The following is a 56938-nucleotide window of genomic DNA, read 5'->3' as shown; positions in this document are numbered from 1 at the left end:
GATCAATAACAGTTGTTTCCCTGCTGAGAATTTTTTGAACCGTATCTCGTAGGACATCAAAGCCCACATAAAACATGATGATGGAAGTTACCAGGCTAGCTAGATCTTCAATCTTCCAATGACCAAATCGGTGGTCGCGGTCAGCTGGCTGGCGGGCCATGCGAATGCCGATGAGAAGGGCGACATTACTGATAATATCTGATAAGTTATTAAAACCATCAGCAACCAAACTAGACGAGTGAAGGAGGTGGCCTGTTGCTAATTTGGCAGCGGATAGGAGCAGGTAGGCCACGATACTGATCAGGGCTCCACGTTCGGCTAGTTTTAAATTACTTTGTGACTTTTCCACGAGTCCCTCCTTACTTTTCATTTTTTATTTCATTCGTTTCCTCGTTTTCCTTTGATAAAGAAAAACGTTTCTTCTTAAAGATTCATTATAGACTTTTTACGCTTAAAATTCAAATGAAGCCGACCATTTTCTCAAGGAGAAAGAGGCAAATTGTGGTATAATAGAACGATTGAATGAACGAGGAGTATGAGATGAATCCTTTATTGAATGGTATGAATGAGCGCCAAGCGGAGGCGGTCCAAACGACAGAAGGTCCCCTCTTAATTATGGCGGGGGCAGGTTCTGGTAAGACACGTGTCTTGACCCATCGGATTGCTTACTTGATTGATGAAAAAATGGTCAATCCTTGGAATATTTTGGCCATTACCTTTACCAATAAAGCCGCTCGCGAGATGAAAGAGCGGGCTTATCAGCTAAATCCGGCGACTCAAGATTGCTTGATCGCCACCTTCCACTCCATGTGTGTGCGTATCCTTCGCCGCGATGCGGATCACATTGGTTACAATCGCAACTTTACCATTGTTGATCCAGGTGAGCAACGAACACTGATGAAACGTATTCTCAAGCAGTTAAACTTGGATCCTAAGAAATGGAATGAACGAACCATTTTGGGAACTATTTCCAATGCCAAGAATGACTTGATCGATGAAGTGGCCTATGCTGCCCAAGCGGGAGATATGTACACCCAGATCGTCGCCAAGTGCTATGAGGCTTACCAAAAGGAACTCCGTCAGTCAGAAGCGGTGGACTTTGATGATTTGATCATGCTGACCTTGCGTCTCTTTGACCAGCATCCTGATGTGCTGACCTATTACCAGCAGAAGTTCCAATACATCCATGTAGATGAGTACCAAGATACCAACCATGCCCAATACCAATTGGTCAAACTCTTGGCTTCTCGCTTTAAAAATATCTGTGTTGTTGGGGATGCTGACCAGTCTATTTATGGCTGGCGGGGAGCAGACATGCAAAATATTCTCGACTTTGAAAAGGATTATCCCGATGCCAAGGTCGTCTTGTTAGAGGAAAATTATCGCTCCACTAAAACCATCCTCCAAGCAGCTAACGATGTGATCAAAAACAATCGGAACCGCCGTCCGAAGAATCTTTGGACCCAAAATGCAGACGGTGAAGAGATTGTTTATTACCGGGCCAATGATGAGCAGGATGAAGCGGTCTTTGTTGCCAAAACCATTGAAGAGCTCAGTCGCGAAGCTGGCTATAAGCATCGTGATTTTGCGGTTCTTTACCGGACCAATGCCCAGTCACGGACCATTGAAGAAGCCCTGCTCAAATCCAATATTCCCTACACCATGGTAGGGGGCACCAAGTTCTACAGCCGGAAGGAAATTCGGGATGTCATTGCTTATCTGAACTTGATTGCCAACCTCAGTGACAATATCAGTTTTGAGCGCATTATCAATGAACCCAAGCGGGGAATCGGGCCAGGTACAGTGGATAAGATTCGTGATTTTGCCCAAATGCAAGGGACCTCACTTCTGGATGCTTCAGCCAATATCATGCTCTCAGGCATCAAAGGAAAGGCTGCCCAAGCCATCTGGGACTTTGCCAATCTCATTCTTGATTTGAGAGAAAAATTGGACCAGATGACCATTACAGAGTTGGTCGAAGAAGTCCTTGACAAGACAGGTTATATGACGGCCCTAACCAATCAGGGAAATCTGGAAAGTCAGGCCCGCATCGAGAATATCCAAGAGTTCCTATCTGTTACCAAGAATTTTGATGAAAATGGCGATTCTGTTGAAGACGAATCAGGTGTGGACACCTTGAGTCGTTTCTTGAACGACTTAGCCTTGATTGCCGATACAGACGATGGAGCGCAAGAGACCTCAGAAGTCACCTTGATGACCCTTCACGCGGCCAAAGGTTTGGAATTCCCAGTGGTCTTCTTGATTGGGATGGAAGAAAACGTCTTTCCTCTTAGTCGAGCGGCAGAGGATCCGGATGAGTTGGAAGAAGAACGTCGTTTGGCTTACGTGGGTATCACGCGGGCAGAGAAGGTTCTCTTCTTGACCAATGCCAATTCTCGTTTGCTCTTTGGGCGGACCAGCTACAACCGTCCGACGCGCTTTATCAATGAAATTAGCTCAGATTTGTTAACTTACCAAGGATTAGCGCGTCCGGCCAACACTAGCTTTAAGGCTTCTTATAGCAATGGTGGCGGAACGACCTTTGGAAAAGGCATGAGTCTGTCACAAGCCCTTCAAGAGCGCAAGAGACAAGCAGCTCCAAGTGCGCTCACGTCCTCAAGCCTCCCCTTTGGCAATAGCAACCGTTCTAGTGCCAAAGAAAGTGTCGCCTGGGCCATTGGCGATATTGCCCTTCACAAGAAGTGGGGAGAAGGAACTGTGCTTGAAGTCTCTGGTAGTGGCAACACCCAAGAACTCAAGATCAACTTCCCAGAAGTGGGGCTCAAGAAACTCTTGGCCAGTGTCGCTCCGATTGAGAAGAAATAGGTGGAGATCAGGAAGCTAAGTCCACTGTTTCAGATTATAAACAAGCAACATCTCTTTAGAAATCTAAAGTTATTACTGAATGAGACTATTGAAAAAAGATATTTTGGAACTAGTGCAAAATAGATTGAGGCTTTTCGCCGTGAGGAAAGTCTCAATAGAGAAATGAATATTCAGTTAAAACCAGCAAGCCTCGTTTGCTGGTTTTGATTTTACTGGTGGCATGATATAATATACTAAGAATAGAGAAAGAGGCATGCTATGAACGAAATCAAGTGCCCCAACTGTGGGGAAGTATTTACAGTCAATGAAAGTCAATACAGCGAACTCTTGTCACAGGTACGGACAGCGGAGTTTGACAAGGAAATTCATGAGCGGATTCAGCAAGAGTTGGCTTTAGCTGAGCAAAAGGCCCTCAATGAGCAGCAAGAGAAGTTAGCCAAGAAGGACCAAGAAATTGCCCAGTTACAAAACCAGATTCAACAGTTTGATACTGAAAAAGAATTGGCCAAAAAAGAGGTGGAGCAAACCGCTAGCCAAAGTCTGCTAGAGAAAGAAAAAGAAGTTCAACAACTTGAGAATCAGCTGGCTACCTTGCGCTTGGAGCATGAAAATCAGCTTCAAAAAACACTGTCTGATCTAGAGAAAGAAAGAGATCAGGTCAAAAATCAGCTCCTATTACAAGAAAAAGAAAACGAGCTTTCTCTGACTTCTGTTAAGCAAAACTACGAAGCCCAGCTTAAGGCAGCCAATGAACAGGTTGAGTTCTATAAGAACTTCAAGGCCCAACAGTCGACCAAGGCAATCGGAGAAAGTCTGGAACAGTATGCGGAAAGTGAATTCAACAAGGTTCGCAGTTTTGCTTTTCCAAATGCTTATTTCGAAAAGGATAACAAGATTTCTGCGCGTGGTTCTAAAGGAGACTTCATCTTCCGTGATTTTGATGAAAATGGGCTGGAATTCATTTCCATCATGTTTGAGATGAAAAATGAAGCGGATGGAACTGAGAAGAAGCATAAGAATGCCGATTTCTACAAGGAGTTGGACAAGGATCGTCGAGAAAAGAACTGTGAGTATGCTGTTTTGGTAAGTATGCTTGAAGCTGATAACGATTACTTCAACACAGGGATTGTCGATGTCAGCCACGAGTATGAGAAGATGTACGTCGTTCGTCCTCAGTTCTTTATCCAGTTGATTGGTCTCTTACGCAATGCGGCTCTTAACTCTCTAAAATACAAGCAAGAACTAGCACTTATCCGTGAGCAAAATATTGACATCACCCACTTTGAAGAAGACCTAGACGCCTTCAAGCTTGCCTTTGCTAAAAACTACAATTCAGCATCTGTCAACTTCGGTAAGGCTATTGACGAAATTGACAAGGCCATCAAACGGATGGAAGAAGTCAAGAAATTCCTCACCACATCCGAAAATCAACTCCGACTTGCCAACAACAAATTGGATGATGTTTCCGTTAAAAAATTGACTCGGAAGAATCCAACCATGAAGGCTAAGTTTGATGCCTTGAAGGGGGAATAATCTTTGTATTCAGCTAAGAACGCTACCTTGTCCATGAATGGGAAAACCATGGATTATGTGACTTTTGGTAAAGGAAAGAAGCCTCTCGTTATCATACCAGGCTTGGGGGATGGGGTGCAGACGGTTAAAGGAAAGGCCCAACTCTTTTCCCTCTCTTATCGTCTACTTGCTAAGCACTATAAAATCTATGTTTTTTCTCGAATCAATGAGTTGAGGCAGGGTTATACGACACGGGATATGGCAGCAGATGTAGCAGAAGCAATGGAGACACTAAACCTAGATGTCGCTTATGTTATGGGGATTTCACAAGGTGGAATGATTGCTCAATGGTTAGCTGTTGATTTTCCAAAAAGGGTTCAAAGGCTTATCCTAGCTGTGACAACAGCGAAGCCTAGTCAACTTGCTAGAGAACGAATTGAGCATTGGCAAAAGCTTAGTCAATCTGGAACTTTTAGAGACCTCATGCTGGATATCGCAAAGCACTCCTATACGCAAAAGAGCTACCAAAAGTGGCGCTTGCTTTCTAACATTATGGGGCGCTTGGGACGAATCAAAGATGAGAAACGAATTGCTATTCAGTCTCAGTCTTGCCTTACTCATGATAGCCTTGGGGTCTTAAAAGAAATTCAATGTCCGACTTTGGTTCTTGGTGCGCTTGAAGATGATGTGATTGGTGTGGATGGGTCCAAGGAACTGGCAAAAGCGATTTCGGGTTGTCAGCTCCTTATTCTTAAGCATTCAGGTCATGCTCTGTATGAAGAAAATAAAGTATTTCAAGAGGCTGTCTGTGGATTTTTACATTAAAAAACGCTGGAAAAATTCCAGCGTTTTTATGTTAGTTAAATCGCAAAGAGATCGTTTAGGTTTTCTGCCATGGTTGGGTGGGTAAAGATTTGTTTTGCAATGTAAATATAAGGGATCTTGTTGTCCATGGCCATGGTGATCAGGTTGATGAGTTCGCCTGCAGCTTCTCCAAAGAGAGTTGCTCCAAGAATTTCTTTGGTTTCTGGATTGACTACAGCTTTGAAAGCACCTCGGAGGTCTGCATTGACATGTCCGCGAGGCATGGCAGCAACTGGTAATTCTTTAACAGCAACTGGAAGTCCTTTGTCACGTGCTTCTTGCTCGGTCAAGCCGACTTGGGCAAGTGGAGGAGCAATAAAGAGTGTTGTTGCATAATTGTTACGAGCTTCTAGGTTGTAGCTACCATCACCTGTAAGGTAGTTGAAAACAATGCGGAAGTCATCAAGTGACATGTAGGTGAATTGAGGGCCACCATTGACATCTCCAACTGCAAAGACGCCAGGGACGCTGGTTTCCAAATGACGGTTGACTTGAATCGCTCCACGATCAGTGACTTGGATGTCTGTGTTTTCAAGACCAAGTCCAGCTGTGTTTGGCTTACGACCTGTTGCGTAGAGAAGGATATCGAACTCGAAGTCTCCCTTATCCGTTACAACAGTTAAGCTATTGTCACCATCTTTGATTTCTTGGGTATGAACGCCTTGCAAGAATTGAATGCCATCTTCTTCCAGGTAGCCTTTTGCAAGAGCTGCAATGCTTGGCTCGACCCGTGGCAAGAATGCTTCAGAAGCGTCCAGTACTGTTACTTGGCTACCCAAGGTATTGTAGAGATGAGCAAATTCCAATCCGATAGGTCCACCACCAAGGACGCCCAGGCGTTTAGGTAGATTTTCCAAACGTTGAATACCGGTTGAATCCACTGCAAATTTACTTTCAGCCAATCCTGGGATTGGAAGGATAGTTGGCACAGCACCAGTATTGATAATAATGGTTTCAGCTGTCAATTCTTCCTTTTCATCTCCAGCTTGAATTTCGATGACCTTGTTGGAAAGGAAACGAGCTGTCGCATCGATGATGTCTACACCAGTTCCAGCAATAGTTGCGTAGTTCTTGCCATTGAGACGAGTGGTGACTGCATTTTTCTCATTCATGGCTTGCTCAAAATCCAAGCCTTTTTCTGCGGCAACAATCAAGGTCTTGGTGGGAATACAAGCGATATTGATACAAGTACCACCGTACATAGATTTGCTCTTTTCAATCAGAGCGACTTTTTTACCTTGGCTTGATAATTTCGCTGCGAGTGTTTTACCAGCTTTACCAAATCCAATAACAATAACATCATACATTAACATATGTTACACCTTCTTTCGTTTTCTATTGTATCAAACCCATATTAAAAAGTCTGAAATCTGCTACGGGATTTTTAAAAGGCTCATCAGAACGAGGAAACAGGGACAAGAAGTCTCATTTCATGGTATAATAAAGGGTCGGTGACCGTCATGGTCACACATGAGATAGAAAGAGCAAATCTAATGGATGGAATTATTAATATAAAAAAAGAAGCGGGCATGACTTCGCATGATGTGGTCTTTAAACTTCGGAAAATCTTAGGCACCAAGAAGATTGGCCATGGAGGGACTCTGGACCCGGATGTGGTCGGGGTGCTTCCGATTGCCGTAGGAAAAGCGACCCGTATGGTCGAATTTATGCAAGATGAGGGTAAAATCTACGAGGGAGAAATCACTTTGGGATTTTCTACCACGACGGAAGATGCCAGTGGGGAAATCGTTGAGCGGACTCCAGTGGAATCACCTTTAGATGCAGCAGAGGTAGACCACATGATTGCCCAAATGGTGGGAGAGATCGAGCAGGTACCGCCCATGTACTCGGCTGTCAAGGTCAATGGTCGCAAGCTCTATGAATATGCGCGTGCAGGTGAAGAAGTGGAACGGCCGGTTCGACAGGTGACCATTTATGACTTTACGCGTACCAGTGATATTGGCTACAAGGAAGGCCTGGCCCGTTTTCGCTTCCGGGTCAAATGCAGCAAGGGTACCTATATCCGGACCTTGTCGGTGGACCTTGGTCAAAAGTTGGGTTATGCAGCCCATATGTCTCATTTGACCAGAACCAGTGCCGCTGGTTTGTCACTAGAAGATGCCCTAACCCTGGAAGAAGTGGCTGAAAAGGTAAGTCAAGGAGATTTGAGCTTCCTTCATCCACTTGAGATTGGAACCGGGGATCTGGAAAAAGTGGAGCTGACAGTAGAAGAGGTCGGTGAAGTCCAAGTGGGACGCTTTATTCCAGTTGAGAGCGAAGCCAGAGAGTTAGCTGCTTTTTACCAAGAGAAATTGATAGCCATTTTGGAAAAAAGGGAAGAACTTTACAAACCTCGCAAGGTTTTTCTGACAGAAAGTGTGTTACAATAAATTTATGAACATTTGTTATGTAACTAGTGAAAAAGAAATAAAAGCTCAAGCAGATGCCGTTCTTGTCTTGGGCTATTTTGACGGTCTTCATCGTGGGCATCAGGAGCTCTTTCGGACAGCTCGCGCCATTGCCGATGAGCAAGGACTTCGAGTAGCTGTTTTGACCTTTCCAGAATCTCCAAAATTGGCTTTTGCTCGTTACCAACCAGAATTACTCCTCCACCTCCAAAATCCAGAGGAGCGTTTTAAACGAATGGAAGAACTTGGAGTCGATGATCTTTATCTCATTGATTTTACCAGTGATTTTGCGGCTCATACAGCTGAAGAATTCGTGGCTACCTACCTAACAAGACTTCGAGCGCGTGTCTTAGTGGCAGGCTTTGATTATAGCTTTGGTAGCGACAAGAAAGTAGCTAGTGATTTAGGAACCTATTTTAAAGGCCAAGTCATAGTGGTTCCACCTGTCCTAGACCAGGGCGAAAAAATCAGCTCGACCCGTATTCGCCAGGCCATTGCCTCTGGCCAAGTGAAAGAAGCAGCCAATCTTTTGGGGTATCCCTTATCCAGCCGTGGCATCGTAGTTCATGGAGATGCAAGAGGGCGCACCATTGGTTTTCCAACAGCCAACCTTGCACCGATCGATCGGACCCATCTTCCTCAAGATGGTGTTTATGTGGTTGAAGTAGAAGTGCTGGGGAAACGTCACCGTGGGATGGCTTCTGTAGGGAAAAACTCTACCTTTGATGGGACGGAGCTTCGCTTTGAAGCCAATATTTTTGATTTTTCAAAAGATATTTATGGGCACACCATTCGGATTTTTTGGTTAGACAAAATTCGAGAAATGGTCAAATTTGACAGTGTAGAAGCTCTTGTGGAGCAACTGCGCCAGGATGAGATTTTGGCTCGTAAATGGACAAATTAATTTTTGTTAGAAATTCTCCCTTAAGGGGAGAATTTTCTTTGTCTAAATTAAAAAATCACTATGCAAGCATGGAATAATTTTGTATAATAGAGTCAGCTAAGTGTGTCCAAAAAAAGAAGAGAAGAACATGATTACATTATTTTTGTCTCCGAGTTGTACATCCTGTCGGAAGGCCCGGGCTTGGTTAGAAAAACATGAGGTTCCTTTTAAGGAACACAATATTATGACGAGTCCTTTAACAACTGAGGAGTTGCGTAATATTTTAGCTCTAACTGAGAACGGTACAGACGATATTATTTCAACTCGTTCTAAAATTTTTCAGAAGTTAAATGTTGATGTAGAGGATTTATCGATTTCTGCTTTAATCAAGTTGATTGAGGAGAATCCTAGTCTTTTGCGTCGCCCAATTATTCTAGATAAGAAACGGATGCAAATTGGTTTTAATGAGGATGAAATCCGTGCATTTCTCCCTCGAGGATATCGTAAGGAAGAGTTAAGATCTGCTACATTAAGAGCGGAGATCCATTAATATGAATAAAAATTATAGTTACCCACTCGATTTATCGTGGAGCACTGAAGAGCTTGCTTCGGTGCTTTCTTTTTTTAATCAGGTTGAACAAGCCTATGAACAAAAGGCAGATGCTCGTATCTACCTAGAAGCCTATAAGGCCTTTAAGAAAGTTGTCCCAAGTATTGGCGAAGAAAAGCGTCTGGGCAAGGAGTTTGAAGAGGTCAGCGACTACTCACTTTACCGTGCAACCAAAGCCGCGAAAGAAAAAGGGGAAGGATGGTTTTCGATTGATCAATAAATTAGAATTTGCTAAGACCATTGTCAAAGAAGCAGGAAGCTATCTAAGAGAACACTTACATGACCAGCTAGCGATTACTGTCAAAACAAATCCGACAGATTTGGTGACGCAGATGGACCAAGAAGTGCAAGCAACCCTGGTCCGTAAGATTTTGGAAGCTTATCCAGAAGATCAAATTTTTGCTGAAGAAGATGAACTTCGTGCTCCTATTCACTTCGGTAAGGTTTGGGTGATTGATCCCATTGATGGGACCAATAATTTTGTGACCCAAAAAGAAGATTTTGCTGTTATGGTTGCCTATTTTGAAGAAGGTCTTGGCCAGTTTGGCTTGATCTATGATGTCATGCGCGACCATCTCTTTTTTGGTGGAAAGGATTTTGGAGTCTTTTGCAATGACAAAGAACTAAAACCGTTTCAAAATCGGCCTCTTGGGGACTTATTAGTGGCTTCTAATGTCGGCATGCTCAAGTCCAATGCTTGGGGCATGGCGGATCTGGGAGCAGAATGCTTGGGGATTCGGGTCTACGGGAGCGCTGGTATCAGCTTTACCAAGATTCTATCTGGTGGCATTTTAGGGTACTTTAGCTATATCTGGCCTTGGGATTATGCCGCTGCAGCTATTATGGGCGAGTGCCTAGGCTACTCTGTCTTGACTTTGGAAGGAAAAGAACCTAACTATGAGACCTTGGAGCCCATCATGATGGTACCAACTTGTAAACTAGATGAGATTCAACCTTTTTTGACGAAAGGAAAAGACGCATGACCTTTCCTCAAGGATTCAAAGAAAAATATACCCAATTACTTGGAAAAGAGGCCAAGGCCTTCTTTCAAACCTTTGACGATCCAGCAATATCTGCCTATCGGACTAATCCATTGAAGGCGGAGCAAATCAGAGGTGATGAACCTATTCCAGGCATGCCTTGGAGTTACTATGGCAAGGTATCAGGGAAATCCATTGCCCATGTCACTGGACTGGTCTATTCGCAAGAACCGGCTGCCCAAATGGTAGCACAAGTAGCTCATCCAAAACCAGGTATGAAGGTCTTGGATCTTGCGGCAGCACCGGGTGGCAAGACGACCCACTTGCTCTCTTATTTAGACAATCAAGGACTCCTCGTTTCCAATGAAATCCACAAGGGCCGCTCTAAGATTTTGGTCGAGAATGTCGAACGCTTTGGAGCCCGTAATGTCGTGGTGACCAATGAATCAGCCGATCGCTTGGCTAAGGTTTTCCCAGCCTATTTTGATTTGATTGTTTTGGACGCACCATGCTCTGGTGAAGGAATGTTTAGAAAGCAGCCAGATGCTATGGACTATTGGCATCCTGATTATCCAGCCCAATGTGCTGGTCTCCAAAGAGAAATTTTAACAGATGCTATCAAGATGCTGGCACCAGGTGGACAGCTAGTTTATTCGACCTGTACCTGGGCACCGGAAGAGAATGAAGAGATTGTCTCTTGGCTCTTAGAAGAATATGAGTTGGAATTGCTACCGATTGAAAAAATCAATGGCATGGTAGAGGGGATCGGCTATCCTGAAACAGCCCGGATGTATCCCCATCGTTTCAAAGGGGAAGGGCAATTTGTTGCTAAATTCCTTTATCACGGAAAGCCTGAAGTTAAGAAGATCAAGGAAGGACGTTCCAATCTAACGGCTGAGCAGAAGAAACTGTGGCAAGCTTTTGCCAAGGACTGTTTAGCCATTGATTTAGAGGGCCTCTACCAATGTTTTGGAGACCAGCTTTATCTCTTGCCAGTTGGACTTCCTGATTTGAAAAAAGTCAAGATTGCTCGCAATGGCTTGCACCTTGGAACTTTCAAGAAAAATCGCTTTGAACCTAGCTTTGCTTTGGGCTTAGCTCTGAAACCAGATCAAGCGAAGAAATCGGTCAGCTTGTCGGATCCAGACTTTATGAAGTACGTGGCTGGAGAGACTATTCAGCTAGATCAAGACTACCAAAATGGTTGGTATCAGGTCTTAGCTGGAGGCAATGGTTTAGGTTTTGCAAAAGTGACTGGACGGACCTTAAAAAATTTCTTTCCTAAAGGTTTGAGATTTAGATAAATTATTAGGAAATGCCGTCTTTCTATGTTATAGTGGAAATAAAGTGATTCTTGCTAGAATACTAGAAGATGACCAAGTGTTTAGAGATAAGATTTAAACGATATTTGATTATGATTCAAGGAGACTTACATTGAATAAATGCAAAAAGCTAGTCCTTGGGCTAGCAACAGTAGCACTTGCAGCTTCTCTATCTGCCTGTGCGTCTTGGATTGACCGTGGAGAAGCGATTACAGCTGTTGGATCAACAGCCCTACAACCGCTCGTTGAAGGGGTGGTAGATCGTTATATTGAAGAGCATCCCGGTAAGATTGTCAATGTCCAAGGGGGTGGATCTGGTACAGGTCTTTCTCAGGTCCAATCAGGAGCTGTCGACATTGGAAATAGTGACCTCTTTGCAGAGGAAAAAGATGGTATCGCTGCTTCTAGCTTGGTGGATCATCAAGTAGCAGTAGCAGGAACAGCTATCATTGCGAACAAGGGGATTTCCGTAGACGATTTAACTACTGAACAATTGCGTAAGATTTTTACTGGTGAATATACCAACTGGAAGCAATTGGGTGGTGAGGACTTGGAAATTACCATTGTGAACCGGGCAGTAGGATCTGGTAGCCGTGCTGTGTTTGATGACATCATCATGGACGGCAAAGATCCTAAACAGGCTCAAGAACAGGATTCCAACGGAATGGTGAAGAACATTGTTTCCCAGACTCCAGGTGCCATTTCTTATTTGGCTTTTACCTACGTGGATGATAGTGTCAAAACCATGAAGTTAAATGGCTATGAACCAACTAAGAAAAACGTAGTGAATAATAACTGGCCAATTTGGTCCTATGAACACATGTATACCAAGGGTGAGCCAAGTAAACTGGCAAAGAAATTCTTGGATTATATGATGACAGATGAGGTCCAGCAGGAAATCGTTGGTAAGATGGGCTATATCCCAATCAATGATATGAAAATCAGCCGTGATCTTGACGGTAACATTACGAAGAAATAAGAAGAATTAGGTAAAACATGAACGAAGTAGCAAAAAAAATGCTCGCAAAGTCCAATAATTCTCGTTTGGAAAAATTTGGTAAAACCATTACTTTCTGCTGTATGAGTTTGATTGTCTTTGTTGTAGCTTTGATTTTGATTTTTGTAGCCCAAAAGGGATTATCGACCTTCTTTGTCAACAAGGTTAATGTCTTTAGTTTCCTTTTTGGATCCACTTGGAATCCGTCAGGGAAAGAATTTGGGGCTTTGCCAATGATCTTGGGTTCCTTCATTGTAACCCTTTTGTCTGCCTTGGTGGCGACGCCTTTTGCCATCGGTGCGGCAGTCTTTATGACAGAGGTTTCTCCAAAGGGAGCTCGTCTCTTACAACCAGCCATTGAGTTGTTGGTAGGGATCCCTTCTGTTGTTTACGGATTTATTGGTTTGCAAGTGGTGGTTCCATTTGTTCGTTCCATCTTTGGTGGGACAGGATTTGGGATCTTGTCAGGGGTCTTTGTCCTCTTTGTCATGATCCTTCCAACTGTGACCTTTATGACAACAGACAGCTTACGGGCAGTACCTCGTCACTATCGGGAAGCGAGTATGGCTATGGGAGCGACTCGCTGGCAAACGATTTGGCATGTCACCTTAAAGGCCGCTCGCTCAGGTATTTTTACGGCAGTTGTCTTTGGAATGGCCCGTGCCTTCGGTGAAGCCTTGGCGATTCAGATGGTGGTCGGAAACTCAGCGGTTGTTCCAACATCTTTAACGACTCCAGCTTCCACCTTGACCTCTATCTTGACTATGGGTATCGGAAATACGGTTATGGGAACTGTTAACAACAACGTTCTCTGGTCACTTGCCTTGGTGCTCTTGCTGATGAGTTTGGCATTCAACAGCGTTATCAAATTGATCACGAAAGAAAGAGGTAAGAAGAACTATGCACGCTAAAAAAATAGATAAGATAGCGACAGGGGTTCTCTATGCAATTGCTGGAATTATTGTCACTATTCTTGCTTCTTTGATTCTCTATATCCTGGTTAGAGGGTTGCCGCATGTGTCTTGGACCTTCTTGACCAGCAAATCCTCTTCTTACCAAGCAGGGGGAGGGATTGGGATTCAGCTCTATAATTCCTTCTTCCTCTTAGTCATTACCTTGATTATTTCCTTCCCTCTTTCATTAGGGGCAGGGATCTACTTGTCAGAGTATGCCAAGAAGGGCCCATTGACCAATTTGGTTCGGACCTGTATTGAGATCTTGTCTTCTCTACCATCGGTTGTAGTCGGTCTATTTGGTTACTTGGTCTTTGTAGTGCAGTTCCAATATGGCTTCTCGATTATTTCTGGAGCCTTGGCCTTGACGGTCTTTAACCTGCCACAGATGACACGAAACATTGAAGATAGTTTGCAGAATGTCCACCATACACAGAGAGAAGCTGGGCTTGCGCTTGGAATATCTCGTTGGGAAACCGTGATTCACGTGGTGGTACCTGAAGCCTTACCAAGTATTATTACGGGTGTCGTACTAGCTTCTGGGCGGATTTTTGGGGAAGCAGCGGCCTTGATTTATACTGCTGGTCAGTCTGCCCCAGCCTTGGATTGGAGTAACTGGAACCTCTTTAGTGTCACCAGTCCAATCTCCATTTTCCGTCAAGCAGAAACTCTAGCGGTGCACATTTGGAAGGTCAATAGTGAAGGAACCATTCCAGATGCGATTGAAGTATCCGCTGGATCGGCTGCAGTCTTGTTGATCTTCATTTTGATTTTCAACTTTGGAGCGCGTAAGCTCGGTACTTACCTCCATAAGAAATTAACCTCAGCATAAAAGGAGAAGAAATGTCAAAGTACAATTGGGATGAGAAACATATCATTACTTTTCCTGAAGAAAAAGTGGTCCTTTCGACCAAAGATCTGCATGTCTACTATGGTTCAAATGAATCCATCAAAGGCGTGGATATGCAATTTGAGAAGAATAAAATCACAGCTTTGATCGGTCCTTCTGGATCTGGGAAATCTACCTATCTTAGAAGTTTGAACCGGATGAACGATACCATTGATATTGCGCGTGTGACTGGGGAGATCTGGTACGAAGGGATTGACGTTAACCGTCCAGATATCAATGTCTATGAAATGAGAAAGCATATCGGAATGGTCTTTCAACGACCAAATCCCTTTGCCAAGTCTATCTACCGCAATATCACCTTCCCCCACGAGCGGGCAGGTGTCAAAGACAAGAAGATTTTGGACGAAATCGTTGAAAAATCTTTGAAGCAAGCAGCCCTCTGGGATCAGGTCAAGGATGACTTGCACAAGTCCGCATTGACCCTCTCTGGTGGTCAACAGCAACGCCTTTGTATTGCCCGTGCCATCTCCGTTAAACCAGAGATTTTGCTCATGGACGAGCCAGCTTCAGCCTTGGATCCTATCGCGACTGCTCAGTTGGAAGAAACCATGTTGGAGTTGAAGAAGGACTATACTATTATCATCGTGACCCACAGCATGCAACAGGCAGCTCGGGCCAGCGATTATACAGGATTCTTCTATCTAGGCGATTTGATCGAGTATGATAAAACAGCCAATATCTTCCAAAATGCAAAACTGCAATCGACTAACGATTATGTGTCTGGTCACTTTGGATAGGATTTGGCAACATTGAAACAACATAAGGATGAAAACATGACAGAACCAATTTTGCAAGTCAAGGACTTGTCGGTTTATTACAATAAGAAAAAGGCACTGAATAGTGTGTCACTGGATTTCACCCCTAAAGAAATCACGGCTTTAATCGGTCCTTCTGGATCTGGGAAGTCTACCCTGCTCAAAGCTATCAACCGAATGGGCGATTTGAACCATGAGGTAACGACGACAGGAACCGTCCTCTATAATGGTCACAATATCTATAGTCCTCGGACAGATACAGTAGAACTTCGTAAGGAAATCGGGATGGTCTTCCAACAGCCCAACCCCTTCCCTATGTCTATCTATGACAATGTCACATACGGACTCATGATCAATGGGGTCAAGGACAAGCAAGTCTTGGATGAAGCAGTCGAAACCTCTTTGAAAAATGCTTCTATTTGGGATGAGGTCAAGGATCGTCTCCATGATTCAGCGATTGGGTTATCAGGGGGGCAACAACAACGGGTTTGTGTGGCGCGTGTATTGGCAACCAGCCCTAAGATTATCCTCTTGGATGAGCCGACCTCAGCCTTGGACCCGATTTCTGCTGGAAAGATTGAAGAAACACTTTATGGCTTGAAGGATCGTTACACCATGCTTTTGGTGACGCGGTCTATGCAACAAGCCAGTCGGATTTCGGATAGGACGGCCTTTTTCTTGGATGGGGACCTCATCGAGTATGATGACACCTCAAAAATCTTCTTGAACCCTGCTCGGAAGGAAACAGAAGATTATGTATCAGGGAAGTTTGGATAAGAAAGGGAAAGTAAATGTTACGTGTACAATTTGAAGAAGATTTAGAAAAGCTTCATAATCAGTTTTATGCCATGGGAAATGAAGTCTTGACCCAGATCAACCGCACGGTTCGAGCTTTTGTCACTCATGACCGTGATCTGGCACGCCAGGTGATTGAAGATGATGCAGAGATTAATGAGTATGAAGTGAAGTTGGAGCGCAAATCCTTTGAGATGATTGCCCTTCAACAACCGGTTTCTCAGGACCTTCGGATGGTGATGACAGTCTTAAAAGCTGTATCTGACGTTGAGCGGATGGGAGACCATGCGGTATCTATCGCTCGAGCAACCATCCGTATGAAGGGAGAACTTCGTAGTAAGGTTGTAGAAGAAGAAATCAGCAAAATGGGTCGAGAAGTCAAAGACTTTGTTGAAGCAACCTTGGAACTATACTTAAAAGGGGATGTAGAAACGGCCTATGAAGTTGCAACTCGCGATGAAAAAATTAATGAGTACTATGATCGTATTCAAGAGTTGGCAACGGAAGAAATCAAACATAATCCTGATTTGATTATCACTGGTCGGGATTACTTCCAAGTGATCAACTACTTGGAACGTATTGGGGATTATGCTAAAAATATCTGTGAGTGGGTTGTCTACTTCGAAACAGGAAAAATTGTGGAATTATAAGAAAAGAAAGTCTGAGGTCATCATCTCAGACTTTATTTTTTTATAGATCTGGTTTTGCCCCCTCTTACCTTACAGTTAGTAGGATTTATGTTAGAATAGAAGATGATAAAAAATGAAGAAGGAGTTACTCATGCAAGCAGTTGCACATTTTATTGATACATTTGTACCTGAGCACTATGATCTATTCTTAGATTTAAACCGCTCAGACAAAACTTTCTCGGGGAAAGTGACCATAACTGGAGAGGCAAAGGAGACTCGCATCTCTCTTCACCAAAAGGATTTGACAATCGAATCGGCTCAAGTAGGTGGGCAAGATTGTGCCTTTACAGTCAATGATGAGGAAGAAGCTGTCTTTGTCGAAGTTCCTGCTACAGGTAAAGTAAACCTTACCCTCACTTATACAGGGAAAATTACCGATAATATGACAGGGATTTATCCGTCTTACTACACAGTAGATGGCCTTAAAAAAGAAGTGATCTCTACTCAATTTGAAAGTCACTTTGCTCGTGAAGCCTTCCCAAGTGTAGATGAACCAGAAGCCAAAGCGACCTTTGATTTGGCTGTGAAATTTGACCAAGAAGAAGGAGAAATCGTTCTTTCTAATATGCCTGAAATCGATGTCGAAAGTCGGAAAGAAACAGGTATTTGGAAGTTTGATACGACTCCTCGTATGTCTTCTTATCTCTTGGCCTTTGCGGCTGGAGATTTGCAGGGTGTGACAGCTAAGACCAAGAATGGAACCCTAGTCGGTGTCTACTCTACCAAAGCTCACCCATTAGAAAACTTAGACTTCTCATTAGATATTGCCGTTCGTGCCATCGAATTCTACGAGGACTATTATGGAGTGGCTTATCCAATCCCTCAATCCCTTCATATTGCGCTTCCAGACTTCTCTTCAGGAGCTATGGAAAACTGGGGCTTGGTAACCTACCGTGAAGTTTATCTCCTTGTAGATGAAAACTCGACGGCCCAAAGCCGTCAAACAGTAGCCTTGGTGGTGGCTCATGAATTGGCTCACCAATGGTTCGGAAACCTCGTGACCATGAAGTGGTGGGATGACCTCTGGTTGAATGAAAGCTTCGCCAATATGATGGAATATGTCTGCTTGGATGCCATCGAACCAAGCTGGAATATCTTTGAAGACTTCCAAACAACCGGTGTACCTGCTGCCTTGAAACGCGATGCTACAGATGGCGTTCAATCCGTCCATGTAGAAGTGAAACACCCAGACGAGATCAACACCCTCTTTGACCCAGCGATCGTTTACGCCAAGGGTAGCCGGCTCATGCACATGCTTCGCCGTTGGTTAGGCGATGATGCCTTCCGTAAAGGTTTGAAGATCTACTTTGAAAAACACCAATACGGCAATACCATCGGTCGTGACCTTTGGGATGCTCTTGGTCAAGCTTCAGGTCGTGATGTCGCAGCCTTTATGGATTCTTGGTTGGAGCAACCTGGATACCCTGTTGTCTCAGCTTCTGTAGAGAACGACACCTTGATCATCCGTCAAGAGCAGTTCTTTATCGGAGAAAAAGAAGAAAAAGGTCGCAAGTGGGTTGTTCCTTTGAACAGCAACTGGACAGGTATTCCAGATACCTTGGAAACAGAAGTCTTAGAAATTCCAAACTATAGTGCCTTGAAAGCAGCTAACAGCGGAGCTCTTCGCTTCAATACAGAAAATACGGCTCACTATATCAGTGATTACCGTGGGGAATTGTTAGAAGACATCCTTGCTGACCTTGCTAGCTTAGATAGCACTTCGAAATTGCAAGTGGTTCAAGAACGCCGTCTCTTAGCGGAAAGCGGTCAAATTTCTTATGCAAGCCTCTTGCCAGTGATTGAACATTTGACAGAAGAAAGTTCCTTCTTGGTTGTTTCTGCTGTTTCGAGCGTCTTAAGTGGAATCAGTCTCTTTGTGGATGAAGGAACTGAAACAGAAGCTGCCTTCCATGAGCTGTTGAAACGGATGAACCGTTACAACTTTGAACGCTTGGGACTAGAAGCTAAGCCAGGTGAAGCAGAAGAGGACGAAAAAGTTCGTCAACTAATGATTGCTAATATGATCAAGGCCAATGACGAAGCTGCACAAGCACAAGCGAGTGCCATCTTTGAAGCGCATGCATCTGATCTAGAAAACCTTCCAGCTGCTATTCGCTTGCAAATCTTGGTCAACCAAATCAAGCACCAGGAAACCAAGGCGCTTAGCCAACAATATCTGGATACCTATGTGAAGACAGTTGATGGAAACTTTAAACGCCAGTTGGCGGCTGCACTTTCTTATACCAAGGATGCGGAAACCTTGGAAGCTCTATTGAAGGAGTGGAAGAACAAGGATGTGGTGAAACCTCAGGACTTGGCTATGAGCTGGTACTTCAATTTCTTGCACCATGACTTTACCCAAGGAAGAACCTGGACTTGGGCACGTGAGAACTGGGACTGGATCAAGAAGGCACTCGGTGGTGATATGAGCTTTGATAAGTTTGTCATCTACCCAGCTAACTGTTTCAAGACTCGTGAACGGTTGAATGAATACAAGGCCTTCTTTGAGCCTCAATTGGATGATATGGCGATCAGCCGCAATATCAAGATGGGAATCAAAGAAATCGCGGCTCGTATCGATCTTATTGAGCGGGAGAAAGCAGCTGTCGAAGCAGCCCTTCTAGCAACTAAATAATGAAAAAAGCTCCTAGAGAGTGCTCTGCAGATCTGCAAGCCTCTCTAAGAGTTTTTATTTTGCTTTTTTGAAATATGGGAGATGTTTGAGATTGCGATAGAGAATAACTGCGAAAACAGTTGTCAAAGTCATTTTAATCAAATCTGGTAATACAAAAGGTAGGACGACAAATTTTACTGCAAAATCTAAAGATTTATGGGCAATGAGCATAAACCCTAAGGCACCCCCAATAAAGAGAACGACTTCTCCTAAAGCGTTAGCAAGAAAAATACGAATGGGCTGTCCCTTTTGACCAGCAAAGATAGAAGTAACCAAAGCACGAAGGGGAAAGAAGAAAAGGAATCCGGCAGTGGGACCGTAAAAGGAGCTGATGCCTCCGTGACCACCTGCAAAGACGGGAAGTCCAATGGCACCTAAGAGGAGGTAAATGAGAACGGAAAGGGTAGCTTCTTTTGGACGATAGATGCTGGCAATTAATCCAATGGCTAAAGTCTGAAGCGTGATAGGAATGGGTCCAAGTGGGATTGTAAAAGGGGATAGGGCAGCAATCAAAGCTGCTCCAAGAGCAATTAATGTCATTGATTCTATTTTTTTCAAAACAGTAAACCTCGCTTTGTTTTTATGGTAACTATTCTACAAAAATGAAGGCAAACCTGTCAAGTCCTCTTTTCAGCTGTGACAAATGTCTCCTTAATCATTTTAGGAAAGTTTAAGAAAAAATTTAGTCACGGTTAAGGAAGAGTCGGTAAACTATCCCTATCTAAACAAAGGCCTTGTTTAAATAAAAATATAAGGAAATAAAAGAATGCACGCTTCGAATGAACAAAAGCAAGAAAGAACTGAAAAAATGATTGTCGTTAAGAAAAGTCCTAAATGGTGGGCAACTGCCGCAGCAACAGGAGGACTCGTCGTAGGAATGACAGGTGGATTTGGATTGGGAATGTTGGCGACAGCCAATACAACTTCCCAACGCCAACAAGCAGCGATAGCTACACAAAATAGTAACCATCCTGCCCAAAATTCTCAAGGACAAAATGGCCATGGGAATCATCAAGAACAAAATGGACCTTCTAACTCACAAGGTTTTGATGGCCAAAATGGTGGTCCAGGGAAAGGACAAATGAACGGTCAACCACCTCAAGGAGGGGGCTCACAAGGTGGTCAAGGACAAGATGGCTTTGGTGGAGGACCAGGCGGTATGCCTCCTCAAGATGGTCAAAATGGTGGGCCAGACCAGGGGAATAGGAATGGACAACCACCACAAGATGGAGGACCTCAAGGTCAACAAGATAACCAACAAAATGGAAAATCCAATAAGAAATCCTCCAAGAAGTCCTCTTCTAAAAAATCGTCTAGCAATACAAACAATTCATCAAAGGATGAGACAGGGACAGCGGGCTAAGAAAAAAGTTGAAATCGTTATCTGGATGCTACTGAATGAAGCCCGGTCATGTTATAATAGAGTAGAAAATACTCATCATCCCTGTATGGAAGAATGAGAAGGAGAAAGTAAACATGATTAAGATTTTATTAGTCGAAGACGACCTCGGTTTGTCTAATTCAGTATTTGATTTTTTAGATGATTTTGCGGATGTCATGCAAGTCTTTGATGGGGATGAAGGTCTGTATGAGGCTGAAAGTGGCATCTATGACCTCATTTTGCTAGATCTCATGCTTCCTGAAAAAGATGGTTTCCAAGTTCTGAAAGAATTGAGAGATAAGGGTGTCTCCACTCCAGTATTGATTATGACAGCCAAAGAGAGTTTGGACGATAAGGGCCATGGGTTTGAGCTAGGGGCAGATGACTATCTGACCAAGCCATTCTACCTAGAAGAACTCAAGATGCGGATCCAAGCATTGTTGAAGCGCTCTGGTAAGGTCAATGAAAATACCCTTTCGTATGGGAATGTGACCGTTAATCTCTCGACTAACTCTACGCTTGTTGAAGGAAAAGAAGTAGAACTATTAGGAAAAGAATTTGATCTCTTGGTCTATTTCCTTCAAAATCAAAATGTTATCCTGCCAAAAACACAAATCTTTGATCGACTTTGGGGATTTGATAGTGATACGACTATCTCGGTTGTCGAAGTGTATGTTTCTAAGATTCGTAAGAAGTTAAAAGGAACAGACTTTGCAAAAAATCTCCAAACATTGCGTAGCGTGGGGTACATTCTGAAAGATGCTCAATAAAATTAAAAAAACTGTTAATGCGGATGACTTTTCTTATTTCATCCGCTATTTCGGACTCTTTACCTTAATTTTCTCAACCATGACCTTGATTATTATTCAAGTGATGCGGTCAAGTCTTTATACAACGGTTGATGAAAATTTAAAGATGCTGAGTAAAGATCGTTATTCTATTATTAGCTTGGCCAATCGTACAGGAAATGGGATGGGAAGAGACGAACCAGATGATGACCGACCAGAAGATGATGAACTTGGTCCCGAGAATGGCCCTAGACCATCGGTCACTTCTAATAGTACAGCCATCCTCTTAAATGATAATTTTGAAAATATAACGACGGATAATGGTTTCCTGGATCTAAAAACAGTGACCTTTAGTCGCGGTTATTTAAATAAGATCAAGCAGATTCAAATCACCAACCATTATAAGCAGAAGGAAAGTTACCGAGCTTATTTGGTAGATATTGATCCCGATGATTATATCGACGGGGTGAAATATGCCGTGATCATGACCAACATCAGCCAGTTGGAGCAGACTAGTGAAAAACATGAGAGCCAAATCGCCTTGGTCATGATTTGCTTCTGGGGCATTTCTCTCTTTGCAAGTATCTTTCTGGCTAAGATGAGTGTGAAACCTCTCTTAGAGAGCATGAATCGGCAGAAGGCTTTTGTTGAAAATGCTTCTCATGAATTGCGGACACCTTTAGCCGTTTTGCAAAATCGTTTGGAAACCCTGTTCCGAAAACCAGAGGCAACGATCATGGAATCCAGTGAGAACATCGCCTCCTCTTTGGATGAGGTTCGCAATATGCGCTTACTGACGACCAATCTCTTAAACTTAGCCCGCCGAGATGATGGGATTAAACCTGAGTTTTGTGAAATCCCTCCCTCTTTTTTCGATCAAACCTTTGCCAATTATGAAATCATTGCCGAGGAAAATGATAAAATCTTCGAGTATGAGAATCATGTCGAAAGGAGTCTGGTGTCTGACAAGGTCCTACTGAAACAGCTGATGACCATTTTGTATGACAATGCCCTCAAATACACAGAGGAAGAAGGAAAGATACGATTTGTCGCCCAATTCAAGGATCGTTATCTCTATCTTAGGGTAGAGGATAATGGACCAGGGATTGCAGACGAAGATAAAAAACGGATTTTTGATCGATTCTACCGAGTGGATAAGGCGCGGACCCGTCAAAAGGGTGGTTTTGGGTTAGGTCTTTCTTTAGCCAAGCAAATCGTAGAAGCTTTTAATGGTACCATTACTGTTCGAGATAACAAGCCTAAAGGTGCTATTTTTGAGGTAAAGCTAGCAACTAAATCAGATAGTAAAAAGAAATCCAGTTCTAAATCAACGAAGAACAAGTAAGAGAGTGGGACAGAAATCCTAGCCTCTCAATTGTCTTTGGATTGTCGAGCAAGATGCAGTGGTTGAGTGGGCTCTACTACGCTGATTACATCAGTTTTTACAGCCCTACTCAACTGTGCGGAGGTGGGACGACAAAATCGAATTCTAACGAATTACCGATTTCTGTCCCACTCTCTTTTTTCATCCATTTCAAATAATCGCTATTTTTATCTGACTAGTGTATAATAGTAAAAAAAGAAAGAGGTGTCTTATGGCTTCAAAAATGTTACACACTTGTTTACGAGTGGAGAATTTAGAAAAATCAATTGCTTTTTATGCAGATGCGTTTGGATTTAAGGAATTGCGTCGCAAGGATTTTCCTGAATACAAATTTACGATCGTCTATCTTGGCTTAGAAGGAGATGACTATGAGTTAGAATTAACTTACAACTATGATCATGGTCCTTATGTCATTGGAGATGGTTTTGCCCATGTTGCCTTAAGTACCCCAGACCTTGAAGCCCTTCATGCAGAGCATAAGGAAAAAGGTTACCAAGTAACTGATCCAAAAGGATTGCCAGGAACGCTTCCAAACTATTACTTTATTGTGGACCCAGATGGCTACAAAGTAGAAGTGATTCGTGAAAACTCCTTATAATCAGCATCATATAACATGTGATAAAGAGCAGGCGAGAATTGACCTGTTCTTTTTTTGTGCATGAAGATGGCCTCTAGGGAGTGACAGGAGATAGGACAGGATTGATTCTATTTTCCTACTATTTTTTAGGTTTTATTTTCTAGATTCTAGAGTTTTCTCCTGTTTTTTTAGTGATAAAATTGCTATAATAAGAGTATGAAGAATTCCTACTTGAAAATGTTTATCCTCATTATTCTAAACCTCCTTTTTATCGGAGGAATTTACCTAGCTTATCAGAAGATTGAGGAAGCACGCGCCATCAAAAATTATAATCAACAGTTTTCCAAAGCAATTCGGGAAGAAGAAGCAATTGAAAAAGACAAGGATACCAGCCTTCAAAAAGGAATGGTTGGTCAAACATATGTCGCGGCTTACTACCCGAAAAATAATGAAGAACCCATCGCAGTGGTTAAAGAGAGAATTTTGGCTGACGTTGGCTCTCTTCCCCAAGAAGAGAAAAAGAACCAGCAAGCAAAAGAGCTTTTGTTCTACCATACCGAACGTTCAGAAGACCCATTTGTAGGGGTTCATCCTTATCAGGTGAAGAAGACCCAGTACAAGTGGAAAAATGGCAAGTTTATCAAAGATGGGATCGACAAACTTCCTCTCCTTTATCTAACGGATGAAGGAGCTGTCTTCCATTTTTCACAATTGTTTACGGATGCAGATCTATCCAAAGAAATTCTCCTAACAGAATTGCGTTCCCAGCTGGTCTTTCTACAGTTAGGGGAAGAAAGAATTGAGGAGATAATGCAAGCTGTCTCAGCAAGTGATATGGCAGGCTGGCAGTTCACCTACAATCAAGGGGTTCTTTCTATTACCCTTCCAGTTACTATTGAGGGCATGGAAACCTTCGATGTACCCCTTTCGAAGCTCTATGATGTGATTGATTCTGCTCGTCTGAATCCTGGAGATCTTCAAGCTTATGAGGCCTACCAAACTCAACGTCATGCTAAGATGGTTGCCTTAACATTTGATGATGGTCCAGATCCAACGACGACCCCTCAAGCCCTGGATATCCTCAACAAGTACCATGTTAAGGCGACTTTCTTTATGCTTGGGAAGAATGTCTCGGCCTATCCTGAAGTGGCTAAACGGGTACGTCAGGAAGGACATGAAATCGGAATCCATACCTGGAATCATCCTGTCTTAACCAAGTTGCCTTTGGAGGCTGCCCAAAAAGAAATCATGGATACGAAGGAAGTGATTCAAAAGGTCACAGGAGTGCAAACGAAGATTACTCGTCCTCCTTATGGTTCGATTAATAGTGCCATTCAATATGCCGTTGATCAGGCCTTTATCATGTGGGATGTGGATACTCTGGATTGGAAGACCCACAATACACAAGCCATCTTGGCAGAAGTGAAAAAACAAGTCAAACCAGGATCGATCATCCTGATGCACGATATTCACCAAACATCTATTAATGCCCTTCCAGCCGTGATTGAATACCTTCAATCGCAAGGCTACACCATCGTGACGGTTGATGAACTCTTAAACCACCAAGTGGAAAGTCATCGCCTCTATTACAATCGCAATTAAAAAAATCGTTCGTATTATTACGAACGATTTTGAATGTAGACAAACTATTGTTTTACATAAAACAGCGGGATGATTTTCAAAAATTGACTTTTATTTTTTAATCATTTAAGAATATGAAAAACTTTCCGCTGTGAGAAAAATGCCTGAAACACAATTGTTTCAGGCACTCGGGAGTTTTGAAACTTTAGGTTCAAAACTAAGTCATGGAACTTCTACGAAGTTCGCTGACGTCCGTACTCACCTAAGGAAAGTTTTAAAAATGACTTTATCTTCAATCTGAATCGTTCGTAATGCTACGAACGATTTTCTTATTCTTCCCCTATATAAAGTTGAGCTCCTTTGAGAATCAAGGGACGAACGGGGGTTAATTTTTTCAAACTTTTCAATTCTTCTGGATGGCTGACCAAGGTGATGACATAGCCCTCTTTACCCATACGTCCGGTACGTCCAGATCGGTGGATGTAGGTTTCGGTATCTCGAGGAACTTCATAGTTGACGACACATTCTAGAGAGTCAATATCAATTCCTCGTGCCACCAAATCTGTTGCAAGAAGGAGTGTCAGCTGGTGGTCCTTAAAGCGTTCCAGAATGACTTTTCGGAACTTGACATTAACGTCACTAGCAAGTGAGACGGCGCTAACTTCCCGGTATTGGAGTTTTTCTTCGGCGCTTCCTAGGTCTGACAAGCTGTTGAAGAAAACGAGGCCACGAAAGTCTTCGACATTGGAGAGTTTTCTGAGGAGTTCAACCTTTTCTCGCTTGTCCACTTCCATATAGAAGTGCTGGATATTGTCCAAGTTTTGTCCTTCCACTTGAATGGTTAGAGTATTAGGTTCGATTTGTTCTGGATCAAACTTGGTCGTTGCACTCATATAGATAAATTGATGATCTCGGGGCGCGTAGTGGCAAATCTTATCGACAAAGTGATACTGAGAGTCGCTAAACAGTTGATCAAATTCATCCAGGATGATGGTATCAACATTCATCATCTTGATTTTCTTTAACTTGATCAATTCAAAAATACGTCCTGGAGTTCCAATGAGAATTTCGGGTCCCTTTTTGAGGCGTTCGATTTGCCGTTTTTGACTAGAGCCTGAAAGGAAGAGTTGGGCACTGAGTCCAAGAGGTTCCGCCCATTGTTTGGCAACATCAAAGATTTGTCCGGCCAATTCTGTATTGGGTGATAGGATCAACAATTGTTGTGCTTTTTTAGGTTTTAGCTTGAGAAGACTAGGGAAGAGATAGGCCAGGGTCTTTCCGGTTCCTGTCGGGCTGACTCCAAGCACGTTCTCCCCTTGGGTGATCGGCTCGAAGAGGCGTTCTTGGATTTCAGTCAGTTGCTCAAAGCCGAGGGTTTTGAGTTGCTCTTGCCAGAGCGGTGGAAATGCTAGTGTCATATTAATGTTCGTCCTTAAAGTGTATTCCAGCATCTTGGCGCATAGCGTAGAGGGTTTGGTGAACCATCTGTCCTGTTTGAAGCCAAGTCTGGTAAAGTGTCTGGTTGCCTTCTGTCATTATACTTGCAAAGGCCTGAGCTTCTTCGAGCATGTTATGAGAAGCAGGAGTAATCGGAAGTTGGTAACTAGTTCCAGAATGATCTTGAAAAACAGCCTCGTTAACGGCTTCGATTCCACTTAAGAAAAGGGTGCCGTCTGTCGTGTAAATTTCAGCAGGAAGATTGCTGGTCACATCTTTGCCGGCTTGAATGCCAATGATAAAGTCAGAATAAACCAAGCTACCATGTCCGTTCAAATCGATTGAATTAGGCAATTGCCGCGCTTGATAAGTTACTGATTCAGGTTGACCAAAGAGGCCGATTGCAAAGTAGAGAGGATAGACTCCCAAATCCATGAGGGCTCCACCCGCAAATTGGTCGGAGAAAATATTGGGAGTATTTCCTTTCAAGAGCTCAGGCATTTTAGAAGAGTATTTGGCATAAGTCATGTGGCCACCCAAGATGGTCTTGTCTTTGAAAAAGTCTTGGATGGTTGCAAAGGCTTTTTCATGATAGTTGCGAGCGGCTTCAAAGAGATAGACCTGGTGCTCCTGGGCTAATTTAACCAACTCTTTCCATTCCTTGGGAGTGGTGACAGCTGGTTTTTCAAGGATGACATGTTTCTTAGCCAAGAGGGCTAATTTTGCCTGGGGATAGTGGAGTGAATTAGGACTAGCAATGTAGATGACATCCAGATCACTATCTAAAAAGGCAATCAGGTCATCATAGAGGGCCACTTGTCCATAAGGTTGGGTGAAACTACGAGCTTTCTCCAAGGTCCGTGAATAGACCGCTCTTAACTCATACTGGCCTGTTTCTTTAGCTGCAGCAAGGAAGGAATGGGAGATGGCACTGGTGCCGATGATACCAAGTTTCAGCATGGCAGCTCCTTTCAATCAGGTATTTACTGGTTTCATTATATCATGTTTCATCCTAAAAAGATGGAATGGGCCTTTCTAATTGGGATGGAGGATAGGAGGGAAGGTCTTCTTGGAAGGTTGATGAAAATCCTTAGAAAAAAGGTTTAAGTCGTGGTCAAGAGACCGCTTTTGTGATAGAATAAATAAGATTATAGAAAATGGAGAAGAAGATGCGAAACAGACCAATTATTATCGGTGTAACAGGTGGTTCTGGTGGGGGGAAAACCAGTGTTTCTCGTGCAATTTTGTCCCACTTCCCAGATGAAAAAATTGCTATGATTGAGCACGATTCTTATTACAAGGATCAAAGTCATCTAACCTTTGAAGAGCGGATTCAGACCAACTATGACCATCCTTTTGCCTTTGATACAGACCTCATGATTGAGCAAATCAATGAGTTGTTGGCTGGCCGTCCAGTTGATATTCCTACTTATGACTACGCAGAGCACACGCGTAGTTCTAAGACCTATCGTCAAGAGCCTCAGGATGTCTTTATCGTTGAGGGGATTTTGGTCTTGGAGGACAAGCGTCTTCGTGACTTGATGGATATCAAGATTTTCGTTGATACCGACGATGATGTGCGGATCATTCGCCGGATCAAGCGAGATATGGAAGAGCGCGGTCGGAGTTTGGACAGCGTCATCGAGCAGTACTTGGGAGTGGTGAAGCCGATGTACCATCAGTTTATCGAGCCAACCAAGCGTTATGCGGATGTTATCATTCCAGAAGGCGTGACCAATACTGTAGCCATTGATTTGATTACGACCAAGATTGAGAAGATTTTGAGCGAATCACGTGAAGGATAAGATAACAAGTGAGAGAGGTTAGGAAGTAGTGTCCCAGCCTCTTTTCCATGACAAATAGGGAGAAATATGAAAAAGTTAAGAAGGGAGTTTCACTCCAGAAGTAAGGCCTTTGCCTGCCTACTGACCATGTGTGCAGGTTTTTCAGATGCCTACACCTTTATCGAAAGAGGAGGGACCTTGGCCGCGGGCCAAACGGGAAACGTGGTCTTTCTATCTGTTGGTTTAATTGGCCATGAAATCGCGGATGTGGAGGTCAAACTAGCCACCATGTTGGCCTTTATGATCGGGATTTTCTTGATGACCGTCTTTCAACGCTTCTTTAGCCATTCCGTTTGGCGACTCAGTACCTTGGTTCCCTTGGTTCTGACGACCTTGGTGGCAGGATCTCTTCCCAAAGAAGTGCCCAATGTTCTAATTGTACCTTTCTTTGGGCTAAGCTTGGGGATTGTAGCCATTTCCTTTGGAGAAGTCGATAGCTATGCTTATAACCATTCCTTTATGACAGGGAATCTCAAGAAGACCATGGTCGCTTACGGGAATTTTGTACGGGAGCGGAAGATGGAGTTTTTTTGGGAGTCTCTCTTTATGACTTCTTTGATTGGGAGCTTTGTGGGAGGAGCTATTCTTTCCACCTTCCTCATCCAATATTATGGCCTTCGGACCATCTGGTTTGTCTCCCTTGTTCTGACCCTTTTTCTCTCTTATCGGGCGATTCAATATGTTCGGAGAGACGCTTAGATGAATTTTTACAAAGTCAGGGACCTTGCTCCCTGGCTTTTTTATTGAGAACATTTGCTTGATACTTCTGATGGCAAGCTGGGTTGTTATCAAAGGTTGCTCCGTTGTAAATACTTAATTTTCTAACTAAAGTTTGGTATAATAAAGGTTATGAATATACAGGAAAAAGAATCACGTTACCAACTCTTACTAGCCCAGTTAGAAGCTCTTTTAGAGGGTGAAAGCAATGCCTTGGCCAATTTATCCAATGCCAGTGCTTTGCTCAATCAAGCCCTACCACATTCGGTCTTTGCAGGTTTTTATCTTTATGATCAAAAAGAGCTGATTTTAGGCCCCTTTCAAGGTCAGGTTTCCTGTGTCCACATTGCCTTAGGAAAAGGCGTCTGTGGAGAAGCAGCAGAGAAAAGAGAGACGCTGGTAATTGAGGATGTGACCCAGCATGCCAATTATATCTCTTGTGACAGTCGCGCCATGAGTGAGATTGTGGTTCCCATGGTCTTGAAAGACCAGTTGCTGGGAGTGTTGGATCTAGATTCGGACCGAGTGGGAGATTATGATGATCTAGATCGCCTTTATTTGGAACGTTTTGTAGCTATCTTGCTTGAAAAAACAAATTGGAATTTTAGGATGTTTGGAGTAGTAGACTAATGTATCAAGCCCTCTATCGTAAATACCGTAGCCAGACCTTTGGCCAACTTGTAGGGCAGGAGGTTATTGCGACGACCCTTCGACAAGCTGTCGAACAGGGGAAAATTAGCCATGCCTATCTCTTTTCTGGACCTCGTGGGACGGGGAAGACCAGTGTGGCAAAAATCTTTGCCAAGGCCATGAACTGCCCCAACCAAAAAGGGGGAGAGCCTTGTAATGATTGCTATATCTGTGAAGCCATTACCAATGGCAGTTTAGAGGATGTTATCGAGATTGACGCAGCCTCAAATAATGGGGTAGATGAGATCCGAGATATCCGCGATAAATCTACCTATGCGCCTAGTTTGGCTCCTCATAAGGTCTATATTATCGACGAGGTGCACATGCTTTCGACGGGAGCCTTTAATGCTCTTCTCAAGACCTTGGAAGAACCAACAGAAAATGTAGTCTTTATCCTAGCAACAACGGAATTGCACAAGATTCCAGCAACCATCCTTTCACGGGTTCAACGCTTTGAGTTTAAATCCATCAAGACGCCAGCCATTCAAGACCACCTAAAAGCTGTTTTGGATAAAGAAGGGATTGATTACGAAGAAGAAGCTGTAGCCATAATTGCCCGTCGGGCAGAAGGTGGGATGCGGGATGCCTTGTCCATTTTGGACCAGGCCCTCAGCCTGACAGCTGGTGCCCAATTGACCACTGCGACGGCTGAAGAAATCACAGGTTCCATCAGTCAAGAAGCCTTAGATCTTTATGTTGCAGCCTTGTCAGCACAAGATGCAACAGCTGCCTTGGACCAGTTGAACCTGATCTTTGATAATGGGAAAAACATGGCCCGCTTTGTGACGGACCTCTTACAGTATTTACGGGATCTCTTGATCGTTCAGACAGGTGGGGAAAATCTCCATGTCAGTGAGCGATTTAATCAGAATCTAGCCATACCACAAGCCACCCTCTTTGCTTGGATTGATCTTGCGACAAGGAGTTTAGCGGATATCAAAAACAGCCTGCAGCCGAAAATCTATACGGAGATGATGACCATTCGTTTGGCAGAATACAAGGGTGAGGGCCCTTCGGCTAGCCAAGTGGCTCTTCCAGCAGATTTTTCAGCACAAATGGACCAACTCAAAAGAGAAGTGGAGTTACTGAAAAGTCAATTAGCTCAAGTAGCAAGTGGGGCTCCTGTAGCCAAGCCCGCACCTGCTCGTCCTCAGAAGTCTAGCAAGGGCTATCGAGTGGACCGTAATAAGCTTCAAGCTATCTTACAAGAAGCAGTTGAAAATCCAGATTTAGCCCGTAACAATCTCATTCGCCTACAGAATGCTTGGGGGGAAATTATTGAAAGCCTAGCAGGGGCAGATAGGGCTTTACTGGTTGGTTCACAGCCGGTTGCGGCCAATGAACGCCATGCGATTTTAGCTTTTGAGTCTGCCTTTAATGCCGAACAGACCATGAAGCGAGATAACCTCAATACCATGTTTGGCAATATTTTAAGCAATGCGGCAGGTTTCTCTCCGGAGATTCTGGCTATTTCAATGGAGGAATGGACCCAGGTTCGGGCGGAATTCTCTAAGAAAGCTCGTGGTCACAAGGAAGAGGCAGAAGTGACAGAAGAGTCAGTCATTCCGGAGGGCTTCGATTTCCTCTCTGATAAAATTATAGTTCAGGAAGACTAGGATGTGCTTTTTACAGAAAATCATGGTAGAATAACAATATGAATAAACGTCAATTTTGGACTATGGCTATCTTTACAGCCTTGGAAACCTATTTTTTTAATGATGCTGTGATGAGGGAAAGCTACCTAGCAGCTATCTTTTGGGCTCTCTTGATATTGAGAAATTTACAAGTCAGCTATATCTTAGGGAAGTTGGTCGAAAGTATCGATCAACAGCTCAATCAGAAAAAACGAGATAAGTATAAAAAATAAGCACCAAGAGGTGCTTATTTTTTATGAGCTGTTAGCTCTGTTTTATAGATCCCACTGCTTGATAGAGATTTCGCCACTGTTGAGCCAGCGTTCTTTGCCGTCCGTCAGTTGGACTAGTAGTTGTCCACTGTCCGAAATATCCTTGGCTAGGCCTTGGTAGCTAGTCTGATTTTGTTCGAAGCGGACTTCCTTACCTAGGACCAGTGAACGTTGCTTGTAGAGGTAGATCAGCTCCTCTTCTGGAGTGGTGAAAAATTCCTTCCAAATCTCAGCAATCAGTTCATTGCGGGAAATGGGAGGCTGGGCACCAAAGAGGGACCCTGCCTTGTCTTTCAGTTCCTTTGGAAAATCAGTGATGGAAAAATTGAGCCCCACACCAATAATGACATCTGTGATGAGGCCTGTTTCGATAGAACTGATGGCTTCAGTCAGAATGCCTCCAACTTTTTTCCCCTTGTAGTAGATGTCATTGACCCACTTGATATCGACATCCAGTAAGGCTAGATTTTTCAGAGCCTTATAGATAGCAGCTGCGACCATGAGGGTATAGGCAGGTGCTTGATCGAAAGGGAGGTTGGGCTTGAGGTGGAGAGACATGTAGATTCCCCCTTGAGAAGGACAGAAGTAGTCGCGCCCAAAACGCCCCTTACCAGCTGTTTGGAAAGGAGCTAGATACAGAGTAGCAGATTGGCCACCCGCTTCCATGGCATTCTTAGCGTCTAACTGGGTGGATTGGCACTGGGGATTATAGGAGACTGTCAATGGACAAAGGTCTTCGATGACTTGGGGGATTAAGAGGTCTCCAGAAAGGATCTTGTAGCCTCGATTTTTAACAGACTCAATCTCGATGCCTTCTTTTTCTAGACGCTGGATGGCCTTCCAGATAGAGGTGCGAGACAGGCCCATTTCCTGGGCTAGTTGCTCGCCGTTGACATAATCCTGGGCTTGGGCCAAAGTTTGGTATAAAATTTCGTGTGTTTTCATAGTTTCTTATTTTCGAAAAGGATGGAAGATCATCCATTCTTGGTACTTTCTCTTAAGGTGAGTTTGGTTCCTAGCATGGTAAGGGTCGGTATTTCTCTCGGAGCTAGGACTTGTTTATTGAGGACGTCCATAGCGGTTCGTCCCATTTCTTCTGTAAAAACAGTGATGGTCGAGAGGGGAGGAAAGACTTGTTTGGCTAAACTGGTATCATTAAAGGAGATGAGTTGGATGTTATCAGGGACCTTGATGCCGGCTTCTTGAAAGGCGCGAAGAGCCCCAATTGCCAAACTATCACTGGCAGCAAAATAGGCATCTGGTAAGGGTGAGCCAGACTGAAGTTGAGAGGAAATGAGGTCATAGCCTGATTGAGCTGTAAAACTACCTGTGAGGATGAGTTCAGGGTGGTAAATGTTTCTTTCAATACAATAGTTTCGATAGGCTCTTCGCCGAGGATCGGGAATACTTTCCAATAGGTCAGTCGTTTTTTCCTCACCGGTTAGGAGACCGATCGTTGTACACCCTTGTTTTCGTAAATAGTGAAGAGCAGTCTGAACAGCATTTTCAAATTCAGTCGTGACACAAGGATGCCCTTGGTTGAGAGTGTTACTATCAACAAAAACCAGAGGCTTGGCTAGCTTTTCTAGCTCGACAATCTGAATTCTACTAAACTTTCCAATACAAATGACCCCAACAACTTCCTCCCCTAATCGAAAGGGAATATCATTGAAATAGCGTAGGATGCCATAATCGAGATCCTGTGCTCTTTTTTCAATGCCTAAACGGATGTTGTAGTAGTAAAGGTCGTCCAGCTCTCCTTCTTCACTTTTCCATTGGATGATGACAATTTGTTGTTTTTCTTTCTTAAAGTTCCCACTTTTCTGATGTCTGGTGTAGCCTAGTTCGTCAGCAACGGTCAAAATTCTGTGGCGGGTTTCCTCCGTTACAGAAAGACTAGTATCTTGATTCAGCACACGTGAAACAGTGGCGATGGATACGTTAGCGAGACTGGCAATATCCTTTAATGTAGCCATAAGTTTTCTCCTTCTGTCTTCTAGTATATCATAGCTTTGGCCTGGTTAGTGTATTTTACTAAAATTTTAGTAAATTAATTGATTTGCTTGATGAAAAGGGTTACACTAAAAATAAATAACTATATAAGTGAGGTAATCTCAATGAATACTCTAGAACTTCGGAACGCTTTTCAAACAGTCTTTGGAGCAGAAGCGGATCATACTTTTTTCTCACCAGGGCGGATTAATCTGATCGGTGAACATACTGACTATAATGGAGGCCATGTCTTCCCAGCAGCTATCACACTTGGTACCTACGGAGCGGCCAGAAAGCGTGAGGATAAGGTCTTGCGTTTCTTCTCAGGAAACTTTGAAGACAAGGGGATCATTGAAGTCCCACTTGAAAACCTTCAGTTTGAAGAGGAGCACAACTGGACCAACTATCCAAAAGGTGTTCTTCATTTCTTGCAAGAAGCTGGTCACACCATTGATGTGGGGATGGATGTCTATGTCTACGGGAATATTCCAAATGGATCTGGTCTCTCTTCTTCAGCCTCACTAGAGATGCTGACGGGCGTCATTGCAGAAAGGATCTACGGTTTGACAGTGGATCGGGTGGACTTGGTTAAAATTGGAAAACAAACAGAAAACCACTTTATCGGGGTCAACTCTGGCATCATGGACCAGTTCGCGATCGGCATGGGAGCTGACCAACGGGCCATTTATCTGGATACCAACACCTTGGAATATGACTTGGTGCCCCTTGATTTGAAAGACAATGTCGTCGTGATTATGAATACCAACAAACGTCGGGAATTGATTGATTCAAAATACAATGAACGCCGTGCGGAATGTGAAACAGCTGTCTCAGAATTGCAAGCCAAACTAGACATCCAAACCTTGGGTGAATTGGATGTCTGGGATTTTGATACCTATAGCTACTTGATCAAGGATGAAAATCGCATCAAACGAGCTCGCCATGCTGTACTCGAAAACCAACGGACTCTCCAAGCTCGTAAGGCTCTGGAGGAAGGAAATTTAGAAGCTTTTGGCCGTTTCATGAATGCTTCCCACGTATCATTAGAACACGATTATGAGGTAACTGGACTTGAATTGGACACCTTGGTGCATACGGCTTGGGAACAAGAAGGTGTGCTTGGTGCCCGCATGACAGGAGCCGGCTTTGGTGGGTGTGCCATCGCCCTTGTCAACAAGGATAAGGTCCAAGACTTTGAAGAAGCTGTCGGCAAACGTTATGAGGAAGTTGTCGGCTATGCTCCAAGCTTCTACATTGCTGAAGTAGCAGGGGGCAGTCGCGTCTTAGATTAGGAGAGAGGAGACAAAATGCCACAAGGAATTCTAGATGCATTTGTCACAGCCGTCATTGCGGCGAGTGACTACGAAGAGATGGATCGGATTTATCTAAAAAATCGCATCATGAGTCGCGTTGGAGAAGAAGGACTAGATGGACCAGCCCAAAAAGAAGACTTGATCGCGCTCAAAGATCAGCTGGTAGAGATTGCGGTTGCGAATAATATGATTCAAGATAGCATGGCCGCCAAGGACAGCCTAGGTGCGGAGTTGATGGATTGGATCACACCTAGCCCTAGTCAGGTCAACCATCTTTTCTGGGAGACCTATCGTCAGTCTAAAGAAGACGCGATTGCTGATTTCTATGCCCTCTCTAAGCGCAATGATTACATCAAGGTAGAGGCCATTGCGCAAAACATTGCCTTTGAGGCAGAAACTCCCTACGGTTCTCTTGAAATCACCATCAATCTGTCAAAACCTGAAAAAGATCCTAAAGACATTGCGGCGGCCAAACTTGCCAAAACCAGTCATTATCCAGCCTGCCAATTGTGCTTTGAAAATGAAGGCTATCAAGGTCGCCTAGACCATCCAGCTCGGGCCAATCACCGGATTATTCGCTTTGATATGGACGGTCATGACTGGGGCTTCCAGTATTCCCCTTATGCCTACTTCAATGAACACTGCATTTTCCTTGATAGCCAGCATGTGCCCATGGCCATTAGTCGCAAGACCTTTGAGCGACTTTTGACCATTGTTGAGACTTTTCCAGGCTATTTTGCGGGGTCTAATGCAGATCTGCCCATTGTAGGGGGATCCATCCTGACTCATGACCACTACCAAGGCGGACGGCACACCTTCCCTATGGAGCTAGCTCCTGTTGAGGAAAGTTTTACCATTGAGGGCTTTGAGGCTGTATCGCTAGGGATTGTCAACTGGCCCATGTCGGTTCTACGTTTGCAATCAGACGACAAGGAACAATTGATTGCTCTGGCAGACCATATCCTTACAGCCTGGCGTGGCTACTCGGATCCAGCCGTTCAAGTCTTAGCGGCATCCGACGGTCAGCCCCACCATACCATTACCCCCATTGCACGAATTCGTGATGGGCATTATGAACTGGACTTGGTGCTCCGTGACAACCAAACCTCACCAGAGCATCCAGATGGTATCTATCACCCGCATGCAGATGTGCAACACATCAAAAAAGAAAATATCGGCCTGATCGAAGTCATGGGGCTAGCGATTTTGCCACCTCGTCTTAAGGAAGAACTCAAGCAGGTCCAAGACTATCTACTTGGACGTGAGAGCACGGTAGCGACCTACCACCAGCCTTGGGCAGATGATTTGAAAGCCACTCACCCATCCCTCACAGATGAAGCAGAGGCAGAAGCCCTTGTCCGTAAATCAGTCGGTCAAATCTTTGCGCGGGTGCTGGAAGATGCTGGTGTCTACAAGCGAACAGCAGAAGGCCAGACAGCCTTTAGACGCTTTGTTGCGACACTTTAAGTGTGGAGAAGAGGCAGAAATTTGGTACAATAAGAGAGAAAACAAAGAAGCGAAAGGAAAATAAATGGCAATACTCGTACTCGGAGGAGCTGGCTATATCGGTTCCCACATGGTGGACCGTTTGGTCAATGAAGGACAGGAAAAAGTCGTCGTGGTCGATAGCCTGGTCACAGGCCACCGTGCAGCGGTGCATCCAGATGCGGTCTTTTACCATGGAGACCTGGCGGATCAAGACTTTATGCGCAGGGTTTTTAAGGAACATGCAGATATCGATGCGGTCATCCACTTTGCGGCCTACTCACTGGTTGCTGAATCCATGGCAGATCCATTGAAATATTTTGACAATAATACAGCAGGCATGGTTAAACTCTTGGAAGTCATGCATGAATGTGGGGTGCACTACATCGTCTTTTCTTCAACTGCTGCCACCTACGGCATTCCAGAAGAAATTCCGATTCTTGAAACCACTCCGCAAAAACCAATCAACCCTTATGGCGAAAGCAAGCTCATGATGGAAACCATCATGCGTTGGGCTGATCAAGCCTACGGCATCAAGTATGTGCCCCTTCGTTACTTTAATGTTGCGGGTGCTAAGCCTGACGGATCTATTGGGGAAGACCATGGACCAGAGACCCATCTCTTACCGATCGTCTTACAAGTGGCCCAAGGAAAACGCGAGAAGATCTCTATTTTTGGAGATGACTACCAGACACCAGATGGCACCAATGTTCGGGACTATGTCCATCCATTTGACTTGGCGGATGCCCATCTTTTAGCAGTGGAGTATCTGCGTAATGGCAACCCATCTACTGCCTTTAACCTGGGCTCGTCGACTGGATTCTCCAATCTTCAAATCGTAGAAGCAGCCCGCAAGGTGACGGGACATCCAATCCCTCTGGAGATTGCAGATCGTAGACCAGGAGATCCAGATACCCTGATCGCGTCATCTGAGAAGGCGCGTGCCATCCTCGGCTGGCAGCCAAAATTTGACAATATCGAAACCATTATCCAAACAGCCTGGGAATGGCATTCCAGCCACCCAGATGGCTACAATGATCGATAAGTAGGGGACTGCGAACATTATTTTTGAGACTTTTCTAATAACATCTAAAACGACAGTTGATCCTGCTAAATGACTCGTTTCAGATGTCAGTCATTTCCCTAACCATCATAAAAAAGTGAGGTATTCAAAATGAATAAAACCACAAAAATGTTAGCCGTCTTCTTGACAGCGGGTCTTCTTTTAGCTGGTTGCGCACAAAAAGAGAGTACAAAATCTACTAGTCCATCGTCCACTAAGGCGACTAGTAAAGCAACAAGCAAATCATCCGCTAAAGAGAAGACAAAAGAGTCATCAACGGATGAAAGCCAAAAAGAGGATGCACTAGCAGGTGCTCAAAAAACGGTTCTTGAATCGAGTGATGAAGCAGGTAAGTCCACTGTAACCTTGTATTACAAGGGAGATACCTTGTTAGTACAAGAAAAAGTTGATGATTACGACGTCTCAAAAGTTCCTGGTGAAAACCCTCTTGAATCCATGAAAGAAGCCGTTGCTAAGAGCCAAGAAATGTTCAAAGATTTGATGGGACAAGGATTTGAACTAACATCAGAATACAAAGATGGAATCTTTTATATCCGCAATACCATTGATTACACAAAAATCGATTTTAATAAATTAAAAGAAATCGTCCCAGGCTTTAATCCCCTAGATGACAAAACAGTTAGTTATTCAGTAACGAAAGAAAGTCTCATTAACAGTGGTATGGTCGAAAAATAATGTTTTGATATTCTAATCGGTCAGATTTTTCGCTTTGCTAAGGCTAGTGATGACCAAATCGTGAACAAGGATTATGTCTTCCAAGCAATAATGAAGTGGTCGCCTTGATCAAGCAACATATCGAAAGTCAGGACAATCTGGGTCGTCGAGAGCAAAAGGACCCAAATTAGATCAAAATGAAATGGAATAAGAAGGTTTTACACAAATCATCAGGTGTAGCCTTCTTTTTTGGTATAATATAAAGAGAAAAGTACAAATGTCAAGGATGGCACAAAAGGAGAAGCTTATGAAACGAAAAGAGAAGTTAGGAGCCTTTATTCTCTTACTAGCAGGACTTATTACGGTTGGTTGTAGCAAACGAACTCCTCGACATTCTAGTCAGTTGAATAACAGCGCGGAAACAACGACTTTATCATCTTCTAGTAAAAAGGTCACTAAAAAAGAAGTAAAAAAAGATTACAAGAAGTTGTACCAGCCTGTATTTGAGGATTATCAAAAGATTTTGACCTCGCCAAAGGATACAGCAAGCATCGCAAGTCTCTCTCAAAGTTTACATGCAACTGAGCGTCCAATCAATAGTTGGGCAATCGAAAATGCGGTTAACCAGGCAGATGAAATGCGTTATGCCTTTGCAGATTTAAATAACGATGGGATAGAGGAACTTCTGATTGCGGACCTAAATTTGAGTGGCAAATATTTCTTAACCGGCCTATATTATTTGAAAGCCGAGAAACCAGTCCTTTTAGCTGAAGGATTTACTGCTGGTCATGGTGGAGCAAGAAATGCAGTCCTTGTCTATAAAGGAGGAGAGGTACTGGAGCTTAGCTGGTCCTCAGGTACGGGTCAAGGTTATGGAACTCTTTATCAGCTTAATGCTAAGCAAGAGCAAGCGACTATACTCCAAGAAAAAGAGATTCAAATACAAGCAAATGATATTGCTGCTGATTTTGGAAAAAATGCATCGGATCAAATTGACTTAAGAGGCCTCGATTGGCAGGAATTTGAAGTTCCAAGTCGTTCATCTAAGTCAACAACTGAGCAAAAAGCACCATGGAATCCCAACAAATCTGCCAAGCTAGAAGCTTTTATAAAGGACTGGGGGGAAAAACTAGGACAACCCAATTACCAAAAGGGGATCGCAGGAGGAGATGTCGGTACTGACCACCTCTATACACTTAGGGATGATGGACCAAGTGAGAAAATGAATGCTGAGTATACGGATACAGGTCTCGGAAATGCCCAGTACCGAATAGTAGAGCGTTATAGCAATTGGGATAAGTACCCGGATGTTCATAGTTACTTCTTTGCGATAACCAATACAGGAGAAGCGATTGTCTTTCATTCACCGACGACTAATGGTGGAGTCATGTACTTAAAACAAACAGAAAATACAGAAATCCAAGCGGAGTTTAAACGTTTGGTAGAAGAAGAATAGTTCATCATAATGAAGAGTTTGGCCTTGGCCAAGCTCCTTTTCTTATATATGATTTTAAATCAAAATCGTTGACAGATTTAATATCTAGCATTACAATGTTATAATAATGATTACACTCTTATAAAAAGTGAGATAAGGATCTTAGCTTTTAAGGAGATGGTGAGGAAGAATATGATTGAATACAAACATGTAGCCTTGCGCTACACGGATAAGGACATTTTAAAAGATGTCAATCTCTGTATTGAAGATGGAGAATTTATGGTCTTGGTAGGACCTTCAGGATCTGGAAAAACCACCATGCTCAAGATGATCAATCGTCTTTTGGAGCCGACAGATGGCAATATTTATATGGACAGAAAACGCATCAAGGACTATGACGAACGAGAGTTACGTCTTTCTACTGGTTATGTTTTGCAGGCCATTGCTCTCTTTCCAAATCTAACTGTCGCTGATAATATTGCTTTAATTCCAGAAATGAAAGGGTGGACTAAAAGCCAAATAGCCTCTAAAACAGAAGAACTCTTGGACAAGGTTGGTCTGCCTGCTGCAGAGTATGCAAATCGCAAGCCAAGCGAGTTATCGGGTGGGGAGCAACAACGTATTGGCATTGTGCGGGCCATCATTGCAGAGCCAAAGATTCTATTGATGGACGAGCCCTTTTCAGCCTTGGATGCCATTTCTCGCAAACAGCTACAGGCTCTCACCAAAGACTTGCACAAAGAATTTGGTATGACGACTATTTTCGTGACTCATGATACGGACGAGGCCTTGAAATTAGGCGATCGGATTGCGGTGCTACAAGAAGGAGAGATTGTGCAGGTGGCGGATTCTGATACCATTCTAGCCCAGCCAGCAAACGACTTTGTTGCGGATTTATTTGGAGGTGCTCACCATGTCTAAACTAGTTGCAACCTTTCAAGAACGTTTTGGAGACTGGCTCGCTGCACTAGGGCAACATTTGCAACTGTCATTACTGACCTTACTCCTTGCTATTTTTCTGTCGGTCCCTCTAGCTATTTATTTAAGTACACGCAAGAGAGCCAGCAACTGGGTTTTACAGCTAGCTGGGATCTTCCAGACCATTCCTTCCATGGCCCTTTTGGGGCTCTTCATTCCCATCATGGGAATTGGAACACTTCCTGCCTTGACAGCTCTCGTTATCTATGCCATTTTCCCCATCCTTCAAAATACCATCACCGGTTTACAAGGGATTGACCCAAGCCTTGAAGAAGCGGGAATCGCCTTTGGGATGACCAAGTGGGAGCGACTCAAGAAGTTTGAGATTCCCTTGGCCATGCCCGTCATCATGTCTGGGATTCGGACAGCAGCTGTGATGATTATCGGGACGGCTACCCTAGCTGCCTTGATTGGAGCAGGGGGACTCGGTTCCTTTATCCTTCTGGGGATTGACCGCAATAATGCCAGTCTGATTTTGATCGGCGCCCTATCTTCTGCCTTCTTAGCCATTGCTTTTAACCTTCTTCTCAAATGGATGGAAAAGGCCAAATTGCGGACCATCTTTGCGGCCTTTGCGGTCATGATCCTGGGATTGGGAGCTAGCTATACACCAAGTCTTCTTCCCAAACCGGAAAAAGAAAACCTGGTCATTGCTGGGAAGTTAGGGCCTGAACCGGAAATTCTAGCCAATATGTACAAGATCTTGATCGAAGAAAAGACAGACATGACAGTGACTGTTAAACCAAATTTTGGCAAGACCACCTTCCTCTATGAGGCTCTGAAAAAAGGGGATATTGCTATCTATCCAGAGTTTACAGGGACCGTGACCGAAAGTCTCCTCAAGCCGGCGCCGCAAGTCGACCATGATCCAGAAGCAGTCTATCAAGCGGCTCGAGATGGGATCAAGAAACAAGACAACCTGGCCTTGCTCAAACCCATGGCTTATCAAAATACCTATGCTGTCGCAGTGCCCAAGAAAATTGCCCAAGAGTATGGCCTCAAGACCATTTCAGATTTGAGAAAGGTGGAAGGACAACTTAAGGCTGGATTTACCTTGGAGTTTAATGACCGAGAGGATGGGAACAAGGGCTTGCAGAAAGTTTACGGACTCCATCTACAAGTCTCCACCATGGAGCCAGCCCTTCGTTACCAGGCTATCCAGTCCGGTGATATCCAGGTCACAGATGCTTATTCAACGGATGCCGAGCTTGCTCGCTATGACCTCGTGGTCCTCCAAGATGACAAGCAACTCTTCCCGCCATATCAAGGGGCTCCCCTCATGAAAGAGGCTCTTCTTAAGAAACATCCAGAATTGGAAGGGATTCTCAACCAGTTAGCTGGTAAAATCACAGCAGAGCAAATGAGCCAGATGAACTACCAAGTCGGAGTAGAAGGCAAGTCAGCTAATCAAGTGGCACGTGATTTTTTGATTCAGGAAGGGATCATCAAGTAATAATGCGAATTTTAAATTGAAAAAAACTTTATTTAAGTTACTTACCTAGGATTTCTCTATGAACCTGATCTATTTAATGCTTAAAGGTTACTAAGAAGGAGAAAAACGGATTACCAAAAACTCATTAGAGGTTGGGCATATTGCCCCACCTCTTTTTATGATATACTAGAGTAGTTTTTGAGATTTGTAAAAAATGTGATTTTCTAGTTCAAATTTAAAAAAGAAAAGGGGAGAACATGGACATCTTTTTGAGGAGCATATCGGGCATCCTGGTCATCCTGGGCATGATTTTAGTGGGCTTTGTCATTGGTGAAAAAGCTTGGTTTGATGACAAGTCACGTGGCTTGATTGCAAAGCTAGTTACTCAAGTCGCTCTTCCCTGCTATATGCTCTACACCATTACGCAACGCTTCACAGCAGCAGATCTACTTAAAATGTTGCCAGCCTTGCGATTTCCTGCCCTGTCTATGGTTATTTTACTTGGCATCGCGACAGGGGTAGCAAGGATCTTTGCAGTAAGACAGGACCGTCGTGGCCTCTTTATTTCCATGTTTTTTAATTCCAATACCATCTTCGTGGGGCTTCCTATTAACCAAGCCCTCTTTGGAGATGCCAGCATTCCCTATGTTTTGATCTATTACATGTGTAATACGACCTTTTTCTGGACTTTGGGGACCTATCTGATTCAGCGGGATGGTGAGGGAGAAGCGCAGTTTGATCTTAAAACCAGTCTGAAAAAAGTCTTTTCTCCGCCCCTGATGGGCTTTCTCTTAGGGTTAGTCTTTGTGATCCTTCATATCAAGATGCCAGCCTTTCTAGCCAGTGATTTGCAGTATCTGGGTAATTTAACGACCCCCTTATCCATGATATTCATCGGTTTGTCAGTGTCTCATGTAGGTGTGAAGCAGTTGGTTCTGGGAAAAAATCAGCTACTCATTCTACTAGGTCGCTTCGTGGTTGCCCCTCTCTTGATGGCTTCCATCGTCTACTGGTTGCCTCTTCCAAACCTGATGAAGCAAGTCTTTATCATCCAGTCCGCCATGCCTGTGATGACCAATGCGCCAGTTGTTGCCAGACTCTACGGAGCTGATAGTGATTATGCAGCGGTCATGGTGACAGAGACGACCCTTGCAACCATGGTGGTGATCCCTATTCTCATGCTGTTGATGGCTTAATAAATAAAAAGAGCTCAAGTTTTCATTGAAAAAACCTGAGCTTTTTTATATGAGAGCTAATAAAATCGTAATTACCAGAGCGATACCTACTCGAATAACATGATGAACTGGTTTGAAGTTTTCTTTGTGCTTGCCATTCCAATAGGCCCCGTAGCAAATCAAACCACAGCCAATCATCCAAAGGAATAAAGCAACAATCGGCAAAAAGAAGTAGAGGATAAGAGAAAAGGTCGTAAGGCAACTTCCAATGAACAGAAGCTGATTTCCTAGAGTATTCTTGCCCTTTCTTAATTCTGAAAGGCTAGCCAATAAATGAAGGAGGGGAAAGGCAAGGGCTAAGAAGGCTGTCAAAAAGCCGAGAAGAATGGGGATGAGCATAGTTTTCCTTTCTATGATACATGATGTAAGATCGCTCCTTAGTTAGAAGCGACGTTTAAAATCTCCAAATAAAACTGAATGACTTCTTGTTCGGTGTAAGTCTTGCCTTTTTTGAGCCACCAGCTGAGGGTTTCAATGAAGTTGGTTACGACCAGGTGTTTGAGATAGGAGTGGGGGATGTTGGGGTGCGATTGAATCAGTTTTTCAGCTACCATGGGGTAGACGTCGTGTTCCAGTTCTTTTCTCAGTTGCCGGATAAAATAATCATTTTTGGAAAGCAAGAGACTGGTTACATGGTCTTGGTTTTTCTTGAAATGCTGAAAGATATGGGCTAGGTAGTCTTGGGGAGAGAGCTGATCATCTCGCTCAAAGAGGTGATGAAAGAGTTTTTGACAGAGCTCGTCAAGTAATAATTCCTTGCTCTCGTAATGGCTGTAAAAGGTTGAGCGCCCCACATCAGCAAGGTCAATGATTTCCTGAACGGTGATGGCCTCGTAGTCTTTTTGGTTGAGTAAGTGTAAGAACGCCTGATAGATAGCTTTTCGAGTTTTGGTGATGCGACGATCCTGTGCTGTCATATGGACACTTCGAACAAACTGTTCAGTAACGGACACCCTAAACGGTTTGCCCCTATCCTTTCTGTTGTGAATGTTAGATAATGATAATGAACATGATGTTCATGAATCTATTATAACAAAGGAAATAGGATTATGAAGACAAAACATGCGGTCTGGATCGCTTTTTTCTTGAATTTGAGTTATGCCATTGTTGAGTTTATTGCAGGAGGGATTTTTGGATCCAGTGCGGTCCTTGCGGATTCGGTCCATGACTTGGGGGATGCGATCGCTATTGGGATCTCTGCCTTTTTGGAGAGTATTTCCAATCGTGAAGAAGACAGCCACTATACCTTGGGCTACAAGCGCTTTAGCCTTTTAGGGGCCATGGTAACGGCTGTGATTCTCATGACAGGGTCCGTTCTAGTTATTTTGGAAAATATAACGAAACTCTTTCACCCACAACCTGTCAATGATGAGGGCATCCTCTGGCTTGGAATCATAGCTGTCAGCATCAATGTGCTAGCGAGTCTTGTCATTCGCAAAGGGCAAACCAAGAACGAATCCATTCTCAGCCTGCATTTTCTTGAAGATACCTTAGGTTGGGTGGCTGTCATCTTAATGGCCATTGTTCTCCGATTTACCGACTGGTACATCCTAGATCCACTCTTATCTCTTGCTATTTCCATCTTTATTCTGTCCAAAGCCATTCCACGTTTTTGGAGCACGCTCAGGATTTTCCTGGATGCCGTGCCAGAAGGAGTGGATATCCAGCAAGTCAAGAGTGATTTGGAGCAGTTGGAGCATGTGGCTAGTATCAATCAGCTTAATCTCTGGACCATGGATGGTTTGGAAAAGAACGCCATTGTCCATGTTTGTCTAGAGCATGTCAACCACATGGAGGTCTGTAAAGAGTCTATTCGTACCTTGCTCAAAGATTGTGGCTTTCAAAATGTTACTATTGAGGTCGATGAAGACCTGGCAACCCACCGAGCCCATAAGCGCAATATCGAAGAGTTGGAAGTGAATCAAAGTCATGGACATATTCATCACCATCATTAATGACGAGTTGGTACGAGCAGAAGCCTAAGAAAAAGTGTATACTGTAGGTAAGTAAGCAATAGAAAGTAGGTTGTTCCTATGAAGAAAACAGTTTATACAAAAGCTGGGCAAGTGGGTCTAGTAGAAGTTGAACGTCCGCAAATCGAAGCGCCGGATGATGTTATTCTCCGCATCGTCCGCACATGTGTCTGTGGATCCGATCTCTGGAGCTACCGTAATCCAGATATTGAAGCAGGGCATCAAAATAGTGGCCACGAAGCCATTGGGATTGTCGAAGAAATCGGAGAAGCCATTACAACGGTTAAACCAGGAGACTTTGTTATCGCGCCTTTCACCCATGGTTGTGGGGAGTGTGATGCCTGTCGTGCTGGCTACGATGGGACGTGTGACCGTCATATCGGCACCAACTGGTCTGATGGGGTGCAAGCGGAGTACATGCGCTTCGAATACGCCAACTGGGCCCTTGTCAAAATTCCAGGGCAACCATCAGATTATACAGAAGCCATGCTCAAATCTTTCTTGACGCTGGCAGATGTCATGCCGACGGGCTACCATGCAGCGCGTGTAGCAGACGTGAAGCCTGGTGACAAAGTAGTGGTCATCGGGGACGGTGCCGTTGGTCAATGTGCAGTGATCGCAGCCAAAATGCGGGGAGCATCACAAATCGTCCTTATGAGCCGTCACCAAGACCGCCAACAGATGGCCTTGGAGTCAGGCGCGACAGCAGTTGTCGCTGAGCGTGGTGAAGAAGGCATTGCCAAGGTTCGTGAAATCCTCGGAGGTGGAGCAGATGCGGCCCTTGAATGTGTCGGTACCGCAGCAGCTGTCGATCAAGCCCTTGGGGTTCTTCACAATGGAGGACGTTTAGGTTTTGTCGGTGTCCCTCATTACAATAATCGTGCCCTTGGTTCGACCTTTGCCCAAAACATTTCGGTGGCAGGTGGGGCAGCCTCTGTCACCACCTATGACAAGCAGTTCTTGCTCAAGGCTGTACTTGATGGCGACATCAACCCAGGTCGCGTCTTTACTCATAGCTATAGCTTGGATGAGATTGATCAAGCCTATAAAGATATGGATGAACGTAAGACGATTAAGGCTATGATTGTACTGGACTAACGAAAAAATTCTAGTAGAAAATATCTACTAGAATTTTTTAATACAATTCCCAATCCGGACTTGAAAATTTCTTGGTTCGGGTCATATAAAAATGGATAAAGTGAACTTCCATTGCTAAAGTCATCACGGTTGCGATGGTAATGACAATGGTTGGATTGGCTGAGAAAAGAAGGGAGAGAACCAGTCCGATAAGGAACATCCCTGCTTGCAAACCATAATAGAGCTTGTCATACTTGAGGTGACTCTTGTTAAAATAGCCATTTGCAAGGATAGCAGCTTGAAAGAGGCCGATACCCGTATAGAAGAAGCCAGTCGCAAAATGGTGATGGACTTCTGGATTGACCAAGAAACTCATAGACACAGTCACCATAATCAAGCCGATGAAAATTGGATAGTGACTATAAATTAGGAAGATTCCCTTATTCTTTCCTTCTTCATCAATGGCATGGTCAAACTTACCAAAGTAATTCATAAAGAGGTTGACCATGATGATAAAGTAAAGGATAGAGTGGATAGAGAAATTTTCAAGTGTAAAAAAATCTGCAAGGCCCATAATCATCTCACCAAAAGTGATGATAACTAAAAGCGAGATGCGTTCAATCAGGTGGGGGAGATTAATCTGAAAAAGACTTGTATGTCGAGTTAAGATAATAGGCATGACGAAGGTCAAGAGAATCCCTAGCATATAGACATAGATACCAAAATCTATCGGAAGAAGTGCAGCTATGTAGATAGCCAAGGTCCTGAGCCCTGTCATCCAAAGAAAGCCCTTGATACTTTTTCGATTGGCTGGAGTAGTAGACTTACGCAAATACTCTACTAAGTATTGGAGAAATAGGGTTAAGGTCAGGGTTCCCACTGTCCAGCAGAAGGTATGAAAGTAGCTCTGCCAGTCATTGGTAATCATGTTTGAGATTAAGAGCAACATTGCCATATTGATGAACATGACGGTCATATTGAAAAGGGAATTCTTTCCATAGCGGTTGGTATAGACGGTCTGAATCATCCAAGAATTGACCAAAACCAGAAGTGTCATCAGGAAACCAAAGATGGCATCTAATGATAAGACTCCATGGTGAAGATGATGGATAAGGGCAGTGGTTTTGGAAATAGCGTAAACAAAGACCAGATCATAAAAGAGTTCACTATACTCAACCCGTTTGTGTTTGATAAGATTTGACATGGGTTATCCTTTCTGCGATGTTTGAACAATTTATTATATCAGAAAAATGACAGTATATGATGGAAGGAAGGGGAGTAGACCAATCAATTTCATTGTGACGCAAATTGTCATTACATGACAACAGTTGATGTAGCCTATTTACTAGGATACTCCGAAGTGTCTTCCTTCTCACGAGCCTTTAAAAAATGGACCGGACAGACTATTTCAGAGTATCGCGAGTAGATGCAGACAGAAGCTTAACAGCAGAAATTTCCATTATCAACACCAGATGTATTCATCTGGTGTTTTTATCTTTCTGAAAAAAATGAAATTTTCTACTTGACAAGTGAGTGTTCACTCACTATAATAGTCTCATACTTAAAAAGTGAGTAAACACTCACTTAGGAGGATGCATATGAAAACATTGCTACATTTACAAGATTTACAAAAATCTTTTGGTCAACAACTGGTGTTAAACCACGTTGGTTTTGAATTACAGTCTGGGGAAATCATTGGTCTAATCGGTCCTTCTGGTGCTGGTAAATCAACCATGATTAAAACCATGTTAGGAATGGAAAAGGCAGATAGCGGTATCGCTTTAGTCTTAGACCACACCATGCCCAATCGTCATATTCTGGGAGATATTGGCTATATGGCCCAGTCTGATGCTTTATATGAGGCCTTGTCAGGGCAAGAAAATTTGGAATTTTTCGGTCAGCTAAAAGGCCTTTCCAAAAAAGACTTAACAACAGAAATTGCCCATGTGGCTCAGGTGGTAGATCTGACAGATCACTTAAATAAGGCCGTATCTGGTTATTCCGGAGGGATGAAACGACGCTTGTCGCTGGCGATTGCGCTTTTAGGAAATCCTCAGCTCTTGATTTTGGACGAACCGACGGTTGGAATCGATCCTTCTCTTCGAAAGAAAATCTGGAAGGAATTAATCACACTTAGAGACAAGGGTGTAGGCATTTTGGTCACCACCCATGTCATGGATGAAGCAGAGTTGACAGATAAGGTTGGCCTCTTGTTAGGTGGAAACATCATTGCCTTTGATACACCAAAAAAACTCAAAGAAAATTATGGTGTGTCAAGTATTGAAGAAGTCTTTTTGAAAGCAGAAGGAGAATAAGATGAGAACCCTTGCCATTGCAAAAAAAGTTATCAAAGAATTGCTTCGTGACAAACGAACCCTTGCCATGATGTTTGTGGCTCCAGTCTTTATCATGTGGTTGATGAACCTCATGTTTTCGGCTAGTACAACCGTGAACGTCAAGCTTGCAACACGGGATCTACCAACTAGTTTGGTAAGGAAGATGGATGATATGGACCATGTCAGTGTGAAAACTTACAAAGACATGGATCAAGCCAAAGAAGACTTGGCTGATGAGAAAGTCGACGCCGTCATTTCTTATAAAGACGGGGAGTATCTGGTAGATTATGCCAATACAGATGCTTCGAAAACTGCTATGACCCGTCAAGTATTGCGAACCAGTATCGCCAGTGAAGGCACCAATCAACTATTAACTCGTGTTAAACAGGCCCTTCCTCAATTGAAACTGGATGCAAAATCACCAGAAATTAAGGAATCTTATGAGTATGGGAATGAAGATACAGGCTTCTTTGCCAGTATGATTCCAGTCTTGATTGGATTTGTCGTTTTCTTCTTTGTTTTCTTGATTTCAGGGATGGCGCTGTTGAAAGAACGCACCAGCGGCACCCTAGATCGCTTATTAGCCACTCCAGTTAAACGCTCTGAAATCGTCTATGGTTACATGATGTCTTATGGGATCATCGCTATTCTTCAAACAGCGGTTGTTGTTTTAGCAGCTATCTGGTTGTTGAATATTGAAGTTGTCGGAAGTTTATTAAATATTATAATAGTTAATGTAGTATTGGCTCTTGTAGCACTCGCCTTCGGAATTCTCTTGTCCACCTTGGCCAAATCAGAATTCCAAATGATGCAATTTATTCCTCTTGTGATTATGCCGCAGCTCTTTTTCTCAGGAATCATTCCTCTTGATTCAATGGGAGAATGGGCAAAAACAATTGGGAAGTTCTTGCCTTTGACCTACTCAGGTGATGCCATGAGTCAGATTATTCTTTACGGACGTAACCTTGGGGATATTTTGCCAAATATCGGTGTTTTACTGCTTTTCCTTGTCGCTTTGACAATGCTGAATATTGTCGGATTGCGTCGGTATCGTAAGGTATAAAAATAATAAGAGGATGTGAGGAAGGACATGAACGAGAGTATTTTTGAGTCGTTTGAAGCGTATCTAGAGGGAGCAGACTATCCCAAAGGAAAGAAGAAAATTATGCAGGCAGCCGTCGATTTGATCTCGACCAAGGGGTATAATGGGACTTCAACCCTTCAAATTGCGGAGCATGCCGGGCTTAGCCAAGCCACTCTCTTCAAGTATTTCCAGACCAAAGATGAGTTGCTGACGGCTATTTTACATCCGATCCTTCCTAGTCTTCTGGGAAATTTTCTGGATCAACTCTTAAATTTTCAAACAACAGAGGAAAAAATTCACTATTTCGTTTATGACCGAATGAACTACCTCAAAACCAATCAAGCTCTCTTAAAAATCGTGTTACAGGAGATATTTTCGAATGAAAAGATCAAGCAGGAGCAAGAACATATTTGGAGTTTCATTCAGGGTAGAATTGGTGACCTCCTTCAAGAACTGAAAGCGGACCCTCGCATCAATCCTGATCTGACTATTTCCCAATTCCTGCGTATTCTGATTGGCCCGCTGCTTGCCTATTTTGGTCAGCTCTATATTCTTGGAACTAATGGGCAAGTGACCGATGAAGATCTTTCCTTGGTCGAAAAGCAAATCTTAGGTGGCTTGTGGAAATAGGGGGATCTGATAGAAACAAACCAAAAAACCATATTCCATTTCAATGGGAATATGGTTTTTTACAACTTTTATTTCAAATTCGACATCACTTGTTTCTTGGTGAAGGTGCGCTCTTGTTTATTAGCTAAGGCCTTAATGCGCGCATCAAGGAGAATAGCGCGACCTTCGGCACTTCGGGTATAGACGAGGTCATACTTACCTAGGCTCTTTCGGATTTGCTCCACAAAGGCTTGGGCATCCTCTTTCCGTTTGTCAAAGAGGCTTGGTACAGCGAAATATTCTGTTTGATCGGACACCTTTTCCTGTGCTTTCAGGATATAGCGCTGATTTTCAATTGGAGCGAAAAACTCGATCATGGTTTGCGAGAAGAGTTCCTTCTCCCGCATGGTTCCGCCTTTCATATAGATTAGCGTGTTGATGGCATCCTTTCTGTCTCGTACGACTTGGATGCGGGTTGCTTGAGTCTGGATCTGCCCAGAACGGAGTAGGGCTTGGTGGATAGCCTGGCCGAAGACTTCTAGCCGTTTATAAGGACTCTTATAGAGGTAGTAACGGAGCCAAGCAAGGAGTGCGAGAACAGCTAAGACGAATAGAAGAATAAGAGAAGCTGTATTCCATCCACCTCTATGTGAATAGTAAATCAGGTTGGCGAAAGAATCGGTCAAAGTAGCGGCCGTCAGCCAACGAGCTAGCTTCCTGGCGTCAAAAAATAGGGCCAGGGGCAGGAAGTGTTTATCCACTTGGACCTCGTTTGCAATCTCCATATTCTCCAGAATAGGCAGGGCTTTTTTCCAGCCGTCTCGGAGTTCTTGACGATGGGTGGAGCGCTCTAAGGTTTCTTCATTGAGTTTTTGCAACTGTTTTTTGGTATAGCGGATATTGTCAAAGGCTAGACGTTCAATACCGGATTCGATAAAGGGCTCCTTGTAATGGAGGCCTAAAAATTGCTTCATCCGCCTTTCTAAGAGTTCCAGATCAGGACTGTATTCTTTCAGCTGATCAGTGAGGGCTTCGATCTCTTCCTTTTCAAGATCGGACTTTTCATACCATTTCTTTAGGGAAAGATTGATGGAGACCAGGTGCCAGATGTTGCTAGTCTTGTCTGGATTCTCAGGCCACACTCGAATGGCACGACCCCGCATTTGGTTGCTGAGCATGAAACTGCCGACAAAGCTCGCTAGGATCAGAGAGTTGACGCAAGGAGCATCCCAGCCTTCTCCCAGAAGGGACTTGGTTCCAATGACGACTTGGATAAGCCCTTCTTGAAAGAGCTGGGTCACGGCTGTCACCAAATCATGTTGAGAACCAACCAAGCGAACCTTGAGAAAGTCATCAGGAGATAATTGGCCGACACTTTGGTATGTCAGTCTGTCCGAACCTAGAAGCTCTTCTAGTCTTGACTTAGCAACCGTCGGGATGATGACGATGCTGCCGGTTAAGACAGCGATGGCGGGAGGAGTTGCTTGCTCTAAGCTTTCCCTGCGAATAGATTCGAAATAAGAGAGTACTCCCAATTGAGTAAATTGGGCGTCCTTATCCCCGAGATGAACTTCAAAGTCTTGACGAATATAGTCTGTTAAGACCAGTTGTCGTAGTTGGCTTCCAAGGGCCTGGTATTCGGCCTTGAAAATCTCTCGGACGGCATTAAGTTTTCCGAGGGATTGGTTGAGTAGAAGGTCTTGTTTTTTGTTGCGGACCAGTTTGACTTGTTTTCGATCGATCAAGCTGGCTGCTTTTAATTCATGAAGCAGTTGCTTCTCGTATTCCTCAGGTAGATTGTACCAGTGAGGCACCTGAAAGAGCAGGCCTTGCAGGAGAATTTCAAGCCAGTCCAGGGTGAAAGCAGGTAGTTTCTTGGCTCCTAAAAGGTCCTGGAAACGTTTGGGAAAGTCAATTCCCTTGCTTCGAAGAAAGATCAGGGTAGCAGAGAGATACTTGGGCTCATTGAGCAATTCATCGTCGCTGATCTGACCAGATAAGGCTTGGCAGTTTTGGAGGTGTTGGCAAAAGAGGGGATCGGAAGTCAGTTGTTGCAAGAGAGCATTCTTTTGTTGGCTAAAGGCATCCAATTGCTCTTGCTCTTCCTTGGTTGGAAAGGCGAAGTAGACATAGTCCTGATGAGGACAAAGGGTATCTTCTTTGACCAATTCGGGAACCGTAATTTCCTCATCAATCTCACCACACATGCGGATATAGCGATCCCAAAGGGCAGGATCCCCTTCATAGGGCGGGGTGGCGGTAAGGGAGATCATCTTTAAGTCAGGGAAGGCTTGACGAAAAGCTTCCAAGCTCTTCCACCATTCATTGCGTAAGTGGTGGCACTCATCTAAACAAAGGGTCCCAAGTGAGATGGCCTTGAAAGTAGTAAAGATATCAAAGCCTTTGAAATCAAATGTTTCAATCTCTGCCTGGTCATCGGTATCCTCAGCTTGTGATTGACCGACGACTTGGTTCATGGCGCTGTGTAGGGCCTGATAGGTAGCCACTGTAATCAGCTTAGGATGTTTTAAGTCTTGTGAAATCAGTTGTTCTGCTTGGCTTTCATCACTCAAGAATGCCTGGATAATCCGGTCCACCCATTGTTGACGAATGGTGACCGTAGGAGCCAAGATCAGGGTTGGCTGGCCAAAGCGTCTGATAAATTCGATTCCTAGGGTTGTTTTTCCAGAGCCAGGAGCTGCTACCAAATGCAGGTGGCCATCCGCCATAAAAGCGTCACTCTTATCGAGAACGCGTTTTTGATAGTGTCTCCATTGGCCTGTAAAGGCTAGTTCTTGTAACATTGGTTTCCTCCCTTGTACTGTCCCCATTATATCATAGTTGAAGGTATTCATTAGAAAGGGAGTTGCTATGGAAGAAAAATAGTCCTTTTTGCTATCTCTTCTTGACACCGGCTAGATAGACTTATATAATGTTACAAACAAGTTTGGAGGCAACAGATGATCCATAAACATGAAATTCCTATTTTAGAGTTTGACGACAACCCACAGGCAGTCATTATGCCGACCCATGAGGGGTTAGACCTGCATTTGCCTGATAAATGCGTTTATGCTTTCTTAGAGGATGAGATTGACCGCTTTGCCAAAGTTGCTGGAGCCAAACAAGTAGCTAGCTTTGTCTCAGCTACCAAGACCTATCCGGTTTATGTCATGGAGCACCAAGGAGAGGAAATCTGCTTGGCTCAAGCGCCAGTTGGATCTGCAGCAGCAGCCCAATTCATGGATTGGTTGATCGGCTATGGGGTGAAGAAGATCATTTCGGCAGGAAGCTGTGGCGTCTTGGTGGACATGGAAGAAAATGCCTTTTTAATCCCGACCAAGGCTTTGCGAGATGAGGGAGCCAGTTACCATTATGTAGCACCTTCTCGTTATATAGAAGTAGATCGTCGAGCACTGACTGCCATTGAAAGGGTCCTAAAACAAGAGTCCATTCCCTACCAAGAAGTGATGACCTGGTCGACAGACGGCTTTTATCGAGAAACGCCTGACAAGGTGGCCTATCGCATTGAAGAAGGGTGTAGTGTGGTGGAGATGGAGTGCGCCTCACTGGCAGCAGTAGCCCAGCTTCGTGATGCGGTTTGGGGCTTGCTCCTATTTACCGCAGATTCTCTTGCAGACCTGGAAAATTATGACCAGCGTGACTGGGGATCTGAAGCATTCGATAAAGCCTTAGAATTGTGCCTAGAAATGGTTCTTCACTTGTAGGTCTATTCTCTTTTTATGGTACAATGAAGCTATGTTAGTCAAATTATTTTTAAAACAATGGCAGTCCAAGATGAAAAGTCTATCTCCAGCAAGGAGGCTCTTTTTCAGCTTTTTCTTGGTTATCTTAATTGGCTCCCTCTTATTGAGTCTGCCTTTTGTCCAGCAAGCAAGCTCAAAAGCAGGTTATGTCGACCACCTTTTTACAGCAGTCTCCATGGTCTGTGTGACGGGCCTCTTTACCCAGTCAGTAGCCTCGACCTACAATGCCTGGGGGCAGTTGATCTGTATGCTCTTGATTCAGATTGGTGGCCTGGGGATCTTGACCTTTATCGGTCTCTTCTTTATGGAAAGTCGTCAAAAGCTCAGCTACAAGGACCGACAGACCATTCGGGACAGCTTTAGCTTTAGCAATAACCAGAGCTTGGCCCGTTTTGTCCGTTCTATTTTCATAACCACCTTTACCATCGAAGGACTGGGGGCCTTGCTCCTCATGATTCGCTTCATTCCTCGCTTCGGCTGGGGGCATGGAGTCTTTAACTCCATCTTTGTCGCGATTTCAGCTTTTTGTAATGCGGGCTTCGATAATTTTGGGGGCGATAGTATGATGAGTTTCCAGACCGATTGGCTGGTGAACCTGACCTTGTCTGCCCTTATTATTACTGGGGGCTTGGGCTTTATGGTTTGGTTTGACCTCGCTACCAAGACCTGTAACCAATCAGGACGGCGGACTCTTCGCTTCCATACTAAGGTGGTTCTCTGGTTAACAGCTGCGATCCTTCTCTTTGGGACAGTAACCAGTCTCTTGACCGAGTTTGATAATCCGGCAACCATTGGGGCCCTCCCCTTGGGAGAGAAAATTTTAGTCAGCTTTTTCCAAACCGTCAGCATGCGGACAGCTGGTTTTGCTTCCTTAGATTATACAGCAGTCCGACCAGTGACGCTCTTCGTCTATCTCTTGCAGATGTTTTTAGGTGGAGCACCAGGCGGGACAGCAGGGGGCATGAAGATCACCACCTTCCTGGTCCTCTTGCTCCTGGCTCGGAAGGAACTATTGGGGCTACCACATACCAATTTAGGAAAACGTACGATTTCACCAGACATTGTTCAACGTTCCTTTGGGACGGCGGTGATTTTCCAGTTGACCTTCTTAGTGGGTCTATTAGGAATCTGTTTAGTGACGCCGGATGGCCAACGCTTTATTTATTTGGTCTTTGAGGTGGTATCCGCTCTAGCGACAGTGGGAGTGACAGCTAATGTAACCTCGACCTTAAATGGAGCGGGACTAGCCATTATTATGGTCCTCATGTTTATCGGACGGATTGGTCCTTTGACCCTCATGGTTAGCTTAAACAATTACCAAGCTAAGAAAGCAGATACCTTGCAGTATGCCAAGGCAGACATCATTATCGGATAGGAGAAACTCATGGCGAATCGAACCATTGGAATTTTAGGATTAGGAATTTTTGGACAGAGTGTCCTCAAAACCCTACAGGACCAGGATGTGGATATTATTGCAATTGATGATCACGCAGATGTGATTAATCAGTATGAATCCATGATTACAACTGGAATTGTTGGAGACATTACGGAGTTGGACCTCTTGGATGCAGCAGATATTGGGAACTGTGACACAGTCGTGATCGCGACGGGTGAAAACCTGGAGTCCAGTGTGCTGGCTGTTATGCACTGTAAGTCACTTGGCGTCGAGCATGTCATTGCCAAGGTCAAGAATGAAGTGACCAAGGAAGTCCTTGAGAAAATTGGGGCTGATTTGGTCATCCTACCAGAGGTGGAAGCGGGAATGTCCCTAGCTAAGATGATTCTCTTCCAACATGGGATTGAAGTTTTCCAGTTGGATGAAGAAGTGGTGGTGGTCGAGTTTACGGTTCCAGCTAGCTGGGTAGGAAAAAGCATCCGAGACTTGGAAATCAGAGACCAATATCAACTCAATATTATTGGCTATCGAGATGCGGAAGACCAGCCTTTGCGAAGTCAGATTGGTCCCGACTTTATTTGGCCACAAGGGGTGCGAGTAATGGCGGTGACAGATAACCAGTATCTAGATAGAATCCAAGACCTCTTAGAGGAATAGAAATAAAGAAACGACCAACTGGTCGTTTTTTACTGATATGAATTTATTACTAGCTAAGAATTAAAGTTTCTTTAAGCATATTCTTTTATAGTAGAACTATCAAAAATACTTCCAATGTGGGAATAGAAGGATGAATGATGAAAATTTTTAAGTTTATACGTTCAGAAAAGCCTTTAAAAGAGCTTAAATGGTATGATATCGCTATTGTGACTACCATTATGTTTGGGCAGTTTATTGTCTGGTCTACAGAACTCTTCCTTGCCAATCTTCAACCAGTTTCGCAAACCGTCACCACAGCTACTGAAACGGCCACCAATACAGCCACGGATGGAGCAGATACTCCAGTAGCTTCACCTTGCAGATCATCTTATTAGCCCTTGCCTTGGCTTACTTGCTTCTCAGGAATTTCGATTTTAAACAGCTGCCGATTCGCTTCAAATGGTCTGTCCTCTTTTGGGTACCCTTTATCTTTGCCATCGTCGGTTTGTTTGGGGATATCGTGACAACGGTGAGCGGAGAGTATGATTATTTCAATGTTAATCTCTTTGCTTATATCGATCCCATGCAGATTATCCACAAGTTCTTAGCACTCAGTCCCTTGGCGATTGCTTATGCCTTGCTCAATGGTTTCTACGAAGAGTTCTTCTTCTTAGGAGTCATGACATCTGTTAATCAGAAGTACAAGTGGTGGGCACTGGCTTATTCGACCTTGATTCGGATTTCCTTCCATACCTACCAAGGTTTGCTTTGGGCAGTGGTCATCGGTGTCATCTATGGACTCTTCTATTATGTTCTCTACAAAAAGGTGATCAAGAACCTCTTGCCATTCTTCCTCATGCATGCTTTGGCCGATATGTTTGGCTCTAGCATACTCTATCTCTTGATCAATTGGGGAAGCTAAAAAAATAGTTGAAAAGAGAGTGGGACAGAAATCGGTAATTCGTTAGAATA

53 protein-coding genes and 2 pseudogenes (1 of these 55 cut by a window edge) are annotated in these 56938 nt (G+C 43.8%); 44 read left to right on the top strand and 11 right to left on the bottom strand.

Going from position 1 to position 56938, the window contains the following annotated elements:
- Positions 1-349: the 5' end (the start) of a cation diffusion facilitator family transporter gene (locus HMPREF9421_RS08365; RefSeq protein ID WP_006597320.1), read on the bottom strand. Its footprint begins 845 nt before the window's first position; the window shows 349 of its 1194 coding nt (coding positions 1-349); it begins with the start codon at positions 347-349; the stop codon falls past the left edge of the window.
- Positions 350-540: 191 nt separating this feature from the next.
- On the opposite strand from HMPREF9421_RS08365, the gene pcrA reads away from it, so the two are divergent.
- The 3 genes from pcrA (at position 541) to HMPREF9421_RS08350 (ending at position 5163) form a co-directional block, all read left to right on the top strand.
- The gene (pcrA, locus tag HMPREF9421_RS08360) at positions 541-2826 is read left to right on the top strand and encodes a DNA helicase PcrA (protein ID WP_006597319.1); all 2286 of its coding nucleotides are present in this window, start codon (positions 541-543) and stop codon (positions 2824-2826) included.
- A gap of 258 nt (positions 2827-3084) precedes the next feature.
- A complete protein-coding gene (locus tag HMPREF9421_RS08355; protein WP_006596581.1) occupies positions 3085-4359 on the top strand; it encodes a DUF2130 domain-containing protein in 1275 nt (424 codons plus the stop codon).
- A gap of 3 nt (positions 4360-4362) precedes the next feature.
- On the top strand, positions 4363-5163 hold the full coding sequence (locus HMPREF9421_RS08350; protein WP_006597330.1) for an alpha/beta fold hydrolase: 801 nt from the start codon (positions 4363-4365) through the stop codon (positions 5161-5163).
- Between the two features lie 35 nt (positions 5164-5198).
- Here the strand turns inward: HMPREF9421_RS08350 and HMPREF9421_RS08345 are convergent, their stop codons facing one another.
- Positions 5199-6515 (bottom strand): FAD-containing oxidoreductase, encoded by a 1317-nt coding sequence (locus HMPREF9421_RS08345; protein ID WP_006597325.1) that lies wholly within the window; start codon positions 6513-6515, stop codon positions 5199-5201.
- Positions 6516-6695: 180 nt separating this feature from the next.
- On the opposite strand from HMPREF9421_RS08345, the gene truB reads away from it, so the two are divergent.
- The 13 genes from truB to HMPREF9421_RS08280 all read left to right on the top strand — a co-directional run bounded on the left by truB (position 6696) and on the right by HMPREF9421_RS08280 (position 19139).
- Positions 6696-7592 carry a tRNA pseudouridine(55) synthase TruB gene (gene truB / locus HMPREF9421_RS08340; protein ID WP_006597324.1) on the top strand — a complete coding sequence of 299 codons (897 nt, stop codon included), beginning with the start codon at positions 6696-6698 and terminating at the stop codon, positions 7590-7592.
- A gap of 4 nt (positions 7593-7596) precedes the next feature.
- Positions 7597-8514: a bifunctional riboflavin kinase/FAD synthetase gene (locus HMPREF9421_RS08335; protein WP_006596577.1), complete on the top strand. Its 918-nt coding sequence runs from the start codon at positions 7597-7599 to the stop codon at positions 8512-8514.
- Between the two features lie 127 nt (positions 8515-8641).
- Positions 8642-9043: a Spx/MgsR family RNA polymerase-binding regulatory protein gene (locus HMPREF9421_RS08330; protein ID WP_040803090.1), complete on the top strand. Its 402-nt coding sequence runs from the start codon at positions 8642-8644 to the stop codon at positions 9041-9043.
- Position 9044: 1 nt separating this feature from the next.
- Positions 9045-9323, top strand: a complete 279-nt coding sequence (locus HMPREF9421_RS08325; RefSeq protein WP_006596575.1) for a UPF0223 family protein — start codon at positions 9045-9047, stop codon at positions 9321-9323.
- Complete coding sequence (locus HMPREF9421_RS08320) at positions 9313-10086, top strand: inositol monophosphatase family protein (RefSeq protein ID WP_006596574.1); 774 nt, start codon at positions 9313-9315, stop codon at positions 10084-10086. Before HMPREF9421_RS08325 ends, HMPREF9421_RS08320 begins: the two co-directional genes overlap by 11 nt.
- Positions 10083-11387, top strand: coding sequence for an RsmF rRNA methyltransferase first C-terminal domain-containing protein (locus tag HMPREF9421_RS08315; RefSeq protein WP_006596573.1), 1305 nt, complete (start codon positions 10083-10085; stop codon positions 11385-11387). The genes HMPREF9421_RS08320 and HMPREF9421_RS08315 overlap by 4 nt, the downstream gene beginning before the upstream one ends.
- A 130-nt stretch (positions 11388-11517) precedes the next feature.
- On the top strand, positions 11518-12384 hold the full coding sequence (locus HMPREF9421_RS08310; RefSeq protein WP_006596572.1) for a phosphate ABC transporter substrate-binding protein PstS family protein: 867 nt from the start codon (positions 11518-11520) through the stop codon (positions 12382-12384).
- A gap of 17 nt (positions 12385-12401) precedes the next feature.
- On the top strand, positions 12402-13313 hold the full coding sequence (pstC, locus tag HMPREF9421_RS08305) for a phosphate ABC transporter permease subunit PstC (RefSeq protein WP_006596571.1): 912 nt from the start codon (positions 12402-12404) through the stop codon (positions 13311-13313).
- Positions 13303-14187 carry a phosphate ABC transporter permease PstA gene (pstA, locus tag HMPREF9421_RS08300; protein ID WP_006596570.1) on the top strand — a complete coding sequence of 295 codons (885 nt, stop codon included), beginning with the start codon at positions 13303-13305 and terminating at the stop codon, positions 14185-14187. The genes pstC and pstA overlap by 11 nt, the downstream gene beginning before the upstream one ends.
- Before the next feature lie 11 nt (positions 14188-14198).
- Positions 14199-15002 (top strand): phosphate ABC transporter ATP-binding protein PstB, encoded by an 804-nt coding sequence (gene pstB, locus HMPREF9421_RS08295; RefSeq protein WP_006596569.1) that lies wholly within the window; start codon positions 14199-14201, stop codon positions 15000-15002.
- A gap of 36 nt (positions 15003-15038) precedes the next feature.
- Positions 15039-15797: a phosphate ABC transporter ATP-binding protein PstB gene (pstB, locus tag HMPREF9421_RS08290; protein WP_006597331.1), complete on the top strand. Its 759-nt coding sequence runs from the start codon at positions 15039-15041 to the stop codon at positions 15795-15797.
- 14 nt (positions 15798-15811) lie between these two features.
- Positions 15812-16465, top strand: a complete 654-nt coding sequence (phoU, locus tag HMPREF9421_RS08285) for a phosphate signaling complex protein PhoU (RefSeq protein WP_006596567.1) — start codon at positions 15812-15814, stop codon at positions 16463-16465.
- 130 nt (positions 16466-16595) lie between these two features.
- Entirely contained in the window at positions 16596-19139 is a 2544-nt protein-coding gene (locus tag HMPREF9421_RS08280; protein ID WP_006597322.1) for a M1 family metallopeptidase, read from the top strand.
- 54 nt (positions 19140-19193) lie between these two features.
- Here HMPREF9421_RS08280 and HMPREF9421_RS08275 read toward each other — a convergent pair whose 3' ends face one another.
- Positions 19194-19736 (bottom strand): biotin transporter BioY, encoded by a 543-nt coding sequence (locus HMPREF9421_RS08275; RefSeq protein ID WP_006597327.1) that lies wholly within the window; start codon positions 19734-19736, stop codon positions 19194-19196.
- Between the two features lie 208 nt (positions 19737-19944).
- Here HMPREF9421_RS08275 and HMPREF9421_RS08270 point away from each other — a divergent pair, with 208 nt between their 5' ends.
- The 5 genes from HMPREF9421_RS08270 (at position 19945) to HMPREF9421_RS08250 (ending at position 24910) form a co-directional block, all read left to right on the top strand.
- The gene (locus HMPREF9421_RS08270; RefSeq protein WP_006596564.1) at positions 19945-20541 is read left to right on the top strand and encodes a hypothetical protein; all 597 of its coding nucleotides are present in this window, start codon (positions 19945-19947) and stop codon (positions 20539-20541) included.
- A 113-nt stretch (positions 20542-20654) separates the two neighbouring features.
- The gene (locus tag HMPREF9421_RS08265) at positions 20655-21329 is read left to right on the top strand and encodes a response regulator transcription factor (protein WP_006596563.1); all 675 of its coding nucleotides are present in this window, start codon (positions 20655-20657) and stop codon (positions 21327-21329) included.
- Complete coding sequence (locus HMPREF9421_RS08260) at positions 21319-22692, top strand: sensor histidine kinase (RefSeq protein WP_006596562.1); 1374 nt, start codon at positions 21319-21321, stop codon at positions 22690-22692. The genes HMPREF9421_RS08265 and HMPREF9421_RS08260 overlap by 11 nt, the downstream gene beginning before the upstream one ends.
- 250 nt (positions 22693-22942) lie before the next feature.
- Positions 22943-23329, top strand: a complete 387-nt coding sequence (gloA, locus tag HMPREF9421_RS08255) for a lactoylglutathione lyase (protein WP_006596561.1) — start codon at positions 22943-22945, stop codon at positions 23327-23329.
- A gap of 195 nt (positions 23330-23524) precedes the next feature.
- Entirely contained in the window at positions 23525-24910 is a 1386-nt protein-coding gene (locus HMPREF9421_RS08250) for a polysaccharide deacetylase family protein (RefSeq protein ID WP_006596560.1), read from the top strand.
- Between the two features lie 308 nt (positions 24911-25218).
- Here HMPREF9421_RS08250 and HMPREF9421_RS08245 read toward each other — a convergent pair whose 3' ends face one another.
- Both HMPREF9421_RS08245 and HMPREF9421_RS08240 read right to left on the bottom strand, forming a co-directional pair.
- Positions 25219-26307: a DEAD/DEAH box helicase gene (locus tag HMPREF9421_RS08245; RefSeq protein WP_006596559.1), complete on the bottom strand. Its 1089-nt coding sequence runs from the start codon at positions 26305-26307 to the stop codon at positions 25219-25221.
- A 1-nt stretch (position 26308) separates the two neighbouring features.
- Positions 26309-27286 (bottom strand): Gfo/Idh/MocA family protein, encoded by a 978-nt coding sequence (locus tag HMPREF9421_RS08240; protein ID WP_006596558.1) that lies wholly within the window; start codon positions 27284-27286, stop codon positions 26309-26311.
- Between the two features lie 209 nt (positions 27287-27495).
- On the opposite strand from HMPREF9421_RS08240, the gene udk reads away from it, so the two are divergent.
- The 5 genes from udk (at position 27496) to HMPREF9421_RS08215 (ending at position 31444) form a co-directional block, all read left to right on the top strand.
- Positions 27496-28131, top strand: coding sequence for a uridine kinase (gene udk / locus HMPREF9421_RS08235; protein ID WP_006597323.1), 636 nt, complete (start codon positions 27496-27498; stop codon positions 28129-28131).
- A gap of 66 nt (positions 28132-28197) precedes the next feature.
- The gene (locus HMPREF9421_RS08230) at positions 28198-28869 is read left to right on the top strand and encodes a YoaK family protein (protein WP_006596555.1); all 672 of its coding nucleotides are present in this window, start codon (positions 28198-28200) and stop codon (positions 28867-28869) included.
- A gap of 150 nt (positions 28870-29019) precedes the next feature.
- Positions 29020-29517, top strand: coding sequence for a GAF domain-containing protein (locus HMPREF9421_RS08225; protein WP_006596554.1), 498 nt, complete (start codon positions 29020-29022; stop codon positions 29515-29517).
- Entirely contained in the window at positions 29517-31193 is a 1677-nt protein-coding gene (dnaX, locus tag HMPREF9421_RS08220) for a DNA polymerase III subunit gamma/tau (RefSeq protein ID WP_006596553.1), read from the top strand. The genes HMPREF9421_RS08225 and dnaX overlap by 1 nt, the downstream gene beginning before the upstream one ends.
- Positions 31194-31231: 38 nt before the next feature.
- A complete protein-coding gene (locus HMPREF9421_RS08215; protein ID WP_006596552.1) occupies positions 31232-31444 on the top strand; it encodes a DUF3272 family protein in 213 nt (70 codons plus the stop codon).
- Between the two features lie 42 nt (positions 31445-31486).
- On the opposite strand, the gene birA is transcribed toward HMPREF9421_RS08215, so the two are convergent.
- Positions 31487-32428, bottom strand: coding sequence for a bifunctional biotin--[acetyl-CoA-carboxylase] ligase/biotin operon repressor BirA (gene birA / locus HMPREF9421_RS08210; RefSeq protein WP_006596551.1), 942 nt, complete (start codon positions 32426-32428; stop codon positions 31487-31489).
- Between the two features lie 29 nt (positions 32429-32457).
- Positions 32458-33459, bottom strand: a complete 1002-nt coding sequence (locus HMPREF9421_RS08205; protein ID WP_006596550.1) for a LacI family DNA-binding transcriptional regulator — start codon at positions 33457-33459, stop codon at positions 32458-32460.
- Positions 33460-33600: 141 nt separating this feature from the next.
- Between HMPREF9421_RS08205 and HMPREF9421_RS08200 the strand changes: the two genes are divergently transcribed.
- From HMPREF9421_RS08200 to HMPREF9421_RS08165, 8 genes are all read left to right on the top strand, one after another.
- A complete protein-coding gene (locus tag HMPREF9421_RS08200; protein WP_006597142.1) occupies positions 33601-34767 on the top strand; it encodes a galactokinase in 1167 nt (388 codons plus the stop codon).
- 15 nt (positions 34768-34782) lie between these two features.
- The gene (galT, locus tag HMPREF9421_RS08195) at positions 34783-36255 is read left to right on the top strand and encodes a UDP-glucose--hexose-1-phosphate uridylyltransferase (RefSeq protein ID WP_006596548.1); all 1473 of its coding nucleotides are present in this window, start codon (positions 34783-34785) and stop codon (positions 36253-36255) included.
- Positions 36256-36319: 64 nt separating this feature from the next.
- Complete coding sequence (galE, locus tag HMPREF9421_RS08190; protein ID WP_006596547.1) at positions 36320-37318, top strand: UDP-glucose 4-epimerase GalE; 999 nt, start codon at positions 36320-36322, stop codon at positions 37316-37318.
- A gap of 129 nt (positions 37319-37447) precedes the next feature.
- Positions 37448-38032, top strand: coding sequence for a DUF1307 domain-containing protein (locus tag HMPREF9421_RS08185; protein WP_006596546.1), 585 nt, complete (start codon positions 37448-37450; stop codon positions 38030-38032).
- A 286-nt stretch (positions 38033-38318) separates the two neighbouring features.
- A complete protein-coding gene (locus tag HMPREF9421_RS08180; protein WP_006597137.1) occupies positions 38319-39467 on the top strand; it encodes a DUF4767 domain-containing protein in 1149 nt (382 codons plus the stop codon).
- Between the two features lie 171 nt (positions 39468-39638).
- Entirely contained in the window at positions 39639-40367 is a 729-nt protein-coding gene (locus HMPREF9421_RS08175; RefSeq protein WP_006597138.1) for an ABC transporter ATP-binding protein, read from the top strand.
- Positions 40360-41877 carry an ABC transporter permease/substrate-binding protein gene (locus HMPREF9421_RS08170; protein ID WP_006596543.1) on the top strand — a complete coding sequence of 506 codons (1518 nt, stop codon included), beginning with the start codon at positions 40360-40362 and terminating at the stop codon, positions 41875-41877. The genes HMPREF9421_RS08175 and HMPREF9421_RS08170 overlap by 8 nt, the downstream gene beginning before the upstream one ends.
- A gap of 236 nt (positions 41878-42113) precedes the next feature.
- The gene (locus HMPREF9421_RS08165) at positions 42114-43052 is read left to right on the top strand and encodes an AEC family transporter (RefSeq protein ID WP_006596542.1); all 939 of its coding nucleotides are present in this window, start codon (positions 42114-42116) and stop codon (positions 43050-43052) included.
- Between the two features lie 45 nt (positions 43053-43097).
- Here the strand turns inward: HMPREF9421_RS08165 and HMPREF9421_RS08160 are convergent, their stop codons facing one another.
- Together HMPREF9421_RS08160 and HMPREF9421_RS08155 are read right to left on the bottom strand one after the other, a co-directional pair.
- Positions 43098-43430, bottom strand: coding sequence for a hypothetical protein (locus HMPREF9421_RS08160; RefSeq protein ID WP_006596541.1), 333 nt, complete (start codon positions 43428-43430; stop codon positions 43098-43100).
- Between the two features lie 38 nt (positions 43431-43468).
- Entirely contained in the window at positions 43469-44008 is a 540-nt protein-coding gene (locus tag HMPREF9421_RS08155; RefSeq protein ID WP_006596540.1) for a TetR/AcrR family transcriptional regulator, read from the bottom strand.
- 132 nt (positions 44009-44140) lie between these two features.
- On the opposite strand from HMPREF9421_RS08155, the gene HMPREF9421_RS08150 reads away from it, so the two are divergent.
- Positions 44141-45046, top strand: coding sequence for a cation diffusion facilitator family transporter (locus HMPREF9421_RS08150; RefSeq protein ID WP_006596539.1), 906 nt, complete (start codon positions 44141-44143; stop codon positions 45044-45046).
- 78 nt (positions 45047-45124) lie between these two features.
- The gene (locus tag HMPREF9421_RS08145; protein ID WP_006596538.1) at positions 45125-46162 is read left to right on the top strand and encodes a zinc-binding dehydrogenase; all 1038 of its coding nucleotides are present in this window, start codon (positions 45125-45127) and stop codon (positions 46160-46162) included.
- A 37-nt stretch (positions 46163-46199) separates the two neighbouring features.
- Here the strand turns inward: HMPREF9421_RS08145 and HMPREF9421_RS08140 are convergent, their stop codons facing one another.
- A complete protein-coding gene (locus tag HMPREF9421_RS08140) occupies positions 46200-47345 on the bottom strand; it encodes a low temperature requirement protein A (RefSeq protein WP_003008695.1) in 1146 nt (381 codons plus the stop codon).
- Between the two features lie 114 nt (positions 47346-47459).
- On the opposite strand from HMPREF9421_RS08140, the pseudogene HMPREF9421_RS10440 reads away from it, so the two are divergent.
- The 4 genes and pseudogenes from HMPREF9421_RS10440 to HMPREF9421_RS08125 form a co-directional block, all read left to right on the top strand.
- Positions 47460-47567: pseudogene (locus HMPREF9421_RS10440) on the top strand (helix-turn-helix domain-containing protein); the annotation flags it as partial.
- A 172-nt stretch (positions 47568-47739) separates the two neighbouring features.
- Complete coding sequence (locus HMPREF9421_RS08135; RefSeq protein ID WP_006597136.1) at positions 47740-48456, top strand: ABC transporter ATP-binding protein; 717 nt, start codon at positions 47740-47742, stop codon at positions 48454-48456.
- Between the two features lies 1 nt (position 48457).
- Positions 48458-49540 (top strand): ABC transporter permease, encoded by a 1083-nt coding sequence (locus HMPREF9421_RS08130; RefSeq protein ID WP_006596536.1) that lies wholly within the window; start codon positions 48458-48460, stop codon positions 49538-49540.
- A 27-nt stretch (positions 49541-49567) separates the two neighbouring features.
- The gene (locus HMPREF9421_RS08125) at positions 49568-50191 is read left to right on the top strand and encodes a TetR/AcrR family transcriptional regulator (protein WP_006596535.1); all 624 of its coding nucleotides are present in this window, start codon (positions 49568-49570) and stop codon (positions 50189-50191) included.
- A gap of 68 nt (positions 50192-50259) precedes the next feature.
- Here HMPREF9421_RS08125 and HMPREF9421_RS08120 read toward each other — a convergent pair whose 3' ends face one another.
- The gene (locus HMPREF9421_RS08120) at positions 50260-52974 is read right to left on the bottom strand and encodes a DEAD/DEAH box helicase family protein (protein ID WP_006597139.1); all 2715 of its coding nucleotides are present in this window, start codon (positions 52972-52974) and stop codon (positions 50260-50262) included.
- A 156-nt stretch (positions 52975-53130) separates the two neighbouring features.
- Here HMPREF9421_RS08120 and HMPREF9421_RS08115 point away from each other — a divergent pair, with 156 nt between their 5' ends.
- The 4 genes and pseudogenes from HMPREF9421_RS08115 (at position 53131) to HMPREF9421_RS08095 (ending at position 56888) form a co-directional block, all read left to right on the top strand.
- Positions 53131-53895: a nucleoside phosphorylase gene (locus HMPREF9421_RS08115; protein WP_006596533.1), complete on the top strand. Its 765-nt coding sequence runs from the start codon at positions 53131-53133 to the stop codon at positions 53893-53895.
- Positions 53896-53926: 31 nt separating this feature from the next.
- Positions 53927-55309, top strand: coding sequence for a TrkH family potassium uptake protein (locus tag HMPREF9421_RS08110; RefSeq protein ID WP_006596532.1), 1383 nt, complete (start codon positions 53927-53929; stop codon positions 55307-55309).
- 9 nt (positions 55310-55318) lie between these two features.
- A complete protein-coding gene (locus HMPREF9421_RS08105) occupies positions 55319-55987 on the top strand; it encodes a potassium channel family protein (protein WP_006596531.1) in 669 nt (222 codons plus the stop codon).
- Positions 55988-56124: 137 nt separating this feature from the next.
- Positions 56125-56888 (top strand): annotated as a pseudogene (locus HMPREF9421_RS08095) (CPBP family intramembrane glutamic endopeptidase).
- The last annotated feature ends 50 nt before the right edge of the window (positions 56889-56938 follow it).

The sequence above is a fragment of the Streptococcus australis ATCC 700641 genome, assembly GCF_000186465.1.
GTDB classification, from domain to species: Bacteria; Bacillota; Bacilli; order Lactobacillales; family Streptococcaceae; genus Streptococcus; species Streptococcus australis.
This window is presented reverse-complemented; position numbering and strand designations above follow the sequence as displayed.

What these genes read in the sequence shown, in the direction of transcription:
- pcrA (WP_006597319.1), top strand. Translation starts at nt 541, where the DNA reads ATGAATCCTTTATTGAATGGTATGAATGAGCGCCAAGCGGAGGCGGTC.
- HMPREF9421_RS08355 (WP_006596581.1), top strand. Translation starts at nt 3,085, where the DNA reads ATGAACGAAATCAAGTGCCCCAACTGTGGGGAAGTATTTACAGTCAAT.
- HMPREF9421_RS08345 (WP_006597325.1), bottom strand. Translation starts at nt 6,515, where the DNA reads ATGTTAATGTATGATGTTATTGTTATTGGATTTGGTAAAGCTGGTAAA.
- truB (WP_006597324.1), top strand. Translation starts at nt 6,696, where the DNA reads ATGGATGGAATTATTAATATAAAAAAAGAAGCGGGCATGACTTCGCAT.
- HMPREF9421_RS08335 (WP_006596577.1), top strand. Translation starts at nt 7,597, where the DNA reads ATGAACATTTGTTATGTAACTAGTGAAAAAGAAATAAAAGCTCAAGCA.
- HMPREF9421_RS08330 (WP_040803090.1), top strand. Translation starts at nt 8,642, where the DNA reads ATGATTACATTATTTTTGTCTCCGAGTTGTACATCCTGTCGGAAGGCC.
- HMPREF9421_RS08325 (WP_006596575.1), top strand. Translation starts at nt 9,045, where the DNA reads ATGAATAAAAATTATAGTTACCCACTCGATTTATCGTGGAGCACTGAA.
- HMPREF9421_RS08315 (WP_006596573.1), top strand. Translation starts at nt 10,083, where the DNA reads ATGACCTTTCCTCAAGGATTCAAAGAAAAATATACCCAATTACTTGGA.
- pstC (WP_006596571.1), top strand. Translation starts at nt 12,402, where the DNA reads ATGAACGAAGTAGCAAAAAAAATGCTCGCAAAGTCCAATAATTCTCGT.
- pstA (WP_006596570.1), top strand. Translation starts at nt 13,303, where the DNA reads ATGCACGCTAAAAAAATAGATAAGATAGCGACAGGGGTTCTCTATGCA.
- pstB (WP_006596569.1), top strand. Translation starts at nt 14,199, where the DNA reads ATGTCAAAGTACAATTGGGATGAGAAACATATCATTACTTTTCCTGAA.
- pstB (WP_006597331.1), top strand. Translation starts at nt 15,039, where the DNA reads ATGACAGAACCAATTTTGCAAGTCAAGGACTTGTCGGTTTATTACAAT.
- phoU (WP_006596567.1), top strand. Translation starts at nt 15,812, where the DNA reads ATGTTACGTGTACAATTTGAAGAAGATTTAGAAAAGCTTCATAATCAG.
- HMPREF9421_RS08280 (WP_006597322.1), top strand. Translation starts at nt 16,596, where the DNA reads ATGCAAGCAGTTGCACATTTTATTGATACATTTGTACCTGAGCACTAT.
- HMPREF9421_RS08270 (WP_006596564.1), top strand. Translation starts at nt 19,945, where the DNA reads ATGCACGCTTCGAATGAACAAAAGCAAGAAAGAACTGAAAAAATGATT.
- HMPREF9421_RS08265 (WP_006596563.1), top strand. Translation starts at nt 20,655, where the DNA reads ATGATTAAGATTTTATTAGTCGAAGACGACCTCGGTTTGTCTAATTCA.
- HMPREF9421_RS08260 (WP_006596562.1), top strand. Translation starts at nt 21,319, where the DNA reads ATGCTCAATAAAATTAAAAAAACTGTTAATGCGGATGACTTTTCTTAT.
- gloA (WP_006596561.1), top strand. Translation starts at nt 22,943, where the DNA reads ATGGCTTCAAAAATGTTACACACTTGTTTACGAGTGGAGAATTTAGAA.
- HMPREF9421_RS08250 (WP_006596560.1), top strand. Translation starts at nt 23,525, where the DNA reads ATGAAGAATTCCTACTTGAAAATGTTTATCCTCATTATTCTAAACCTC.
- HMPREF9421_RS08245 (WP_006596559.1), bottom strand. Translation starts at nt 26,307, where the DNA reads ATGACACTAGCATTTCCACCGCTCTGGCAAGAGCAACTCAAAACCCTC.
- HMPREF9421_RS08240 (WP_006596558.1), bottom strand. Translation starts at nt 27,286, where the DNA reads ATGCTGAAACTTGGTATCATCGGCACCAGTGCCATCTCCCATTCCTTC.
- udk (WP_006597323.1), top strand. Translation starts at nt 27,496, where the DNA reads ATGCGAAACAGACCAATTATTATCGGTGTAACAGGTGGTTCTGGTGGG.
- HMPREF9421_RS08230 (WP_006596555.1), top strand. Translation starts at nt 28,198, where the DNA reads ATGAAAAAGTTAAGAAGGGAGTTTCACTCCAGAAGTAAGGCCTTTGCC.
- HMPREF9421_RS08225 (WP_006596554.1), top strand. Translation starts at nt 29,020, where the DNA reads ATGAATATACAGGAAAAAGAATCACGTTACCAACTCTTACTAGCCCAG.
- dnaX (WP_006596553.1), top strand. Translation starts at nt 29,517, where the DNA reads ATGTATCAAGCCCTCTATCGTAAATACCGTAGCCAGACCTTTGGCCAA.
- HMPREF9421_RS08215 (WP_006596552.1), top strand. Translation starts at nt 31,232, where the DNA reads ATGAATAAACGTCAATTTTGGACTATGGCTATCTTTACAGCCTTGGAA.
- birA (WP_006596551.1), bottom strand. Translation starts at nt 32,428, where the DNA reads ATGAAAACACACGAAATTTTATACCAAACTTTGGCCCAAGCCCAGGAT.
- HMPREF9421_RS08205 (WP_006596550.1), bottom strand. Translation starts at nt 33,459, where the DNA reads ATGGCTACATTAAAGGATATTGCCAGTCTCGCTAACGTATCCATCGCC.
- HMPREF9421_RS08200 (WP_006597142.1), top strand. Translation starts at nt 33,601, where the DNA reads ATGAATACTCTAGAACTTCGGAACGCTTTTCAAACAGTCTTTGGAGCA.
- galT (WP_006596548.1), top strand. Translation starts at nt 34,783, where the DNA reads ATGCCACAAGGAATTCTAGATGCATTTGTCACAGCCGTCATTGCGGCG.
- galE (WP_006596547.1), top strand. Translation starts at nt 36,320, where the DNA reads ATGGCAATACTCGTACTCGGAGGAGCTGGCTATATCGGTTCCCACATG.
- HMPREF9421_RS08185 (WP_006596546.1), top strand. Translation starts at nt 37,448, where the DNA reads ATGAATAAAACCACAAAAATGTTAGCCGTCTTCTTGACAGCGGGTCTT.
- HMPREF9421_RS08180 (WP_006597137.1), top strand. Translation starts at nt 38,319, where the DNA reads ATGAAACGAAAAGAGAAGTTAGGAGCCTTTATTCTCTTACTAGCAGGA.
- HMPREF9421_RS08175 (WP_006597138.1), top strand. Translation starts at nt 39,639, where the DNA reads ATGATTGAATACAAACATGTAGCCTTGCGCTACACGGATAAGGACATT.
- HMPREF9421_RS08170 (WP_006596543.1), top strand. Translation starts at nt 40,360, where the DNA reads ATGTCTAAACTAGTTGCAACCTTTCAAGAACGTTTTGGAGACTGGCTC.
- HMPREF9421_RS08165 (WP_006596542.1), top strand. Translation starts at nt 42,114, where the DNA reads ATGGACATCTTTTTGAGGAGCATATCGGGCATCCTGGTCATCCTGGGC.
- HMPREF9421_RS08160 (WP_006596541.1), bottom strand. Translation starts at nt 43,430, where the DNA reads ATGCTCATCCCCATTCTTCTCGGCTTTTTGACAGCCTTCTTAGCCCTT.
- HMPREF9421_RS08155 (WP_006596540.1), bottom strand. Translation starts at nt 44,008, where the DNA reads ATGACAGCACAGGATCGTCGCATCACCAAAACTCGAAAAGCTATCTAT.
- HMPREF9421_RS08150 (WP_006596539.1), top strand. Translation starts at nt 44,141, where the DNA reads ATGAAGACAAAACATGCGGTCTGGATCGCTTTTTTCTTGAATTTGAGT.
- HMPREF9421_RS08145 (WP_006596538.1), top strand. Translation starts at nt 45,125, where the DNA reads ATGAAGAAAACAGTTTATACAAAAGCTGGGCAAGTGGGTCTAGTAGAA.
- HMPREF9421_RS08140 (WP_003008695.1), bottom strand. Translation starts at nt 47,345, where the DNA reads ATGTCAAATCTTATCAAACACAAACGGGTTGAGTATAGTGAACTCTTT.
- HMPREF9421_RS08135 (WP_006597136.1), top strand. Translation starts at nt 47,740, where the DNA reads ATGAAAACATTGCTACATTTACAAGATTTACAAAAATCTTTTGGTCAA.
- HMPREF9421_RS08130 (WP_006596536.1), top strand. Translation starts at nt 48,458, where the DNA reads ATGAGAACCCTTGCCATTGCAAAAAAAGTTATCAAAGAATTGCTTCGT.
- HMPREF9421_RS08125 (WP_006596535.1), top strand. Translation starts at nt 49,568, where the DNA reads ATGAACGAGAGTATTTTTGAGTCGTTTGAAGCGTATCTAGAGGGAGCA.
- HMPREF9421_RS08120 (WP_006597139.1), bottom strand. Translation starts at nt 52,974, where the DNA reads ATGTTACAAGAACTAGCCTTTACAGGCCAATGGAGACACTATCAAAAA.
- HMPREF9421_RS08115 (WP_006596533.1), top strand. Translation starts at nt 53,131, where the DNA reads ATGATCCATAAACATGAAATTCCTATTTTAGAGTTTGACGACAACCCA.
- HMPREF9421_RS08110 (WP_006596532.1), top strand. Translation starts at nt 53,927, where the DNA reads ATGTTAGTCAAATTATTTTTAAAACAATGGCAGTCCAAGATGAAAAGT.
- HMPREF9421_RS08105 (WP_006596531.1), top strand. Translation starts at nt 55,319, where the DNA reads ATGGCGAATCGAACCATTGGAATTTTAGGATTAGGAATTTTTGGACAG.